The following is a 57,671-nucleotide window of genomic DNA, read 5'->3' on the forward strand; positions in this document are numbered from 1 at the left end:
GGCTCTTTTCCTCGTTAGTCATTACAGATGATCGTAGTAGACTAACGGGGGTGAATTCTTCAGACACCCAGCAGATTGCTCTGTTAGCACGCGCAACCGAGGCCGTCCGCGAACTTTCTCCGCTTTTGTCGGGGTTGGTGCAGCGTTTTGACGAGGCCGGTTATCAGCTGTTTTTGGTTGGCGGTTCCGTCCGCGACGCCATGCTGTCGCGGCTGGGCCATGATTTGGACTTTACTACCGATGCCCGCCCCGACGTGGTGCAGCCGATTTTGAATGACTGGGCCGAGACCGTGTGGGATACTGGCATTGCTTTTGGCACGGTTTCTGCCGTGAAAAAGGGGGAGCAGATCGAGCTGACGACGTTCCGTTCCGACGCTTATGATGGCGATTCCCGAAACCCCGTTGTTGAGTTCGGCGACACCTTGGAAGGCGATTTGATCCGCCGAGATTTCAAGGTCAATGCCATGGCGGTGGAGTTGACGCTTGCCGACGACGACCCGAGCCGGATCACCGGACGGTTCCACGACCCGGTTGGTGGTTTCGCCGACATGGTGGCCGGTGTGCTGGATACCCCAGATGCTCCGGAAATTTCCTTCCGCGATGATCCCCTACGCATGTTGCGTGCCGCGCGCTTTGTCTCCCAATTGGAGCTGCGCATTGCGGATCGGGTGCGGGCTGCAATGAAAGAAATGTCTGGTGAGATTAACCGGATTACCGCCGAGCGCGTGCAGGTGGAATTGGACAAGCTGATGGCGGGAGCGAACCCCGTCGCAGGCATCGAGGTGCTTGTCGAAACCGGGCTAGCAGGACATATTCTGCCGGAAATTCCCGCTTTAGCGATGGAGCCGGATGAACACCTGCAGCATAAAGATGTCTACAAGCATTCCTTGACCGTGTTGCAACAGGCGATTGATCTTGAAGACGACGAGCAGTCGCCCGATTTGGTGTTGCGCTGGGCGGCGTTGCTGCATGACATCGGCAAGCCTGCTACACGGGCGAAAAAGCCCGGTGGAGGCGTGAGTTTCCATCACCACGAGGTGGTGGGTGCAAAGATGACGCGAAAGCGTTTGCGGAAACTGAAGTATCCCAAGGCCGTGATCGAGGACATCGCGAATCTGGTGTTTTTGCACATGCGTTTTCATGGTTTTAGCGAAGGTGAATGGACTGATTCTGCGGTGCGTCGTTATGTTACGGACGCGGGTAAACTTCTCCCCCGATTACACAAATTGGTACTCGCGGATTGCACTACGCGGAACCAGAAGAAGGCCCGCCGGTTGCGTCGTGCCTATGACAATTTGCTGGAGCGTATCGACGAGATCCAGGAAAAGGAAGACTTGGCTCGCGTACGCCCGGATTTGGATGGCAATGAGATTATGGAAATCTTAGGGCTGGAGCCGGGGCCAGAGGTGGGCAAGGCATGGGCATATTTGAAGGAATTACGCCTGGAGCACGGCCCCCTCGGCAAAGAGGAAGCCATAGCGAAGTTGCGGGAAAAGTGGGGAGTGGCCTAAACGCCCCACTCACCTAGCAGTGGTGGAAATCCCGCGTCACACACCCGGCGGGAATCCGTGCGCGCTGGGTGGCAGGAGGCCGCCCCGGTTTTTCTTGGTTTGGTGCCGCTCGGCTTGGCTTTCGGCGTTTTTATCACGCAGTTGGGGTTCGCCTGGTGGTGGGCCCGATTTTCTCGGTCGTCATTTATGCCGGGTCCATGGAGTTTCTCGCCCCTGGGCTGATCGGGCGGGCGTCGGCCCGATTTCCGCGGCGTTCACCGGCATTGTCGATCATCGGTGGTACGGCAGCCTACGTCGGCTTTATTAACGTAGTGTTTTAGTCTCCCGTTCGTGACTTTGTTAGGCCAGTTCTGGGAAACGTTGTTGCACTTCTACCCACCAGGCCGCAAAGGCATCGTGGGATAAATGTTGTGTGGTGATATCCGGGTAGTTACCGTAGGTGTTGGGATGCGGGACGGTGGTTTTGGGTACATCGATCTGTCCGGCGCGGTGCATCTTTTCTGCGCTGGTTCCTGGCTTGTCGACGCGCGCTGCCCCAGCGATAACTTCATCTGGTGTCAGCGCGATCATGCGGTGTACCAGGCAACCGGATCCGCTTTCTTCCAATTCCGCGAGGTGAATCGCTGTTCCCGCACCGGGGATGGTCATCGTCAGTCGCGTATATAGATGTTTCACGTGAAACACTTCCCTATCTTCGTGTACTTCCCTATTTTCGTGTATTTAACTGTGGACGTTGAGCGCGTTGCCGGCGTCATCAATGGAAACCGGCTCCAACGGGTCACGGGCTGGGCCAGAGACCACGGAACCGTCGGCGATTTTGAATACGGAGTTATGCGCTGTGCAGCGAACCTCGTCGCCTTCGACTTTAGTGATTAGGTTCCGCTGGTGCGGGCACTGCTGGGAATATGCGACGTATTTACCTTCTTCAGGCTGGGCGATGATGTATCCGTCGGCAATGATTGCTGATCCGACTGGAATTTCCGCCTTGGCTACTTCCATTGGTGGTTCTTTACCACATGCGGCTAAGAAGGCGCCCGCGACGGTGGTAGCGGTTCCGAGAAGGAAAAGTCGACGGGAACAATTCTGTGCCATGGTGGTCACTCCTTGCGTTCGGGATGTGGGTTAACGCATTTATTGTCACAGTGTCTTTAATTTGTAGCAGGGGTTTTCTCTGCTGGATAACGTCACTGTGATTTTTAGGCTATTGATTATCAGCTTGCCGAGCAGCGCGGCGTAGTGCGTTCATATCAACACTGGGTGCTTTTGGTTTTCCGTCAGCGTCGGCACCGCCAGACGAACAACACCCACCGGTAGCATCCGCATTCTTTTTTGCGTTGACGTGCTGGTCGTAGAGGACAGCGGTCCGGGCACCCAGGTTGGCGCCGTAGGAAATGGCAATGATGCCGACGACCGTCGTCACTGCGGGAATTACCCACATCAGTCCACTTGCTTGTAGCGAAACTAAAGCGCCGAACGTCAGGCTTGCCCCAGCAACCAACCAGACCGGGCCCGCTACGGCGTGCGAGGTCATCCATGCTTCCGGCGATTTACGTGCTTCATGTACCCGTAAGCCGAAAACGCTGTTGCCAGGTAGCTTTTTTAAGGTGGCCAGTCCGCCCACGGTAATAACGATGGCGGCCAAAACGAACAGCAGGATGGGAACGACGATCATGTCCCCAGTCTAGCCCTGCCTGCGAGAATGACGAAAACACTTCGCTATGCTTAAGGGGTCCTGAATACCACCATCCATAGTTAAGAGTTTTCTATGAGCGTTCGTAAAGTCAGCTCCTCGCTGCTGTTTCGCGTCGTGGTGGCGATCATTCTTGGCGTCGTTACGGGATTATTCTTCCCGGAATGGCTAGCCAGAGTCTTCGTCACGTTCAACGGCCTGTTTAGCCAGTTCCTCGGTTTCTTCGTTCCGGTACTGATTTTTGCTCTCATTACCCCGGCTATCGCCGGACTGGGTAAAGGCGCTGGAAAGTGGCTAGGTATCACTACTGGGATTGCTTATCTATCCACCATTGGTGCCGGATTGTTGGCGTATGCAGTGGCGGTTTTTGGTTATCCAACATTATTGGGTGACCAGTCGCTTGATCTCGATGTCAGCGATGTAGAAGAAGGTGCATTGACGCCATACTTCGAAGTAGAGATGGCTCCTCCGTTTGAGATCATGACCGCTCTGCTTTTAGCTTTCGCGTTAGGTCTCGCGATGACGGCAGTCTCCTCCCCTGCCCTATACAAGGGGGTCCGGGAATTCGAGAAATTGATCATGAAGGTTATCACTTCCTTCGTGATCCCCCTGTTGCCACTGTTCATTTATGGAATCTTCTTGAACTTGATGATGAATGACAACTTGGGTGATGTCATCAGTTCGTTCGCCCGGGTGCTCGTGTTGTCTGTTGTCATGACGTGGGTAGTCGTTCTTCTGCAGTACCTGCTTGCCGGTGCACTGTCTGCGAAGAACCCATTTACCGCGCTGAAGAACATGCTCCCGGCCTACTTCACGGCATTGGGTACTTCTTCTTCTGCGGCATCCATCCCGGTTACCTATAAGTCCGTACTCAGAAACGGCGTGGCCCCGAATATCGCTGGGTTTGTGGTTCCTCTTGGTGCCACCATGCACTTGTCTGGGTCGATGACCAAACTGATTTTGTACACCTTCGGCATTGTTTACCTGTCCGGCATGGATGTCAGCTTCGGCCTCGCACTAGGTTTCATGCTGTTGTTGGGCATTATGATGGTGGCTGCCCCTGGTGTTCCTGGTGGTGCGGTGTATGCGGCATTGGGATTGTTGGGCAGCATGCTGGGCTTCGACGAGGATATGCTCGCACTAATGATTGCGGCGTATATCGTGGTCGATTCTTTCGGCACCGCGGCGAATATCACTGGCGATGGTGCGATCGCCTTGTTGATCAACAAGTGGACCAAGAACGGCACCGCGGCAGAAGGCGTTGGCTTGCCGGACGACTACGATGTTCCTGCCACGGGTGAAGCACTGGGCCAGGATTCGCCTGGCAGCGGAAGAACTGAAACAGGTAAAAACTGATTCAGACAAAATCTGATTCAGGCAACCGCTGACAGAAATACACAGACACTGACAATCGACAGTGACAATGATTTAAGCGCCAGGGCTGGGTTAGTCCTGGCGCTTAATGCGTTGCAGCTACCTTGTTGTAGCTACCTCGGTGCAGCTACCGCGTTGCGGCTTTCATGTGTGCGACGTAGTCGGATACCTCGTCGGCAAGCTCTGCGAGAGTGTACTCGTTACCTTGCTCCGTGGAATTAACCCGGCCAGCAATAATGCGGGTAATCGCAGAACCGGTGATCGCACCGTCAGCGCCAGCGGCCAATGCTGCGCGCACGTGTTCAGGCTCGGAAATGCCAAAACCTAAGAGCACCGGTGCACCGTCGAAACGCTTAATCGCATCGACAACAGTATCCAATCCCCCGGTCTCGGCTTCTTTATCCGCGCCAGTGACACCGTGGCGTGATAACGCGTAAATATAACCCGTCGAGTTTTCACTAACCGCCCGCAGCGTTTCCTCGCTGGCACGTGCCGGAGCAATAAATATCTGCGAAATTCCTGCCTGTTGCGCGGCCGCGACGAACGGAGCACCTTCGCGGGTGGGAACATCCGGGATCAAGATGGAATCCGCCCCCGCCTCGGCGCAGGCTTGATAGAACTGTGCGGTTCCCTTGCTTACCGCCAAATTGCAATAGACCAGCAATCCGATGGGAGTATCTGGGAATTCCTCGCGGATCTGGCGCAGCTGTTGCAACGACTTATCCAGACTGGCACCTGCGCGCAAAGCCCGTTGGTGGGATTTCTCGATTTCTGGTCCGTCGGCGACCGGGTCACTAAAGGGAATGCCGATTTCCAATGCGTCTGCCCCAGCATTCACTGCTGCCCGAATGAGTTCTAGCGATGCTTCGTAGCTAGGATCGCCGAGCATAAAAAACGGCACAAACGCGCCCTCGCCCTTTGTGCGTAAATCAGCGAACAGTGTTTCGTAACGTCCCATGATTATGCTTGGCCCTTCTCGTCATTTTCTTCGGCGGCTTTTTTCTGTGCGGCGTTGTCATCGGCATAGCGTTGCCAGGCGCCAGTCTCATCTGCCAAATCACCTAAGACGTGGCGCACATGATCGATGTCTTTATCGCCTCGGCCGGATAGTGAGACCACGATGGAGATATCTTCGTCTTTACGCTTCAGGGCATACGCCAGGGCATGTGAGGATTCCAGTGCCGGAATGATGCCCTCTTTCTGTGCCAGCAGTTGGAATGCTTCCAGTGCTTCGGCGTCGGTAATGCCAACATAGGTCGCACGACCGCTGGCGTGCAGGTGTGCGTGTTGTGGTCCGACACCGGGATAATCCAGCCCGGCTGAAATCGAATAGGACTCATCGACCTGGCCCTCGGCATTGCGCATCAGATATGAGCGCGTGCCATGCAGAATTCCGACAGTCCCCTGCGTGATAGTGGCACCGTGTCGTCCGGAGTCCACTCCTTTGCCGCCAGGCTCGGCACCGACAAGTTCGACACCCGGCTCATCGATGAAGTCTGCGAACATACCAATCGCATTCGATCCACCGCCGACGCAAGCCACGACGACGTCGGGAAGACCACCGGTGCGTTCAATCATTTGTGCTTTCGCCTCGGAGGAAATCACGCGGTGGAATTCTCGCACGATGGTTGGGAATGGGTGCGGACCTGCCGCGGTGCCGAGCAAATAGTGCGAATCCTCAAAGGTGGCGGTCCAATCGCGCAAAGCCTCGTTCACGGCATCCTTCAGCGTGCCGGAACCGGTTTCCACGGAGACCACCTTGGCCCCCATGAGTTCCATGCGGAACACGTTGGGTGCTTGCCGACGCACATCCTCGGCGCCCATATACACCACGCACTCCAGATCAAGCAGCGCGCAAGCTAAAGCCGTCGCGGTACCGTGTTGGCCTGCGCCGGTTTCGGCAATCACACGCTTTTTGCCCATCCGCTTGGCCAACAGCGCTTGACCCAACACCTGGTTGGTTTTGTGTGCTCCGCCGTGCACGAGGTCTTCGCGTTTCAGGAAGATGCGGGCCTTGCCGCCCAGGCGGGTAGCTTCGGTTAATGGTGTCGGGCGGCCCAGGTAATCTTTGAGCAGACGTGCTAATTCATCCTTGAAGGATTGGTCTGCCATTGCGTCGACGAAAGCACGCTCTAATTGATCCAGTGCAGGGATCAAGGATTCGGGGACGAATTGCCCGCCGAATTCGCCAAAATATGCCGGCAAAATTGTCGCACGTTCATTGCTCATGGTGTGTCCTAGTCTCGGGATTCTGGGTAGTCGTGGGGTTCTGTGTAGTTGCGGATGGTGGCAAAGGCAGTTCGGATTAGTGAGGCGTCTTTTCGTGGTGCTGCGGCCGGTCCTGCTTTTGAGGTCTCAGTTGCGGTAGAAGGGGCTACCTCTACCCCGGAGTTCAGGTCGATGCCGAAGCATCCAAGTTCCAGTGCGGCTTGGAGGTTTTTGGGGTTGATCCCGCCTGCTAACAATGAGTGGGGCTTAATCTCATCGGGAATTGATTGCCAGTCGAAGGTGCTGCCGGTTCCTCCTTGGCCCGCATCGAGGACGAGTTTGTCGGCAGCGCCGGGGGCAACGAGCTCGTTGAGTCTCTCCGGTTCCACCTCCGGGGTGGTCATGGAGATCGCACGCCAGAGTTCTAGGCCGGTATCCGCTGGGTCCGCTCCCGCGGCGCGAAGTTCGGCACGTACGCCTGCGAGTAATTTTTCTTCCCCGGCAATAGACCCCTGGTATGGGCTGTGGACTTGGAGGGCGTGGATGCCGGGTTGTACCAGCTCGGCCCAGCCCGTCGTCCGGCGTGAAACTGCGACGTAGCGCAGTCCGGGTTCATCGGCGATGATCTTTTTCGATGTTTCACGTGAAACATCGCGGGGAGATGTTTTCTCGAATATCAAACCGCCGTAGACCGCACCCGCGGCGCGAGCGGCTTGCGCGGTGCCCGACGTCGTCAAGCCACAAACTTTGTTATGGCCATAGACTAAGGCGCGGGCTGCCCAGTCTGTATCCGGCTGCGAAGACAACTGCGAACCGACCAAAAATCCGGAAGCGTGTGCGCCCAAAGCCCGCACTGCCCTATTATCCCGAATTCCGGATTCAGAAAGGGCTAGTGTTCCTTCTGGGAGCAATGCCGCTAATTTCGCAGTGCGTGAAAGATCTATGGAAAGATCATGCAGGTTCCGGTTGTTGATGCCCACGATCTGCGCACCCAAGCGCAACGCGCGGGCAACCTCGTCCTCATCAATGACTTCCGTGAGCACGTCCAGGCCCAATTCGTCGGCAAGCGTAGACAGCCGTGCGTACTCGTCATCGTCGAGCACCGAGAGCATCAACAAGATCGCGTCGGCACCGTAATAACGCGCAGCATAGAGCTGCACGGGGTCGATAATGAAATCCTTGCACAACACCGGAAGGTGCGTCGACATGGCGACGGTTGCAAGGTGGTCATAGTCGCCACCGAAATGCTCCGGCTCGCACAACACGGAAATTCCGGCAGCATAACGCGAATACACCCGCGCCAACTCGCCGGGCTGATAATCTGCCCGAATCAGGCCCAGTGACGGCGAAGACGACTTGCACTCCATGATGAACGCCTGTGGGCGCGCCCGAAGTGAATCGTACAAACTGCGTTGTGAGCGTGGCAGCTGTGCACGGTCCACGTGTGCGATGCGCTCGGTGATGGCTGGCAGGTGCGTACGACGCTGGGCAACGATATTTTCTAGCACCGTGGGCAATTTAGCGTTCACCGTAATCGGCCTCCTCGTGGGTAGCCAACCAACGCTTCGCGGTGCCGTCGTTAATGATTTGAGTTGCCAGCGCGGTTCCTTCGGCAATGGAATCTGCCTTGCCGATGACGTACAGCATTGCTCCGGCGTTGACGGCGACGGCGTCGTGGTGTGCCTGTGGTGCCGTGCCTTCGAAGATAGCCCGGATTGCAGTGGCATTCGCAGTACCATCTCCGCCTTCCAAGGCAGCTAATTCGTGGCGGGCTACACCGAAATCTTCTGGGGTGAGCTCGTACTGTGCAATTTCGCCGTCGCGCAATTCCCAGATCGTGGTCGGGCCATGCACCGCTACTTCGTCAGTACCGGAGCCATGCACGACGAGTGCTCGTTTGCGGCCGAGCTCGCGGAATACCCGGGCGATGGTTTCTCCGATTTCTGGCCGGGCGATACCCATCATCTGAAACTCTGGACGTGCCGGCGACAACAAGGGGCCCAAGGTATTGAACAGGGTGGGAACCTTCAGTGCCTTGCGCACGGGCATCACGTGCGCAACCGCCGGATGATACGCCGGGGCGAATAAGAAGGTGAAGCCAGAATTCTGGAATTGGGTAACTGCACGATCCACATCCAAGTCCAGCGGGATATTGAGGGCTTCCAGGACATCGGCGGAACCGGAACGTGACGACACCGAACGGTTGCCTCCTTTCACCACCTTTGCTCCCCCGGCGGCGGCAACCAGCGAAGCCGCAGTAGAAATATTAATCGTGTTGGTGCCATCACCACCCGTGCCGGCGGTATCCAGCAAACCGGCACCGGTAATCGGGAATGGGCGCGCGGCATTGATAAACGCTTGCGCGGCGCCGGCGATGTCGGCGAAGGTCTCACCACGGGTGCGGATCGTGGCCAGCAGAGCCGCAATGTGTACGTTCTCGTACTCGCCAATGGTCAGTGGTTGGAAAACTTCGCGGGCTTGCTCGACTGTCGGGTCATGATTGTCCAGATAGGCCAGCAGCCGGTCCAGCGGCGCGGGGTTCGCGTCAGCGTTGTCGGAGCCGTGGTCCGCGGTGGTGCTTTCCGCGCCGGCGTTTTCAGCGTTGGCGTTTTCCGCAACGGTGTTTTCAGTGGTGGTTTTTCCGGTGGTGCGCTGGTCAGTCATCAGCACTCCCCTTTCGTCAAAAAGTTGATGCAGCGATTCAACAAGACTGGCCCCTTCGGGCTCAAGATCGACTCCGGGTGGAACTGCAAGCCCATGCACGAGCCATCGGGGGCATAAGCCGCCATGGCCACATCGCCTAAGTCAGTCTTTGTCGTTGCAAGTACCTGTAGCTGTTCCGGCGGGTTCGCGCATCCCAACGAGTGGTAACGCGCCACCGGCACCAAACGGCCGACGTGCTCTGGTTTGTCTGGTTCCTCGTCGATTGCCAGCCCAGCAAACAGCGGATGGTGCGCGCCAGCATCAGTCAGCGTCATAGGTATGGAGCGGCCGTGCACCGGTCCACACGGTTCCACTGTGCCGCCGTAGTGTTCCAGGAGGGCTTGGAATCCCAGACAAATTCCAAGCACCGGTATTTCACCATGGATGGCGTCGAGAAGCTCCATCATGTTCCCGGTTTCCCGTGGGTGCCCCGGCCCCGGTGAGAACAACAGCAAATCCGGCTTGGCGGCCAACACCGTCTCCACATCGACCGTGTTGCGGAAAACTGTGCAGTGGTGCCCGCTCAGCGCGTCGACCAGGTTGTAAATGAATGAATCGCGGTTATCAATCACCACGACATGCGGCTGTGCTGTCATGTGCGGCTGTGCAGTCATTATCGTGCCACCTCCACTGGCGCCCCCAGCGCGACGGCATCGAGCACCGCATACGCTTTGTGTACTGTCTCGTCGGCCTCGGCCTGCGGAATAGAATCCCGCACAACGCCGGCACCGGCCTGAATGATCGCTTCCCCGTTACGAACGAACGCACTGCGAATGACGATGCAGTTATCCATGCGTCCGTCGCCACCGAGGTACCCGACTGCGCCGCCGTAGGAACCGCGGCGCTTGCCTTCCACCTCGCGTAGCAGATCCACCGCACGCAGTTTTGGTGCACCAGTCAGCGTGCCCATGTTCATGCACGCGCGGTAGGCATCGAGGGCGTCGAAATCCTCGTGCAAGGTGGCGGTGACGCGGGAGACGAGGTGCATCACTCGCGAATATCGGTCCACTTGCAACAGCTCCGCGACTTTACGCGTGCCAGGTACTGCGACGCGGGCGAGATCGTTACGTGCCAGATCCACCAACATGGTGTGCTCGGCCAGCTCCTTGTGGTCGGTGCGCATCTCCAGCTCGTTGCGGATATCGAGTTCGTGATTGACGCTGCCATCCGGGTTTAAGCCGCGCGGGCGCGTTCCTGCAATTGGATACAGCTGCACTTCGCGCGTATCCGGGGAGAATTTCAGGTTGGACTCTGGCGAGGCGCCAAACAACTCGTAGTCTTCGCCGCGGAAGTAGAACATATACGGCGATGGGTTTGTCTGGAGTAGGCGCCGGTAAGAAGAAAACGCATCTGCACATGGGGCGCGGAAGGTGCGCGCGGGCACCACCTGATAAATATCGCCCTGATAAATATTGCCTTTGAGCTGCTCGACGTGGCTGCGGAATTGTTGGTCGTCGATATCTGTGCGGACCCGCAGCGGTTGGTTCTTGTCGACGCCCTGCTCCGGTGGAGCCAGTGGTGTGATCTCAGTTTCGGCTTTCGTGGCATAGGCAGCCAGCCGCTTGTCGACGTCGTCCTGGCTGGTTCCGACGCCGCACACATATGCCGTCTGTGACAGGTGGTCTACTTTTAGTAGTGTTTCTGCGACGACGAATTCGTAATCTGGGTATGTGTTGTCGCCTTCGCTGACCGCGGGTAGGGTTTCGAAGGTTTCTAAAAAGTCGTAGGCGAAGCCGCCAGCCAATAAGGGCAGATCCGGTACTTCTCCGGCGGAGCCCTGTTGAGTGTCGTTGCTGCCATACTGCTCGCTCAATTGCAGCCGACGCAGCACTTCTGCCGGGGAGATCGCCAGCAGGCGTTCGCGTTCATCGGCGGCCTGGGATACCGGGAACTCGAAGACTGCCACTCCCCGATCGTCGTCATTGCCGTCGCCATTGCTCGTGACTTCATGTTCGGAAAGTTCGGCACGTAATTTCGCTATGATCTCTTCGCCGGTAGCTGTGAGCGCCTGCGCGGTAACCCGGCTGCCGTGGCAGCGAACGCGAACAGCGGAATCGAGAACCGCCAAGCAGAGAAGGTTTTTCTTGGATTCGATATCCGCTGATTCCAGCAGTACTGTATCTGTGCGCTCGAGCCCGCCTAGATGGGCGAAAAGCTGCGTCGCATCCGCGTGGTAGCGCAGATCGCGGCGCGCTGTGGGGAGATGTGCAGCAAAATTCATAGCCCCAACAATACTGTGTGGCAGCCGACATGGGCGGCGTGACCTAGGCTTAAATTCGCTCCGAGGGTCGGCGCCGCCGGGAATGGCAATGTTTCACGTGAAACATTGCTTATTCCGCACCGAAAACGAGCTCGCCGTTTTTATAGGTTCGGTAAGTCGCAGGCATGCCTGGGCGGTAAGCCAGCTCGATTGCGTTGGTGAAGTTGAGCACGTGCAAATCTGCTGCCGCACCGGGGACCAAACTTCCGCGGCCAGGACGGCCCTGTGCATCTTCCCCAGCTTTGACCGGTTGGCGACGCAGCGCTTTCGCCCCGCCCAAGGTTGCGGCTTCGATAGCCTCATCCAAACTGAGGTCTTGCTGCAGCACCGCCGTGGTGACGCAGAAATTCATCGAGGAAGTATACGACGTGCCAGGGTTCAGATTTGAGGCAATCGCGACGGTGACACCGGCATCCAGCAATTTCCGAGCTGGGGCGAGATCTTGTTTCGTCGACAAGTCACAGGCCGGCAACACCGTAGCGACGGTCTCGCTGCCGGCTAGTGATTGGATATCGTCGTCGGAAAGATAGTTCACGTGGTCCACCGACGCGGCACCGAGCTCAACGGCTAGGCGTACACCGGGGCCCTGCTGCAGCTGATTGCCGTGCACGCGTGGAAGCAGACCCCGCTTCTTACCGGCCTCGAGTACCTTGCGCGATTGTTCCTCGTTAAACGCGCCGGTCTCGCAGAAAACGTCGATCCAGCCAGCGTGCGGCTCTACGGCGTCCAACATCGGGCCGACTACTTCTTGCAGATATTCGTCGGCATCTGCTCCCGGCGGAACCAGGTGTGCACCCAGGAAAGTCACGTCGTCGACGCCCTTGCTGGCTACTTCGGCTGCCAAAGCTTCGGATTCCGTGTTCAGACCGTAGCCGGTCTTGGTTTCGATGGTGGTTGTGCCACCCGCGTGACAACCAGCGATGCGTTCTTGCAACAACTGTTCCAAACGCTCACGCCCAGCACTGCGTGTGGCTTCCATGGTGGTGGCGATCCCCCCGGCCGAATAGGATTCGCCTGCCATGCGGGCTTCAAACTCCTCGGCGCGGTTGCCATCGAAAATCATGTGCGTGTGTGAATCCACCCAACCTGGCAGTACTGCACGGCCGCCCAGGTCGATCTTTTTCTCTACGGTCTCGGAGAGGTCCTGTGGCAGGTCATTCAACGCGCCGACCCAGGTGACGACGCCATTACCGTCGACGAGCAGCGCGCCGTCTTTAATGGTGCCCGCTTCCGAGACCGTGCGTAGTTCGCTGATGTTGTGGAAAAGTGTGCTCATGATGCCTTTCGAATGGTGATATCTCGCGTGCGTGGAGATGTCTGTCTATGTGCAAGTCCTCATGGGTGCTGCCTTCGTGGGCGCTGCCTTCGTTGGTACTGTCGCCGGTGGGCGCTCGGCCCTGTTCTGCTGGGCCGGTGCTCCCCTGCTAGCGCCCTGACGCTAACGCTTTTCTGCCAGCTCCCGATACCAGCGTCTAATCCAGCGCGCCGACGACGCCTTCGACGCTGGCAACGAGTGCTCCACTGGCAACCAGCTTGTGGGCGTAAGCAATTTCTGGAGCCAGGAAGCGGTCGGTGGCAGGCGCTGCTACCCCTTCGCGGAGCAAAGCAACGGCGGCTGTGGTGCCCGGGGCGGATTCGGTCTCAGCATCACGGCAGCGCATGGTAATCGCGCGGGCGGCGGTGAGATATTCAATGGCCAAGACTCGCTGCAGGCCGTCGACGGCGGTGCGAAGCTTGCGGCCAGCGGACCATCCCATGGACACGTGATCTTCTTGCATCGCGGACGACGGAATGGAATCTGCCGAGGCTGGATTTGCGGCCCGTTTCAGCTCTGAGACAATCCCGGCTTGGGTGTATTGCGCGATCATGTGGCCGGAGTCGACACCAGGGTCGTCGGCAAGAAACGCTGGCAAGCCGCGGTTGCGTGCAGTATCCAAGAAGCGGTCGGTGCGACGCTCAGAAATCGAGGCTAGGTCCGCCGCGACGATTGCCAAAAAGTCCAGTACATAAGCTACTGGTGCACCGTGGAAATTGCCGTTGGAGCGTACTTCCCCATCGATGACGACGGGATTGTCGACGGCTGCTGCGAGCTCGCGCTCGGCGACGGTAATGGCGTGGGTGATGGTATCGCGGAAACCGCCGCTGACCTGCGGTGAACAACGCACTGAATACGCATCCTGGACTTGGGTTTGCCGGAAGTCTTCTTGCGCGGCCGCCAGCAATGGCGAGTCGGCTGCGACGGTGCGGATATTGCGTGCCGACGATGCCTGGCCTGGGTGCGGGCGTAGTTTTTGCAGTTTATCGTCGAACACACTCAGGGTGCCGTGTAGGCCTTCTACGGTCATTGCCGTGGAAATATCGGCGACCTTCGCCAGATCCTGCAGATCGTGGATGGCCAAGCACAGCATGCCCAGCATGCCGTCGGTGCCGTTGATCAACGCCAGGCCTTCTTTTTCTTCCAACTCGAGCGGGGTGATGCCGGCGTCGGCAAGCGCACTAGCGGCAGGCACCGGTTTTTCGGAGCCAGGAACGCGCACCTCCCCCTCCCCTAGTAATGCCAGTGCGCAATGCGACAGCGGCGCGAGATCGCCGGAACATCCGAGTGAGCCGTACTCGTACACCACCGGGGTGATGCCCGCGTTGAGAACTGCGGCGTAGGTTTCGGCGACGACCGGGCGCACGCCAGTATGTCCAGTGCATAACGTTGACAAGCGAAGCAGCATCAGTGCGCGGATAACCTCTTGTTCTACCTCCGGCCCGGAACCTGCCGCATGCGAACGCACGAGCGAACGCTGTAGCTGGGCACGCATATCGTGCGGGATGTGTCGGCGGGCCAGAGCACCAAATCCGGTGGAGACGCCATAGACCGGGGTTGGTTCATTGGCGAGGTCATCAATGCGCTTGCGGGTGATCGCGATTTGCTCGAGGGAATCCGCAGAAATTTCCACCGCTGCCCCACCGCGTGCGACGGCGACTACTTCCGCAATACTTAATGCGCCGGTGCCTACCGTGATGGTGTGTTTGGCATCGGGGTTACCGTTGGAGGTTCCTGTGTTCATTGTGACTCCTTGATAGTTGGGTTTTGATGCTTGGCGGTTTTGTCTGGGTTTGCTTAATGTTGATGCGGTTTAATCGCTTAAGCGTGGGCGTAATTTTATTGTGTACTACAGCACTATTTTAGTGGGTGTCCAACGTGCCCGCTAAGTTGTTTGTCTTGGATACCAGACTTCTGAAATTTGTGCAGCGCACTACCTAGCTGCCATTATAAATTCGTCACTGTGATGAAAACACGTTATTGTTCTACCAAGCCTGGGGAGACCGAAAACAAACTGATTAGACTAGCTGGCATGAGTAAATTTACTTGGAGTGGACGCGTTGATGGACCTGGCCCAGAACATGCCCGTTGGCATTCGGTGATCGATGCAGATTTCACCCTTGGTGACGCAGCGGAGGCCCAACCGGGTGCTGTGTTGCTTGGCTTTGCCTCTGATGAAGGAGTTCGTCGCAATGGTGGCCGACAGGGTGCCGCGGCCGGCCCGGATGAGCTTCGCCGGGCATTGGGCGGATTGGCTATCCACGATGATTTCCCCCGCTACGATGCGGGAACAGTCCGCTACGAACGCCGAGATTTAGAATCCGGGCAAGAAGAACTTTCGCAATGCGTCGCCGCGGCCGTGCGCGCAGGACACTTGCCGGTAATTTTGGGTGGAGGGCATGAAACCTCATTTGCTTCCCACCGTGGTTTGGTGCGCGGATTAAAAAATGAAAATTCTGCTTCGCTGGAATCGCTCGGAATTTTTAATTTAGATGCCCATTTTGATTTACGTGAGGCAGAAGAACCGACCTCAGGAACTCCATTCCGGCAAATTTCTGAAATCAACGGTAAAGATTTCAATTATGTTGTTTGGGGTATTTCAGCCGCGAACAATACTCGCGTGTTATTTGCAGCCGCAGAGCGGCTTGGCGTGAGCTATTTACTTGATGAAGATCTGGCCCGGCTAACCGTGCAGGAAGTCACCGAAATTGCAATAAAAGAATCTGAAAATTTTAAAAACATACATCTTAGTATTGACTTAGATGTACTTCCGGCATCGGTGGCGCCGGGTGTATCTGCCCCGGCCGCTCTTGGCGTGGAAGCGTTGAAAATTCATGCGATGGCACTGGCTTTGGCGCAAACCGGAAAGCTTCGTCTCGTGGACGTGGTTGAGTTGAATCCAAAGTATGATGTAGATGCACGGACAGCCAAGCTGGCGGCCCGCATGATTCACGACATCATCGCCGAACACGGCGCAGCCCGCAAATAAACCGCAAAGCTAGCGGTGGCTATTACTATCTAGGCCCAACGTGTTAAAACTAACACCATGAATGCAGTGATTATTGCCGTGGTGGTCATGCTGGGTCTGGCCGTCGCCCGCGTCCACGTGGTACTAGCGCTCCTTATCGGCGCGATTGTCGGCGGTCTGGTTGGCGGCTTAGGTATCGGTGGTGCCTTCGCAGCTTTCCAGGATGGTATTGGCAATGGTGCGTCCATTGCGCTGAATTATGCCCTGCTGGGTGCTTTCGCTCTCGCGGTCGCGAATGCGGGTCTCCCCCGCTTGCTAGCCGAATCCATCATTAATCGGATTGACGCAGACAATGCAGAAAATAATGAGCAAACCAAAGAAAAAGCCGTAGCCGTCGCCAAGTGGCTTACGGTCGCAGGTTTGCTGCTCATGGCGGTCATGTCGCAGAACCTGGTGCCAGTGCACATCGCGTTCATTCCGTTGATTGTGCCTCCGCTGCTTTCCGTTCTCAATAAAATGCAGGTGGACCGCCGACTGATCACCTGTGTGCTGACTTTTGGCCTGGTTACCACCTATTTCTTCATTCCGGTTGGTTTCGGCAATATTTATATGAATGACATTCTCCGCAGTAATATCGTGGATGCGGGAATGCCCGAAGCTAATAATGTTTCCGTCATGCAGGCCATGGCGATCCCTGCCCTCGGCATGCTCACTGGTGTTCTGTTTGCAGTTTTTGTCAGCTACCGCAAAAAACGTACTTATCAAGAAATCCCAATCTCGAAGGACGCAGCCAAAGCCGTCGAGATTTCGCGTTATCGCATCACTATTTCCATCGTCGCACTGATCGCCACCTTCGGCGTGCAGATTGTGCTGCAATACTTAGATTCCGATGCCGATAGCTTGCTGGCTGGTGCCCTCGCTGGCTTGGTAATCATGCTGGCCTTCGGTGGTGTGGAATGGAAACAATCCGACGATATCTACACCGAAGGTATGCGCATGATGGCGTTGATCGGTTTCATCATGATCACCGCGCAAGGCTTTGCTTCGGTTATGGCTGCTACGGGACACGTGGAGACCCTCGTCGAGTCCACCGCTGCTGCTTTCGACGGTAATCGTGCGCTGGCTTCGCTGGCGATGCTGCTGGTGGGTCTTATCGTCACAATGGGTATCGGATCATCCTTTTCGACGTTGCCGATCATCTCCACCATCTACGTCCCTCTGTGTATCTCTCTGGGCTTCTCCCCGCTGGCCACCGTCGCTCTGGTGGGTACTGCAGGTGCGCTGGGTGATGCGGGCTCCCCGGCCTCGGATTCCACGCTGGGGCCAACTTCTGGCCTGAACGTCGACGGCCAGCACGACCACATCCGCGATTCTGTGATCCCGACGTTCCTGCACTTCAACATCCCGCTGATTGCTTTTGGCTGGGCGGCCACGATGCTGCTGTAGGTGAGTGGGCGTAGGTGAGTGACTGTAGGTGAGTGAACTGCCCGCTAGAACTTACTGCGCCACGGGTTTTTGCTTGCAATGAGAAATTTTTCGATATCTCGCGGTTGCGCCCGTAGCGTCGGGTCAAAATCCAGATAAACCTTCGTTTCGCGGGCGACGAGGCCAGAAAGAATGAGTAAGCCAATCAGGTTTGGTATTGCCATCAACCCGTTGGCGATATCTGCGAAGGTCCAGGCCAGGCTGATCTCTGTAGTTGCGCCAATGTAAATAACGCAGGTAAACACCATGCGGTAGGGAATTGAGGCCCAGGCACCGAAGGCACGTTCGGCGCTGCGCTCTCCGTAATAGGACCAGCCAAGAATCGTCGAGAATGCGAAAAATATCACCGACAAAGAAACGATAGTGCCGCCCCAATCAGAGCCAATACCTTCGCTGAAGGCCGCGGCGGTCATGTTGGCAGCGTTATTCTGACCGGCTTCCCACACCCCAGTGGTCACGATGACTAGCCCAGTCATGGTGACCACCACGATCGTGTCGATGAAGGTTTGCGTCATGGAAACCAAACCCTGGCGCACCGGGTGGGTGGTTTTGGCAGCCGCGGCTGCAATCGCGGCCGAACCCATGCCGGATTCATTCGAGAAGATACCGCGGGCGACACCCATCTGCATTGCCAGGATTATTCCCGCCCCGAGGAACCCGCCGGTGGCAGAGGTACCAGTGAACGCGTCGTTAAAGATCATGGCGAAAGCTGCAGGAATTTCGCTGGCGTGCATGACCAGCACAATGATCCCGCCGGTGAGGTAAATAATGATCATCAGTGGGACAAAAGCTGAGGTGACTTTGCCGATAGAGCCGATTCCGCCGAGTAGCACCGCGCCGATGAGTACGAACATGATGACGCCGGTGACTGTTGGGCTCACAGCAAAGGTGCTTTCCAAACCTGCGGCAACGGCATTGCCTTGCGTGAGGTTTCCGATACCGAATGATGCGATGATTGCGGAAATCGTGAAGAACCACGCGAGGAATTTACCCAGTCTGCCGGGGATGCCCTGGGAAAGATAACGTTGGGGCCCGCCCGAGACTTTGCCGTGTGCATCGGCTACGCGAAAACGCACCCCCAGGAATGCTTCTGAGTATTTCGAGGCCATACCGAGCAGCCCGGTGATCCACATCCAGAACAGAGCGCCCGGCCCGCCGATGGAAATCGCTGTGGCCACACCGACGATGTTGCCCACACCGACGGTGGCGGCGAGGGCAGTGGTCAGCGCTTGGTATTGGGTTATGTCACCTGCGCCATCCGCGTCATTACGGTCAATGAAGCCGTGGCGTAGCGCCACTCCGAGTTTGCGGAACTGCACACCGCGCAGGCGGATCGTGAGCCACAAGCCGGTGAACAACAGCAGGGGAATGAGGAACCACTGGCTCCAAATAAACTTGTCAATGCCGTCCAGAATGTTCTGGAGCGAATCTGCGAATGAATCGTCTGCCATAAACTACAGAGAATACGCACAGCCCCCTATTAACTTCTCTGCTGGGTTGCTACGCTTTGGGTAGCAGCTATTATCTCAAGTAGAAAGCGTAGCCTAATCATGGTTGACCCAACGGTGTCCGCCGGTCCCGCCTCCGGTGGGCGTTCTTCTGTGCAATCTGAATCATCTGCTTCTCACCTGCGATCTGGAGCTGAGCCACACCCACATGCTGCGCTCCAGCTGCAAGGTTTGGGTAAGTCCTACGGCGACAAGGTCGTCGTGCGGGATATTAACCTTCGGGTTCCGCGCGGTAGCTTTTACGGCCTCGTCGGCCCGAATGGCTCGGGTAAAACTACCACCGTGTTGATGGCTACTGGCCTGCTGCGCCCCGATACCGGCACCGCGTTGGTGTGCGGGCATAACGTGTGGGGTAGTACGGCGGAGGCCAATGCTGCGAAAGCCGCTTACGGGCTGCTTGCCGACGGCTTGCCCGTTTTTGATCGTCTATCCGGACAGGAATACTTGCATTACCTGGGCCTTTTGCGTGGCATCGATGAGCCCACGGTGGCGCAGCGCTCTCGTGAGTTGCTGGATGCGTTGGACCTGGCTGATTCTTCCAGCAAGTTGATCGTCGATTATTCCGCAGGCATGACCAAAAAGATCCTGCTGGCCGGGGCACTGTTGCACCGCCCGGACATTCTGATTCTCGACGAGCCTTTTGAAGCCGTTGATCCGGTTTCTGCGACCACCATCCGGGAGATTTTGCAAGCCTATGTTGCCAGCTCCGGCACGGTGATTATGTCTTCGCACGTGATGGAAACCGTGGAAGCGTTGTGTGATCACGTCGCGGTGATCGGCAAGAACCAGGTGCTTGCCGACGGCACGTTGGATGAGGTGCGTGCTGGTTCTAGCTTGAGCGAGCGTTTTGTGGAACTGGTCGGTGGGCGTCATCTGGCGGAAGGTTCACTGGAATGGCTGGCTGGCGCGGGACAGAAGAGCTCTAGTGCCGACGACGCCTCCGATAGCAATAAGGGGGCGCAGCAGTGACCCGCACAGCACCAAGGACCAACACAGCAGCGACGCAGACAGCAGCGCAACCGTCGCTACGAGTATTTACTAGCTTGCACTGGAAGTTGTGGAAGCGGCATTTCAGTACGAATACTTCGCAAATTTTCATCGCCATAATAGTCGCGTTCTATTCCTTCATTGGGCTGGTTGGCCTCGGCGCACTTACGCTGCTGGGAGCCTCTGTTGGTGATTTCATGCCCATGATCTATAGCCTGGCGGCGGGCACGGTGGGCTACTGGCTGGCAGCGTTGTTTATGCCGGCCGGAGAGAACCAAGTTGATCCTGCACGTCTGGCGGTGCTGCCGCTCACGGAAGCAGTGATGTTACGGGGTGCGGCGGCGACCTCACTGTTGACGGTACGGGGCGTGCTGGCGATATTTAACTCATTGGTGATGATCGTGCTTGGTGCCGTCGGTTTGGTGCAACACGGCAGTGGGTGGGGCATTGCGGTGTGGATACCGGCTGTGCTGGTTTCATTGGTGATTACGGTTGCTGGTGGGGAAGCCTTGGCGAGGTTGCTGGGAAGTGTAGGAAACCGCAAGAACAGTGAGAAAGCTGCGATGGCTAGCGCCCTGGGCTTCATCGTGGTGGTCTTCGGTTTCAACTTTGTTGTCAACGGCAGTTTGGAATTTTCGCTGCCGTGGGATACTTTGCTGGCACTTGTAGCATGGACGCCGTTCGGTGCGGCACCAGGTGCGGCCGTTGCTGTGCTGCAGGCTCATTGGGTAATTGCCCTGGTGCAGGCAGCGATTTCGGCGGCGACGGTCGTAGTGGCGTGGCGCGTATGGCACTGGGCGCTGCGACGTAATGCGCAGACCGTGACCGGCGATTCCGGGGCGGCAGCCACTGGTTCTGCAGCGGGAAGCGTGTTATTGCCGGGGGTGCGGGCGTCGGCAAGCGGGGCAGTGTTCTCCCTGACATTGCGGTATTGGCGCCGTGATATTCGCTTTACCTACAACCTGCTAGTCATGCCATTGTTTTTGGTGATGGTGCTGGCAATGTCTGCGATTAATGGTCAGTCTGGTATGGCCTATGCCGCGGTGTTGTTTTTTGTGTTGTTTGCTGCCGGTATGACCTCGAATGCGTTGGGCTATGACGGGCCGTCGAACTGGGTGCACATGAGCACTGGATTGGCGCCGCGCACGCTATTGTGGGCACGCACGCAGGCGGTGTTGCTGCTTACTCTGCCGACCTTGGTGATTTACCTGGTGGTTTTGGCGATGCTGGGTACCGAGCTGACCACTGTGGTGGTGCTCGCGGTGATCGCAGGCTCGGCGGTGTTGCTGAATGCGGGGTTGGCGGCGCTGTTGGCAGTGTGGAATCCGTTTCAGGTTTCCGCGCCGGGCACCAACCCGATGAAGGATAAGTCGGGGTTTTCTGTTGGAGCGCTGATCATGATGCTGGTATCTGTGCTGATGGTGTGGTTACCGCTCGCGCCCGGGATCATCATGATGATTGTTGGCATGAACCTCGGTGATGGTGGTGTCACACAGTTGTCTGGCTTGCCGACGTTGTTCTGGGCTGGTGTTGTTCTGAGTGTGCTTGTTGCGTTGGCTGGGCTTTGGTTGGGGCATGCTGCGGCCGCGAAGCGTTTGGAAAAGCGGTGGCCGGAAGTTTTTGCTAAGGTGCGGAATTTTTATTAAATCTGTGCGGGGATAGCAGTTTTCTACAGCACAGCAGCTTTCTACAGCACGATTTTTCGGGTGACCGGGCTGATCACGGAGGTGATGGGCCCGGTTTTGTTTTGCCGCATGTCGTGGCTTTTTGCTGGGGGCATGCACAGGTTTTTAGTGGTGAATGAGCATGGCTTAAGCAGGAAAACCAGCCTTGTTGCAACCTATTTTCAGGTAGGTTATTTTTAACTAAACTCATTGGGAATGGGTTTCAATAAGAAAGGTTTTATTAGTGAAAACTTCAGATTTCTCGCGTGCCGACGTGCGCGCTCAGGGGCGACGTTTTACGGTGCCTGGATCGCGTCGTTCGCGGATCCGTATCGCGGTGGCAGTAACCGCGGCGTTGAGCACCGCGTTTGCTGGTCTCCCGGCAGCTTCGGCAGGCCCTGATGATGGCAAACTCATTTTGACCGAACGCCACATTGATTCGCCTTATGTGGTGAGTAAAGATGGGCAGTTTGATGCGCGTACTAAATACAATCAGATTGTCGATGGTGACTATGAGGCCACAACCGCAGCTTTTGCTGATTCTGCCCTGTGGATTGGTAAAGGTTGGGATGATGAAGCGAAAACCAAGCCGAAATATCAAATTACGTTGCCCGATAACGGCGATTTTGCTTTTATTGGCGAGCCTGGCGAGACCTACGTGCAAGCACCCAGTGGTGCAACCGGCAGCAACCACAAGCCGATTTGGTACGGGTTTGGTGCTGAGAGTGGCCTCGACGTCAGCAACGTGCAAAATGGTCGGGTCGCGCTGGATTTGATCGGCATCGACGGCCCTGGGGACATGGAACAGTACAATTACAACCCCAACGACGTTTTCAATCTTGCACGCGTGGTTGGCACAACGCAATCCTCTTCGCATTCTATCTCGATTAAGCCTGCTGAGCACACGCACTTAAACACACTGTTTACTAAGCCGGGACGGTACGAGTTGACCTATCGTGTGAGCTCGCGTACCAACGACGGAAAATTCGTCACTTCAGAACCACGCACCCAGGTAATTCAGGTTGGTGGACAGCGGCCACTGGATACTCCAACCGAGTCAGTGGAAGATCGTTTTAAAAAAGCTCCACAAGGAGACGCTGCGGCAGCAAATTACCGGCTTACGATTGCTCCGAAATCCGAGCCGAAGGCGGGTGGGGACGACAAACTTTCGACGATCACCTTCGATGCGGGTAAGGAAGGCCTGAATGGTACCGTCACTTTGTTCGTCGACGGATATTTCTTAACGGACCTTGCCGTGGAAAACGGCAAAGCAACCTGGGATGAACTGTTGAGCCCGAAGCAGTCGAATATTCAGGCTGTTTTCACCCCGGATACTGTGGTCGCTGGTGAATCCACTGTTCAGGGCACTGGTGAGGGCGCTGCGGCTGTTGTAGGAACGGCTCCGCGGTGGATTTCTGCACCGCTACCGTATTCTGCTGGCGAGTCGAAAGAAACCACCAGTGCACAGCATGCGGATGCTTTGCCGAAGGGTAATAATAAGCGGGATCTGCGAACTCCAGAACCGGGTACCCAGTTGACCAGCAAAGATGTTGACGTACGTTATGTCTCCGGTGATGGGCTAACCGACACGTATTACGTAGAAGCCAAGGACCCGACTTTCCAAGGTGCGTTTACTGGTGGAGTCTATAGCACGATGAAAGATACGGAAGGTGGTTATGCTGACTTACCATTAGAAGGCGCTATCGTTAATGGCAAAGGCTTTGTGACGATCGATAAGACGTATGCACCACGTGAAGGCGTGCTGTTCATGAATGTTATTCCGCACCCTGGTTATGGGCTAGCTAATGCTCGCGGGGCAATTACTGAAAAGTTTATCCGCGGCAACTCTTACGAAGGTACCGTGCACTTTGGTGAATCCCCCGGAGTACCGGAAAGCGTTCCAGATGCTTCCGATGATGCTGGACAACAGCCTCCCGCAGACAAGCCATCTGAAGTTCCAAACCCCCCGGAGAGCTCTGAGAATCCAGGAGTGCCAGGAAATCAGACTCCTTCACAGCAAGGTCGTGGGGTGTGCGTCGGCAAGAAATTATTGGACCGGGGACATGTTGATGTCTTGGCGAAGCACAACGCCGATGGGTTTGATATTAGTCTGAAAGATGATACCCGCCTGATTGACAAGAAGAGCGTGGAGCGTGCGCTGAGCGAGGTTGCTTTGGTGGTGGGTGATAACACTAAGGAGACTCGACGGGCAGCCCACCAGGGTGCGGAGTTTGACTTCCTCGGCAAGCAGGATGACGGTTTTTACCATTTGCCACAAACACAGCGTCCTGGTGTGATTTGGCCAGGTTATAACACTGAAGCGATTGATTTTAACAAGATTGATGGGGACGTCTCGCTCAATCTGCAGCCGCGTGATGTGCCGGAAGGCGCAACCTGGGGAACATTTATCGATGGACGATTGGGTGAGGCGCCGACGGTCTTGTCTGATTCAACCAAGAATGATCATTCGATTGAGTCGAGCTTCGCTTCACACACTCACATCCATTGGGGATTTTCCAAGCCGGGTGTCTATATCTTCGATGCTAATTACAGCGCGAAAGCTAAAGACGGCCGTGAGATGAAGTCCGAAAGCCAGGAATTTGTCATTACGGTAGGCAAGGATGCAAAGGAGACCTGCACCGCACCAAAGCCAGGGGCAGGGCAGGAAAACAAGCCAGAAAACGGTTCGGATGAACCCGCACCTGGAAAACCTGAGGGTGAGCCAAAGCCGCAGGGGCCAAAGCCCGGTGAGCCGGAAGCTCCGAAAGATCCGGAGACTCCGAAAGATCCGAAGCCGAGCCAGCCGGAAAAGCCGCAACCACCAAAGCAACCGGAAACCCCGAAGAAACCAGAGAAGCCGGAAGCTCCGAAGAAGCCGGGCAACCAATCCAAGCCAGGCGGTTGGTCACCGCAAAACTTCTTCTCGAATTTCAACCCAGTGCACCTGCTAGCACCAGTGTTGGGCATTGTGTTCATTGCGCGGATGGTTGCGCTGTTTATGGAGCTGCAGCCGCAGGTTGCCAACTTCTTTGCGCAGGGCATCCCAGGGCTTCCGAAGTGGGGAAAGTAGTGAAGAGCTGAAACGCTTTCTCCACGTATTGGGCCTTTCTTCATAATTTCTGTATGACACACGGCAACCTTAAGCCTTGTTGCAAACTGCTTTCAGTTACGGTATTTTGACACCACTCCTGAAAAGCGGATTCATTTTTAATAAAGAAAGGCTTATGAGTCATGGCCCCACAGCTTCGTCGCTCGCGCGCGACAGGGCGGCGTAGTCGCAATATCCGATTAGCGGTTGCAGTTACCGCGGCCCTCAGCACTACTTTTGCTGGGTTGCCAGCAGCAACCGCTGGCCCAGATGACGGCAAAAAGATTCTCACCAGAGAACACATTGATGCGCCGTATACCGTGCGGGATGAAGCCGGGGTGTTTGACCTGTACGCACATAATAACGAGGGAGCACACAAGTTCTCAGAGTCTGCGGTATGGATTGGAAAAGGCTATAACAGTGACGGCGCTGATAAGAAGCAGCAGTATCAGTTCACCGTGGCTGATAATGAGCGCCTGAGCTATTTAGGCACCCCAGGCGACACCTACGTGTATTCGCCAGAAACGCCATTGGGAGGCCGACAAGACCCAGCATGGCTTGGTTATGGTGCAGAAAAAGACTTAAACGTCGACGATATGCTGAACGGCCGGGTATCGCTGGATCTTTTGTCGGTGGATGGCCCAGGCGAGGTAGAGCAACTGCAGTACCGGTCCGGGCAAGCGATCGATGTCCTGCGTCTTTTGGGTACTAGCGCATCGTCGCCACGTTCCATTTCGATTGAGCCCGGCGAGCACAACCACATCGGAACCGTATTTACTAAACCCGGACGATATGAGCTGAAGTTTCAGACCAGCGGTCTGCGCAAAGACGGCACTTATGTGGCCTCCGAACCACGAACCATGGTGATTCAGGCGGGCGGCCAGCAGCCGAAATCAGAGGCCACGAAGCCTTTACAGGAACGCTACAATCAGGCGCGCACAGCAAATCTTGCAGAGGCCAATTATCGGTTAAGCGTTGCGAAAAAAGCGGACCCGACTGTCGACGGTGACGATAAACTTTCCACCATCTCCTTCGATGCCGGAAACCCGGAGCTTTCTGGCACCGTGACGTTATTCGTCGACGGATACTTTTTGACCGACCTTGAGGTTGAAAACGGTAAAGCCTCCTGGGATGAATTGCTGAGCGCCCAAGAATCCAATATCCAAGCGGTGTTCACCCCGGATGATGAAACTTCTGCGCACTGGATTTCTGCACCGTTAGCATATTCCGCAGGCCAGGCTGGGGTCGAAACCACCTCGGACAATCATGCGGAGCAACTGCCCAAGGGCAATAACCTGCGGACCTTCAACTTCCCGGCACCGAATACAGCGGTCACGAATGATGAGGTCACCGTGAAATACGTCCCCGGGGCTAATGGGGTCGGAGAAATCGTCGTCGAGGCGAAAGACCCGAAACTACAGGGTCTGATTACGGGTGGAATCTATGAAAATGAAGCTTGGTTAGAAAAAGGTACCGCAGACCGGGAATTGGCGGGCACCTTTCAGGACGGCAAAGGAACGCTCCGGTTTGGAGAAGAGTACCTACCGGAGAATGCGCTCCTAAAAATCGATGTCATTCCACATGCTGGATTTGGCCGTAAAGCTGCATCCGGAATTGTCACAGACAAATTCAACGCTGGAACTAGCGCCGAGGCGACCTTCCGCTTGGGTGAGATCGATGGCTCGCTAGAGCCTGAGCTGCAAAGACCAGGACAAACTGGCCAAGATGATAGCGGTACCGAAAACTCGGGTGCACAAAACCCAGGCGCAGAACAGCAGGAACCGCCAAAGAACAACGAGCAGCAGGGCAGTGATGAGCAGGCTGGGCACCCAGTTTGTGAGGACAAGGTCCTTCTCAACCGCGGTCACGTCGACATTCTGGGTAGGCGCACTAAAGATGGTCTTGATATTGCGTTGAAAGACGATACGCGGCTGGCCGCAGATAAATCCGTGGAACGTTCCTTGGAGGATGTCGTTTTTGTTATCCGGGACAATGCGAAACGGAAGCGCCCGGAGCAATTGAGCGACGAAAAGTATAACTTCATTGGCGAGAAAGGCAGTGAGTTTTACTATTTGCCGCAGGCTCAGGACAAAGCCGTCTTGTGGCCGGGGTACAACACCGAAGCTATTCCGGTGCAGGACGAATTCGACGGCCCAGTATCTCTGAACCTAGTTCCACGTGAAACACCGGAAAACTCCAGCTGGGGTGTGTTCATCGATAAGGGGTCTTTCGGCGGCGATCATGAGATTCTTGCCGACTCCACCAAACAGGATTATTCGATTGAATCTCATTACTCGGCGCACACCCATGTGCACTGGGCTTTCTCTCATCCGGGAATCTACACCTTCGACGCCAGTTACAGCGGCAAGACGAAAGATGGCACAGAATTGAAGTCTGATAGCCACGAGCTCGTCGTCACCGTTGGGGAAGAGGCATTGGAGACGTGCAAGACCGCTCCGGCACCGAAGCCTGATCAACCGGACCAGCCTGATCAACCGAATCAACCGAGCAACCCGAACCAGCCGAGCAAACCAAATCCGCCAAGCCAGCCAGGCACCCCAGGCAAACCTGAAACCCCAGAAAAACCCGAGAAGCCAGGTGCCCCGGAAAGCGGCAAGAAGCCAGAATCTCCGAAGGATCCAGACAAGCAGTCCACACCAGGCAGCTCGTCACCAAAGGGCTTCTTCTCTAACTTCAACACGGTTCACTTGCTAGCACCAGTTCTGGGCATTGTGTTCATTGCCCGTATGGTCGCTCTGTTGGCGGAATTGCAACCGCAAATCGCCCACTTCTTTACTTCAAAAATGCCAAATTTTCCCGGAAAGTAATCCTTCATGACCGCACTGAAAATCCAGTCACCTAGGCAGGACGTGGCTCGACCAGCGTCGGCACGACCGGTCTCATCGCAGCCGGTACAAAAAGCCACCGCGTTGCTTGCTGCCTTGGTGCTGTGTTGGGTAGCCGCGTTTGCTCCACACGCCATGGCCCAAACTTTTGACCGTGGGCACGTTGACGTCTTCTACGTCACCTCACATGGTGGCGAACTCTCGCTGTCGATGAAAGAAGACATCACTGGTGGCGGAGTACAACGACCTGGCGACGACGTCGTCCTGCACGTCAGCGATGCTGCCTGGTCGGAAGCTACCGCAGGTGTCGATGGCATCGGCCAAGCGACGTACTTCCTGCCACAGTCACAAAACCATGAGGTGATCTGGCCGGGCTGGGATACCCAGCCGGTTGCAGCCGACGGCTACCAATCCATCGATTTCAACTTCCAAGAGGTTTCCGGCCCCGGCGAAGTCTATATTTTCGAAACCGAAGGTTTCGGTGGTATCAAATCTGTCACCGATGATGGCTCATATAACCTGCGTACCGGCTCTGTGATCAACCAGCCATACCCAGCGCATAAGCACATCAACTGGGCATTCACCCACCCGGGTACCTACCAGATGACGGTGTATGCCAGTGCCAATGGACAATCCAGTAACGCGGTGACTTATACCTGGCAGGTTGGCGGGGAATCCGGCGATGCACCAGCGCCTGCTGCACCCAGCGGAGGCCAAGCAGGTGGCCATGGTGGTGGACACAACAGCGGGGCAGGCCACGCAGGCAACCACCCTGCAGCTCCAGCTCCGCAGGGTGGAGGGGGAACTGCCCCAGGCCCACGTGCTGGTGGGGCACGCCCAGGCCCAGCACCGAAGGCAGCGCCACCGGCTGGATCATCCGGCGGTTCGTCGTCGGCAAGCAATTCCGGTGCCGGAAACGCACAATGCACCCCGGGCCTACAGCCGCAGATCAAAGACGACACCACCAGCCCGGCACAATGGCGTCCTGCACAAGGCGCGACGTTCTACTTGTCGTCGAATGCCGAGGTGAACCTACCCAGCAACGTGGGCACGGTGCCACAGGGTAAAGCTTGGATGATCGGAGCCACGCAGGTTGCCGGTGTTCCGTGGCTGGGTGCCAATACGCAACACGAATCGATGCACGAACACCTGGCATCCAGCGTGCGCTGGGATATTACTGGGTTTAGCGGACCAGGCCCAATGACCGTGTACTCACAAGGCCAATTGGGGCAGATCGTAGGTGAAGAATGGTTCCGCGCGGCTGGTGGCGGATACCAGGGCAGCAAAGCCATCCCGCGCAACACGCACGTGCACCCGAACTGGGTTTTCGGCGCGCCGGGACATTACCAGGTCAACATCACCCAGTCCGCGCAACTGAACAACGGCAAAAAAGTTTCTGGCAACGCGACGATCAACTTCGTGGTTGGGGGCAACAACCCTGGCGGAGCTTTTAGTGATGGCCACTTCGACCTGGGTGCGGTAGTGAACCCAGAAGGTGGCGAATGTGCCGGCGGTGGAGTTGCCGGTGGAGGAGCAGCCGGCGCTGCCGGTGGTGCAGGTGGAGACGCGGCTGCTGGCCAGGGGCTCAGCGAAGAAGAACTCGCCGCGCAGGGCTTGGCAGCCGACGGCACTCCGCTAGCAGCCGGTGGTTTTGGTGCCGGATTCGCCGGGCAGGATTCAAAATTGTTTAATATCGCTGCGATCGTGCTTGGTCTGGGGCTATTGTTCCTTGGCATCGCGGCAGCACATTATGCCGTGAAAAAGGCTAAATCTGCAGAAAACTCTGCAGAAAACACCGACGACCCCGGTGATGGTTCTGGAGGGCCTGGAACGGATGGTCCGAAACCACCGCAATCACCACAGCCACCACAAGCACCGCAGACCGCGATGATCCCGCAGGTGTAGTACCGCAAACCAGCTTGTAGAAAGATTGAGTATGAAACACCGCCGCACCTCCATATCCGCGCAGCGCACTGGCGTTGCGCGGTGGTCTGGTAGCAAAAAACTGGGCTTGGGCTTGGCTGCAGCTTTGGCGATCACGGTGACTGCAGGTGGTGCCTATGCTTTCAGCGGGGCAAACGAGACTACGCGCACGGTGGGCGCAGCGCAGAATGAACCGCACCAGCACCGCCTGCAGGTTGTGGCCACCACGCCTATTCTCGCGGACCTGGTTTCGCACGTCGCTGGCGAGGACGCACAGGTAACCACATTGATTCCGGCAGGCAAAGACCCGCACGATTTCGAACCGACCTTGCGCACTGTACGTGAGGTCGCCTACGCGGATCTGGCCTTTGCCAATGGTCTGTTGCTGGAGCCACCTGCGCTCGCGGAGACGCTACGGCAATCCACTTCGGGGGAAGTCGTCGAAGTGGCTGACCTTTCGCCGTCCTACGGTGCAGAGTTGATCCCGTTGGTGGAAAACGTGGCCCTGGATGCGGTTTGGTTGGGTTTGCGCGTCCAAGGCGCGGAGCAATCTAACTCAGTGAAATTCCGCATGACTGATGCCCAGGGCCCAGGCGATGTAGCCGCCTATATCGTTTCGACGTTCGGCACCCCGGAACAGATCTTCCCGTCGGATTCCGGCATTGATCTTCCCGCAAATGCCCACACGCACGTGTCCTGGGCATTTAGCGAACCCGGTACCTACAAGCTTAGTTTCGCGGCCCAAGGGCAGCCGGGTACCGAGGCAACACAGGAACAAACCATCACTGTTGCCGTCGGCGTAAACCCGGAAGAAGGCGCCCACGTTATCGATTCCGGTCACGTCGATATCACCGCAGATCTAGCGAACGGCACCATCAGTTTAAAAGACCACGACGCCCACTTTGATCCGGAAACCACCGTGCTCGCGATCCCGTCGTCGACGCTGCAAGCCATTCCCCCGGACCCGGCCTATCGCTTCCTGGGCCGGCCAGGCGCAGAAACTTACTTGCTGCCGCAAGCAGTGCTGGGCAAACACCTCCACGGTGAAATTGACCCCCATCTCTGGCACAACACCCGAAATGCTCGAGCTTACGTCGAGGTTATTGCAGAAAAACTGGCACAAGCCGACCCGTCGAACGGCCACCGCTACCAGCAGCGCGCCGAGGAATATAACCACCAGGTCCAGCTTGTCGACGAGCAACTGCACGCAGCCTACGACGCCATCCCGGAACACCGTCGCCACCTGGTCACTACGCACCATGGCTACACCTACCTTGAGCAGGGCTACGGCATTAATATCGCAGGTTTTGTTACCCCAAATGCCTCGATCGAGCCTTCCCCACGCGATGTGATTGCTCTGCAACGCACGCTGGACAACTTGGATATTCCGGCGGTATTCGTCGAGCCGAACTCTGCTGCCTCCACTTCTACATTGGAAGAAACCGCGCGCCGGGCTGGGGCGCAGGTGTGCACGATCTACGGTGACACCTTGGACAAGGACGTGCCGACGTATTTAGATCTGATGCGTTTTAACGCGAATGAAATCAACCGATGTTTGGCCAACAACCCGCCCCAACCAACCCCTCACACCAGTACAGATTCGAAATAACGAAAAGGAACTCTCATGTCACAGAAAACTTCGGTGCAAACTTCCCGCAAAGCCGCACTGCGCGCTCGTGCTTTTGGCGTAGCACTCGCTGCAGCCACCAGTATCGCTACTGGGTTTTTCCCGGCGACCCAACCAGCAGCAACAGCGCAGGGAAGCGATCTCTCGCAGGTGGTGAGCGGCGATGAAGCAATCGCTCCGGAAGGCGAAAAAGTGGTCATCGAATCCGGGCACGTTGATATCGGTGCGATGGTGATCGACGGCGAATTAGAAATTTTTGCCCGCGATGATCGGAACCATCCACCAGTGTGGCGACACTTAGACGACATTGTCTTCCAGCTGCGCGAAAACTCGGTGCAGACTCTGCCCGATAACGATGATTTCTCTTTCGTCGGCGCCGGTGCGAATGAACCAGCTTATGTGGTGCCACAAACTGAAATCGTGGATGTGCCGTGGTTGGGTTGGAATACCCAGTCCCCAGCTCTGACAGATAACGTACAAAACGGTGTGACCATGGATTTTGCGGGGCATGCCGGTCCGGGTGAATTTGCATTATTCCTACAAAACGGTGGTTTCGAAGCCCCTGATGTGCTCTGGTCGACGGCTGCTGGAAAAGCTGACGACTTTTTTGTAGAACTACACACCCACACCCACGCGAACTGGACGTTTACTGACCCAGGTGTGCATCAAATTGGTCTGCAGATTTCTGCTACTACTAACGATGGCCAAGAACTTTCTGCACAAGAAGCCGTGACCTTCGCGGTTGGCGAAGGGACCGACCCTGCCGAGGCACACAATGCAGTCTTTGACTGGGAAAATGCCTCCACCGGCTCTGGTGGCTTCCACATTTCTTGGTTGCTGGTCGGTGGCATCGGCATCGTAGTTGTGCTGGTAGCAGTTGGCGTCATTAGTCGCGGAAAGAAGAAATAAACATGCACCCGCTTATTTCCGTCGACAAGCTGCAAGTTTTCCTGGGCGGGCGCCAGGTAATTAGCGATGCCGCAATCGAGATCGCTTCCGGTGAATTCATCGGCCTGCTCGGGCCAAATGGTGCAGGAAAAACCACGTTTATGCGCTCCATTTTGGGGTTGGTCCCGGTGAAATCTGGGAATGTGCAGGTTAATGCTTCGATTGGCTATGTGCCGCAGCGGCACGACGTCGCCTGGGAGTTTCCCTGGAACGTTCGCAAAACTGTGCTTTCTGGGCGCACCGGTTTGATCGGTTGGTTTCGTCGTCCAGGCGCTGAGGATCACGATGCAGTGGAAGCTGCACTTGAGCTGACGAACTTGCAGGATCTAGCTCAGCGACCAATTGCGGAGCTTTCCGGTGGGCAGCGGCAGCGCGTGTTGTTGGCGCGCGCTTTGGCTACCCGCCCGGAGGTGTTGTTTTTGGATGAACCATTCACGGGGCTGGATGCGCCGAATACGGAAGGCCTGTTGGAGTTGTTTGAGCACTTGAGTTCACAGGGCACGAGCATCGTGATGTCCAGCCACAATCTGGCTGAAGCCGTGCATACTTGCCACCGCGTGGTGTTGTTTAACAAGGGGATTATGGCCGATGGGCCTGCCGACGAGATCCGCGCGAACCCACAGATCTGGTCCGAGACCTTCGCCGTCGCACCAAGCTCGCCGCTGCTATCTGCGATTGGGGTGGGGGCTAATGCCTAATTCTGTGATTTCCTTTCCGGAGTTCCTGATGGATCTCGCGAACCCGCAGCTGGATTTTCTGGCGCGTGCAGTGGCGATTTCCGTGATTGCTGCGATTACCTGCGCCGTCGTCGGCTGCTATGTCGTGTTGCGCGGTATGGCCTTTATCGGTGATGCGGTTTCCCATGCTGTGTTTCCGGGTCTGACCATCGCGTTCGCCCTGCAGGTTTCCGTACTGCTGGGTGGTGCAGTGGCCGGTGCGGTGGTTGCGATCCTGATTGCGTTGTTCTCGCAGCGGCAAAACGTCCGCGAGGATTCCGTGATTGGTATTTTCTTCGCTGCTTCCTTCGCGGTGGGCATGGTGATCATCTCCCGAACCGAAGGGTATACCGCCTCGCTGAGCAGCTTCCTCTTCGGCTCGCTCACTGGTGTTTCCAGCACTGATGTGTGGTTAGCCCTGGCGGTATCCGTACTGGTCTTGGCGACGATCGTCGTCATTGGCCCACAATTGAACGTGACGTGCCTGGACCGCGAAACCGCGCGTGCCATGAACATTCCGGTGCTGCTGATGGACATCGTGCTCTACCTGGCTGTCACCGCGGCGGTAGTGATCTCGGTGGGTACCGTCGGTAACATCCTGGTGCTCGCGCTGCTGATCGCGCCACCGGCCACCGCCCGCCTGATCACCGCAAACTTGACCACGATGATGGTGCTTTCGGCAACCTTCGGCGCGCTGGGAAGCTTCTTTGGGCTTTATATTGCCTGGGCATTCGATCTTCCGGCTGGCGCCAGCATCGTGCTGCTCCTTTCGGTCTGGTTCTTGGTGGTTTGGGCATTGATGCCGTCGATAAGAACCCTGCAGACCAGCAGAGCAGCGCGGGTGAGCAGACAGACAGCCAGCTAAAACGACTAATCAACATGAATAGCCAACCAGCTAGCTAAACCAGTCAGCTAATTCACAAAAATTAAAAATTACGAAATTTTATTTCTAACTTCCTTGGGAGGAACCATGAAATCCACGAACAGTGTGCACCGTATTCGCCGTTCGCGCAGCCCGCGCCGGTTCTCGAAGACATCTTTGAGCTTGGGTTTGACCATCGGCTTGGCGACGGCTGGCCTGGGCGCTGGAATGTTGGCGCCGTCGGCAAGCGCGCAAATCCACGAAATCTGCACCGCGTCGGAAGGTTGGACGCCGGATCACAAGATCACGCACGGCCACCAGGACATGACGGTTCTTTCGGGAAACGGATTAGAACCTGCACTGATTGATGATTCCTCCGGCGAGTCGTTGTCCTATGGGTCTGGGCGCAGCGTAGTTGAGGTCTCCAATGACCAGCATGTGAAACTCGATGCTCTGGGCATCAGCGGGCTTCCCGACGAAGGCTGGTACCTGCCACAAACGCAGTTACCCAACGTTCCATGGCTTGGTTTTTCCACGATGTATCTGGGCGACCACCTGGTGGAAGGTGAATCAGTGTCGATGAACCTGAACCTGAAGCAGGGCCCTGGTCGGATGATTGGTTGGCTTCCGGAAGGTTTCGGCAGCAACAAAATTGTGCTGGATTCCGACGATGCGGACGACGCCTGGCCGATCCCGTATAACACGCACGTGCACACCGGATTCGTGTTTGAAAAAGCCGGTGTGTATGAGGTGGGATTTGAATTCAAGTTGCCACGCGGCGGAACTAAGACCTTGGACGTGATGTTCCTGGTCGGTGACTACGACTGTGCTGATCGCGGATCAACGAGCACCGGCAATAATTCTGGTTCGAAGAGCAAGGGTACCAGCGGGAAACCTAAGACCTTTGGTGACCACTTAACCGCGATGGAAAAAGAAATCAGCCAGACGGAAAAGGCGATCTCGGGCATTGAGAAGTCGGTGCGTAAACTCGTTGCGCCTTTCACCAAGGAAGACGACAAGAAAGCGCCGAAGCCGAATGCTTCCGGGAAGCCAGGCGCGCCGGGTGCACCGGGAGCGCCAAACGCTGGTAATAAACCAGCTCCAGCGAAACCAGGTCAGCCGGGTGCTAACGGGGACGCTAAACCGGCCCCAGCCGGTGGGGGACCGAAGCCAGCTCAGGCTGCACCGAACGCTGGTGGAGGAGCAGCCCCAGCACCTGCTCCTGCACCGCGTAGTGGTGGGGCGAACACTGGTGGTTCGAGTGCCGCAATAGTTCCTGCCAAGGCTCCAGCCCCAGCGCCAGCGCCAGCCCCGGCACCAAGTGCTGGTGGTTCCGGGGCAGCTCCGGGCCTGGAAGCAGCTCCGGTAGAAGGTGCTGAAGGCGCAAACCTATCAGGTGTCGATGGTCAGGGTGATGCATTCGCCAGTGCTGATGGTGCTGCACAGCGTGGTGCCACGAGCGCGAACTACAAGCCGACCTCGTCGTCGATGAGCTTCTTCTCCGGCCTGATTCTTGGTTTGGGGGTATTCGCCTTCGCGTTGGGCATCGGTATTTATGTCGTGATGTGGCAGCGTTCCCGCAACAAATAAGTTGTTGGGAGGCGAGTAGCTTGCTGGGCCCGGAAGTAACCGGTGGGAGCACAAAGATTCCTGTCTAAACCCGAGGCCTAAACCTGGGAGCTAAATCAGGGATCTAAACCAGAGGTGTAAATTAGACCCACCCTGCGGCGCGCTATTATTGTCTATATTCTTACAGCGTTCAGTGAAAATACAACGCTGAGCGAAAAGACAACGCCGATTTAACAGATGACGCTGATCTAAAGTAGTGACACCGACCCGAAGAAGGCCCGACTCATGGCAAGCACAACTGGTTATAAGCCATTAAAGACGGTCTTTCATGCGAGTCGGCACGGTCATTCGGAGTTGGAGAAAGAACACGCCCAAAGACTCGATTCACCTGCGACTTTACAATGGGATTTCACCGTCGTAGGGCACCCGCTATTCCTGATGATGACCGTCGAGCTTGCCGCACTATTGGAAAGAATCTGGCACACTGAACTGCGAATTTCCGAAAAATGGGCGGCACTTCCGGGCATTGGACGACAGCACTATTTGCTGGGAATCTTAATCTCTGAAATTCGGGCGACAAATGCCATTGAAGGGATTTTTTCTACGCGGAAAGAAATCGCGTCTGCTTTGGAACGGCCCTCTACTACCGCCCACAAACGATTTCGGGAAATGGCTGGGCTGTACCAATCATTGCTAGTGCCAGATTCCGAGCGCATGGAATTCCCGAAAACCGTGCAGCAGTTGCGAAAGCTTTACGATGAGCTACTTGCGCACGAAATTGCCGCCGAAGACGCACCAGACGGGAAGCATTTCCGTCGGCAGGAAGTCACGATCTTCGATGGAACGAAAACGCTTCATCGGGCGCCGGGGGCGGAAGAAGATATCGAGCATAGAATGGGTACTTTTTTGCGCACCCAAGCTAGCACCGAGAATTCTTTGGTGCAGGCAATAGTGGGGCATTTTATGTTCGAATACACCCACCCGTTTTATGACGGCAACGGGAGGTTAGGGCGGTTTTTGTTGGCGTTTCGGTTATTGGATGTTCTGTCGGCGCCGACCGCAATGTCTTTGTCACACCAGTTTTCAGTGCAGCGGGCGAAATACTATTCCGCCTTCCAGCAGGCCGAGCAGTCACTGAACCGTGGGGAAGTCACATTCTTCGTTAAAGCAATCGCCGACCTCATTGGTGATGCTCAATTAGAGCTAGAAGAATCCCTCGACGAGAAGCGGGTGCAGCTTCTTAACTTGGAAGGCAAGATCGGGGGAGCCGAATTCTCGGATTACCAGAAGGCGTTTTTGTCGATTCTTGGGCAGGCGTTTCTGTTCGGCCCCCATGAGCCGGTGTACCTGCAGGAGATTGGGCAATACATGGGCAAACACTGGAATACTGTGCGACCAGTTGCACGCGAACTTGTCGCCCAGGGCGTCGTGCGGGAAGTTTCTAAGAAACCATTGTCCTTTGAATTGACAGAGAACGGGACCGCGATTCTCGGATTGCAGGAAGTCTAATGCGACGGCCGTAGTTTCTTAACCTAACCGTCGGCTTTAGTTCGTGCAGTCCCGAAAAATATCCGGCAAAAGTGGAAACACTACGGACAGCGTGTCGGTGACCGCGCCTGACGACGAGGCGCAGTTGATGATTAGGCTCCCGCCGCCGTGCTCGGTCATGCCGATGATCCCGCGGGACAGACCCGCCTTGGGTGAAGCTTCTAAACCACGCAGCAGCACTTGTGTTTCTAGGCCATGTAGGCGGGCGCTGACATATTTTTCCGTTACCTCTGGCGTGAAATTGGTGGCGCCAATGCCGGTGCCGCCAATGATCACGATGATTTCACAGCCGGCGACGAGGGCTGATTGTACGGCGTTATCGACGGGGGTGTAACCTTCTGTGACAACTTTTGAAAAGTGCAATTGCAATCCGTAATTTTTAATAAAATCTTGTGCAATTTCACCGGATTTATTGGTTTTATCTTTTTGTAAAACTCGGTCGGAGCTGACGATGATGGCAGCTAGTTTTGTACCCATATTCCGCCTCCAATTTCTTGAAAATGGGTGGTGATAAAAGTCATAAGGGAGTGTTATTTCCCCAGCTTAGGGCTACCTTAAGTGCCTTACCTGCAAGATTGTTCGCTATGCGAATTACGCAAGATTTGTGTGTCGTAATTTAATAAAAATTTAGCCGTTTCGGGTTTCCTTGATCGATTCATATACCACTAGATTGGGGGCATAGGCCCTACGACTAATGAGGATACAATGACTACTCTCGATACCTCAGGCAAAGTCATCCAGGGATGGGATCCGGAAAAATCCGATCACTGGGACTCCAAAATAGCCTGGCGAACACTGTGGATTTCCACCTTCGTTCTCGTTATTGGTTTTGCCACTTGGTACCTGGTCTCCGCAATTGCTCCACAGCTTAATGCAATCGGATTCGACCTGACCACTGCTCAGCTTTATTGGCTGACCTCCATTCCAGGCCTGGCCTGCGGTTTATTCCGCTTGTTCTTTATGTTCATGCCTCCCATCATGGGTACCCGCAAGCTAGTTTGGGTTTCTTCTCTGCTGTTCATCATCCCGATGCTCGGCTGGTTCTTCGCTGTACAAGACACTTCCACCCCGTACTGGTGGCTGCTGGTTCTTGCCTTTATGTCTGGTGTCGGCGGCGGCGTGTTCTCCGGATTCATGCCCTCGACCGGTTACTTCTTCCCGAAGCGTCTGTCCGGCACCGCACTAGGCCTGCAGGCGGGTATCGGTAACTTCGGTATTTCGTTCATCCAGTTGGTTGCTCCATGGTTGATGGGATTCACCCTGCTGGGTGTTGGTTTCGTGGCACCGCAGCGTACCGACGACGGCAACATTTTCGTGCACAACCCAGCGATTTTCCTGGTCCCATGGGCCATCGTTGGTGCAATCTTGGCGTTCACTCTGTTGAAAGACGTTCCGATTGAGGCGAACTTCCGCCAGCAGATCGACATCTTCGGCAACAAGAACACCTGGATTTTGACCGTTGTCTACATGATGACTTTCGGTGGATTCGCGGGCTTTGCAGCCCAGCTGCCACTGCTGATCAACCAGACCTTTGGTGCTGGCTCGGAATTCGCTGGTCAATTCGAAGATCTGCCGAACGGTGCTACTTTCGCCTTCCTTGGACCACTCATTGGCGCCCTGGTTCGCGCAATGTGGGGCCCACTGTGCGATAAATTCGGCGGTGCCATCTGGACGTTCATCGGCTGTCTCGGAATGACGATCTTCACCGTCGTCGCCACGTTCTTCCTGACGCCTACCCACCCAGATCAGATGTGGTGGTTCTTAGGCTCGATGCTGGTGGTCTTCTTCTTCACTGGCTTGGCTAACGCCGGAACCTTCAAGCAGATGCCGATGATTCTGCCGAAGCGGCAGGCTGGCGGTGTGATCGGTTGGACCGGTGCCACGGCAGCCTTCGGACCATTCATCGTCGGTGTCCTGCTTTCGATGCTGGCCCCAACGGTCTTCTTCATCGGCTGCGTTGTGTACTTCTCGATCACCACGGTGCTGGTCTGGATTTTCTACGCCCGCCCGAACGCACCGTACCCAGGATAAAGCGCCGTATACAGGATAAATAGGAGCACATTCCCCATGACTACTGCTACTTCCGGTTCCCCAAAACCGAATCCGCTGTTTAAGCTCGGTGCCTACCTGCGCAAAGGTGAGGCCACAGAGTCCGGCCAACAGCTGTTCTTAAAAGGCGGCCGCCAAGCGGACGTTTTCTACCGCAACCGCTGGGCCTTCGATAAGATGGTTCGTTCCACCCACGGCGTGAACTGTACTGGTTCCTGCTCGTGGAAGGTCTACGTCAAAGACGGCGTGATCACCTGGGAATCCCAGGCTGTGGATTACCCAACCACCGGCAACGACATGCCAGAATATGAGCCTCGCGGTTGCCCACGTGGCGCGTCGTTCTCCTGGTACACCTACTCGCCAACCCGCGTGCGTTACCCATACGCCCGTGGCGTGCTCGTCGACATGTTCCGTGAGGAAAAGAAAAAGCACGGCGATTCCGTGCTGGCGTGGCGCGCGATCCAAGAAGACCCAGAAAAACGCCGCGCTTATGTTTCGCAGCGCGGTAAGGGCGGCTTGATCCGCATTTCTTACGAAGAGGCCATCGACATTGCTTCGGCGGCACACGTCTACACCATCCGTAAATACGGCCCAGACCGCATCAACGGCTTCACCGTTATCCCGGCTATGTCGCAGGTGTCCTACGGCGCCGGTATGCGCTTCTTGCAATCCATCGGCGGCGTTGCCCTGTCCTTCTACGACTGGTACGCCGACTTGCCACCGGCATCGCCGCAAACTTTCGGCGACCAAACCGACGTCCCAGAATCCGGCGACTGGTACAACTCGTCCTACCTGATGATGTGGGGCTCGAACATCCCGGTCACCCGTACCCCGGACGCCCACTTCATGGTGGAAGCCCGCTACAAGGGCACCAAGGTTGTCGTGGTCTCCCCGGATTTCGCGGATAACACGAAGTTCGCAGACGAATGGGCCCGCATCCAACCGAGCACCGACGCGGCGCTGGCATTCTCCATGGGCCACGTCATCCTGAAAACCTTCCACGTGGACCGTCAGGAGCCGTACTTCCTCAACTACATGCGGAAATACACCGACTCGCCATTCTTGGTGGCTCTGGACAAGCGTGACGACGGCACCTACACCCCAGGCAAGTTCTTGACTGCCTCGCAGGTCAGTGAAGAAACGTTGAAAGAATCGCCGAACGCCACCCACCGCGGGTTGGTCATGGAAGAAGACGGCCGCGTCGTCGACCCAGGCGGCACGGTTGCTGACCGCTGGGATATGGAATCGTCGAAGTGGAACCTGGGCTTGGATCATGCCGACCCGGTCATGTCCATCGCCGAGACCGACCAATTCGACACCGCAGAGGTGCTGTTCCCACGTTTTGACCTGGACACCAACCCAGAAGACGTCGGAACCGGCAAGCCTATCGGCGCCGGCGTCGTACACCGCGGCGTTCCGGTACGTGAAGTTGACGGCAAGCTCGTCACCACGGTCTACGACGTTATGCTCGCGCACTACGGCGTCAACCGTGAAGAACTGAACCTGCCTGGCTCCTGGCCGAAGGACTTCCATGACGCCAGCGAAGTCGGCACTCCAGCCTGGCAAGAAGGCCTGACTGGTGTCGCAGCCGAAACCGCGATCCGCATTGGCCGCGAATTCGCGCAGAACGCTGCCGATTCACAGGGCCGCTCGCAGATCATCATGGGAGCGGGCGTAAACCACTACTTCCACGCCGACAACATCTACCGCACCTTCTTGGCACTGACCTCCATGTGCGGAACCCAGGGCGTCAACGGTGGCGGCTGGGCACACTACGTCGGCCAGGAAAAACTGCGTCCGATGAACGGTTGGACCCAGTGGGCCATGTCTGCCGACTGGCAGCGCCCACCGCGCCACATGATCACCACTGGCTTCTACTACTTCGCCACCGAGCAATACCGTTACGACAACTCGCGGGCATCCCACCTGGGCTCGCCATTGGCCAACAACGACGCCATCGGTGACAAGATGGTCTCCGACACCATGGCAGAAGCCATGCGTCGTGGCTGGATGCCGGCCTACCCGCAGTTCAACCGCAACTCGCTGTTCTTGGCTGACGAAGCCGACGAAGCCGGCATGGAAGTCAACGATTACGTCGTCCAGCAGCTAGAAAAAGGCGACCTGGAGTTCTCCTACGACAACCCATCGGCAGAAGAGAACTGGCCACGCATCCTCATCAACTGGCGTACCAACCTGCTGGGCTCTTCCGCGAAAGGCACCGAGTTCTTCCTGCGCCACCTGCTGGGCATCGACTCCGACGCCACCGCGCCGGAACTGGCAGAAGAAGATCGCCCGCGCACCATCAAATGGACCGATGACGTGCCCGTCGGCAAGCTCGATCTGATGATGACCGCCGATTTCCGCAATACCTCGACCACCCTGGTCTCTGACCTGGTGTTCCCGGCGGCGACCTGGTACGAAAAGCACGACATGTCCTCGACGGATATGCACCCGTACCTGCACTCGTTCAACGCCGCGATTAACCCACCATGGGAGGCACGCACTGACTTCGAGATCTTCCGCGATCTCGCCGCCGACCTGTCGGACAAGGCCACCACCTGGCTGGGCAAGCAGCGCGACGTCGTCACGCAGCCAAGCCACCACGACAGCCCCGACGAGCTGGGCATGCCAAACGGCGTGGTGCCGAACGTCGAAGAGCAGGGACTGATCCCGGGCGTGACCATGCCGAAGCTGCACGTCGTCGAGCGTGATTACACCAAGATCTACGAGAAGTGGACCCACCTCGGCCCGCTGCCAGCGAAGGCCGGAACTGGCGTGCACGGCACCAAGTTCAACGTCGAAAAGCAGGCCAAAGAGCTCGAGCTGATCTGCGGTACTTCGGAGACCTCCATGGGCGAGTTGGTGGACCTGTCCAAGGACACCAAGGTCATCGACGCCATCTTGCACCTGTCTGGTGTGTCCAACGGTGAGCTGGCCAAGCAGGGCTTTGAGTTCCTGTCCTCGCGCACCGGTAAAGACCTCACCCCACTGGGTGCGGCCGACGAAGACGTGCGCATCACCTGGGATGACATCAAGGAACGCCCGAAAGAGGTCATCACCTCGCCAGAATGGACTGCCGACAAGCGCAACAAGCGCCGCTACACCGCGTTTTCCATCAACGTGGAATTCGACAAACCATGGCACACCGTCACTGGTCGCATGCAGTACTACATCGACCATGACTGGTACATCGACTACGGCGAAACCCTGCCGATTTTCCGTCCACCGCTGGATCACGTGCACATGCACGGCGAATTCGCGCCGGGCACGGAACTGACCAACGACCGCGGCGAAGCCGAAGTCACGCTGCGTTACTTGACGACGCACAACAAGTGGTCGATCCACTCGCAGTACTTCGATAACCTGCACGTTTTGTCCATCTCGCGTGGTGGACAGGTCGTGTGGATGTCCAACAAGGACGCTGAGAAGATCGGGGTTACGGACAACGACTGGGTCGAGGTTTATAACCGCAACGGTGTGGTTTCTGCGCGTGCCATCGTTTCCCACCGCATCCCGGAGGGCACGATGATCTGTAACCACGCCCAGGAACGCACCGTCGGCACGCCGATCAACGAGCACACCGGCCGACGCGGCGGCACGCACAACTCGCTGACCCGTATTTCCATCAAACCGGTACACATCGCTGGCGGTTACGGCCAGCTGACCTACCACTTCAACTACATCGGCCCGACTGGCAACAACCGCGATGAAGTTACTCGCGTCCGTCGCCGTTCACAGGAGGTTTCCTACTAATGAAAGTCATGGCCCAAATTTCCATGATCATGAACCTGGACAAGTGCATTGGCTGCCACACTTGTTCGGTGACCTGTAAGCAGGCATGGACCAACCGTGAAGGCACCGAGTACATCTGGTTCAACAACGTCGAGACCCGCCCGGGTCTGGGTTACCCACGCACATGGGAGGACCAGGAGAAGTGGAAAGGCGGCTGGGAACGCACCAACTCTGGCAAGCTGAAGCCGAAAGCCGGTGGACGCATCAAGAAACTGGCGACGCTGTTCCACAACCCGAACTTGCCGGAACTCAAGGACTACTACGAGCCTTGGACTTACCAGTACGAAGACCTGATGGGTGCGAAGGCTGGGCAGAAAACGCAGCCTACCGCGAAGCCGGTATCGCAGATCGACGGCCGCGACATCAGCAAGATTGAATGGTCGTCCAACTGGGACGATAACCTGGGTGGTTCCACCGCAACCATGGACGATGACCCGATCTTGCACAACATGAACCTCGAGGTGAAAAAGGAAATCGAGGATTCGTTCATGTTCTACCTGCCGCGTATCTGCGAGCACTGCATGAACCCGACCTGTGTTTCCTCGTGCCCATCTGGTGCGATGTACAAGCGCACCGAGGACGGCATCGTTCTGGTGGACCAGGACCGTTGCCGTGGTTGGCGCATGTGCGTTTCCGGCTGCCCTTACAAGAAGGTGTATTTCAACCACAAGACTGGTAAAGCCGAGAAATGTACCTTGTGCTACCCGCGTTTGGAGGTCGGCCAGCCGACGGTCTGCTCCGAGACCTGCGTGGGCCGTCTGCGCTACCTGGGCGTGATTCTTTACGACGCCGACCGCGTCGCCGAAGCCGCTGCCACCGAAAACGAGCAGGATCTGTTCGAAGCGCAGAAGTCCATCATGCTGGACCCGCATGACCCAGAGGTGGTGCGCGCCGCACAAGCAGAGGGCATCCCGCACTCGTGGATTGATGCTGCCCAGCAGGCGCCGATCTATGATCTGATCTTCAAATACGGTGTTGCTTTGCCGCTGCACCCGGAATACCGCACCCTGCCTATGGTCTGGTACATCCCGCCGCTGTCCCCAATCGTCGACAGCGTGACTGCTTCCGGCAACGACGGCGAGGATCACAAGATCTTGTTCTCTGCTTTGTCGAATATGCGCATCCCGCTGGATTACCTGGCTGGTTTGTTCACCGCGGGCGATACCGTGCCGGTGGAGAAATCCCTGCGCCGCCTGGTGGCTATGCGTTCCTACATGCGCGATATCAACCTGGGCAACGAGCCGAAGGAAGAAATTGCGCAGGCCGTCGGCATGACCGGCAAGCAGATCGAAGAAATGTACCGTCTGCTGTCCATCGCGAAGTACGACGACCGCTACGTCATTCCGACCGCTTCTCCAGAAACCCCACGCGGTATTTCTAACCTGGACCCATTCGGCGGGGTTGATCCGGCACAGGCCTCCGAGGACGTATTCCACGACCTGGGCATGGGCGCACCGGAAGCCTGCACCAGCAGTGCTGCGCAAGGCGGCAAAGTCTCGTTGTTGTCGTGGAGCGGTGACCGCCCCGATTCGATGTTCCCTCCGAAAAAATAGGCAACAGGGAAGAAGTAGGAGCAACCCTTGAGTATCTTCGACAAGCTGCGCAAACGCCCGACGACTCCGTCGACGAAGCCGAAATTCGCCGCTGCTTCTGCCGACGATGCCGTCGCCGGCTACGGCACCCCGGCGGGTATCGGCACTATGGGTGGCGCCAAGGACGTCGAGCGAACCCTGCGTGCTCACACCGGTAAAGTGCCCACCGAGTTCATTGCCCCGGTGGAGGTCACCGAAGAGCAGCGACGCATCACCGCGATGGCGGTGTCTGTGTTGCTGAACTACCCGGGCGAGGACATCATCGATAAGCTCGCCGCTGTCGAAGAGCAGGTAGATCAGCTGCCGTTGGCGATTGCCACGGACTTCGTAAACTTCGCGGAATGGGCCCGCAGTGTGGGCCCACGCGCGCTGGAAGAACACTACGTGGAAACCTTCGACCAGCGTCGTCGCTGCGCGTTGTTCTTGTCTTATTACGCCGTTGGCGATACTCGCCAGCGGGGCATGGCGATTTTGTCGTTCCGTGAGCAGCTGGAGGCCTTGGGGTTCCAGATTTCGGACGACGAGTTGCCGGATCATCTGTGCGTGGTATTAGAAGCCATGGCGATGACCGAAGGCGAAGAGCACGAACGCGCCGTGGAAATGGTGGCCAGCCACCGCGAGGGCATCGAGGTGCTACGGGCGGCGCTGAACCAGGTGAGCTCGCCGTATGTCGCGCTGATCGTCGCGTTGTGCAAGGCGCTGCCGCAGGTTGATGCAAAGACTGCGCAGAAATACGTCGATTTGATCCGTACCGGGCCGCCCGCAGAGATGGTCGGCATCGCGGATTTGCCGTTCCCGACCACGCAGCCGGGCGTTGTATAAATAAAATTAATTAAGGACCACACCATGTTTGATAACTTCCTCTGGGGCGCGTTCCCGTGGTTAGCGATTGTGGCGTTTGTCGTCGGTATCTTCTGGCGTTGGCGCTCGGACCAATTCGGCTGGACCACCCACTCCTCGCAGATTTATGAATCCAAGCTGCTGCGCTTGTCGTCGCCGCTGTTCCACTGGGGCATGGTCTTCGTGATCATCGGCCACCTGATGGGTCTGGCCTTTCCGAAGTCCTGGACTCGCGCCGTCGGTATCGACGATCACGCCTACCACCTGATCGCGACCATCCCGGGTTCCATTGCCGCGTTGGCGGTGTTGCTGGGATTCGCCGGGTTGCTCTACCGTCGTTTGAAGAACCGCTCGGTGTTCTTGTCGACGTCTGCCTCCGACAAAGTCATGTACATTTTGTTGGGTGCGGCGCTGATTTCCGGTTCTTTCGCGACGTTTACGCTGCAGTTGTTTGATCTGGCCGGTACCGGCGGATACGACTACCGCGAAACCATCTCGCCGTGGTTGCGTCAGCTATTGATTTTCAATATCGAGCCGGATTTGATGGCTAATGCTCCGTGGCAGTTCAAGGTGCACGTCCTTGCTGGTTTCACGCTGATTGCCGTGTGGCCGTTTACCCGCCTGGTGCACGCGTTCTCCGCGCCGGTGGGGTATACCACCCGCCCGTACGTGCTGTACCGTTCCCGTGACGAGCGCACCACCCCGATGCGTTCCAATACCGCTTGGGAGCCGATCCGTTCGCACCGCGAGCAGTTGGAAGGTGAAACCCCAAGCCACGGTGCTTAGGTTTCCCGCGGGTCTAGCGATCTGACGCAATACGCTGCTACGGCAGCGACTGCCGCCAGTCCGGTGCTCAATTGCGAGCATCAGGGCTGGCGGTTTTGTGTTGGCGCATAAAATTGCTCTCTCTAGAGACACACTTCGGTCTTTTCCTCTACATAAACTCAAAGAGTGTCAATTTAGGTTGCATGATAACGGGTTGTCTATTGAGGCCAGCCCTAAATATCACCCCGTATTTACAAATCCCGGTAAAGCGCTAGGTCTATTGGTAGACAAACGATAATATGAGTTAGCTCAAAGCATTTCGGGATCAGGAATATTTGGGGGTCAGGTGAGAAAAACCAAGGCGAAAATCGCGATCGGGCTTATCTCCGTTAATCTACTTCTAGCTGTAATCGGTGGCTTTCTTTTGCAAGATACTGATTTATACCATTGGCCGGTGTGTTTTGTTCTCGGACTCAGTGCAGGAGCCCTAGGCATTGCAGAGCGTAAACCATGGATAGCGGGAATTGGGCTGTTCAGTGCGGTATTTCCAGCGGTTCTCATGTTTGGGTCCTGGTTTGTGTATACCGTAATGAATATATCCTGAATGAATATATTGAAGTGTACTAGGTTTTGTTCCTAGGCATTTACCTTATTTTCTATTATTTCCCGAGACGCATCTTGTTCCCAAAACTCGGTTTCAGCCTCGACCGGGGTGTGGTACGCCAAGCTTTGATGCAGTCTTCAGCAGCTCATTAGTATCTCGCAGCTCTTGGTTTTCACGACGTAGTCTGGCGTTTTCAGCAATCACGTCTTCCTCGGCACGAGTAACATCGCCATCCCGGCGAGCCTGCTGGGTCCATTGACGAGCCGTATGCCATGAAACCCCCAACTTTGGGGCTACTGCCTGACACGCGGGGTGCATCGACATGTTTTCCGCCACGATGCGATTTTCCACGAGACGGACCACACGGTCCTTCGCATCCTGGTCAAATTTTTTGGGCATGTTCGAAGATTTTCCCATCTACTCAGACGGAACAAAACCTGGGACACTTCAAAAGAATATGGATAGGCCTATTAAAAAGGGTGAATCACACTGTCGTGGCACACAGCAGGCAATCAACATGTCAGATACTGGGATCTGACCGAGGGGATTGGAAGGTTGCCGGTACTAGGTCATAGACATTCATCCATCAAAATTATATGCATTCTACAATGATTATGAATAGCGGAATCCCATCGCAGCTCAAGTCATTTGATGATAGATTTAAAGTGTCACTTAGTTACTTGATTGAAGCTGTTCGAATGGCATACTAGGCCTTGCCCCCAGTTCCGCTCAAATACAAGGAGACTCGCATGAAACGCACGCTCAAGGGAGTGCTTGCATCCATCTGGTCCACCCAATAGGTTCCTTCGTTAGGTCTCATGAACAGATTCATTCTTCCAACAGCCTGCCTAGCCATCGCCGTGGGTTATGCAATTTCCCATGCAACATCAACAGCTATGCTCGAAGGGCAGGCGAACGGGCTACTTTTCTCACGCAATCTAGTGGGGCAAATCATGGGATCGGCGTCTTTATGGATAAGCTGTGCATTTCTGGCAGGAAAATCCATATCGGGCAGAACACTACTCTCATCGTTCGTCGGAGTATTTACACTCCTTTTTATGTTGGCAGTCCACTATGCGACGGGCGCGCTTCTCGGATTTTTTTCATCTAGTATTTTTTCTGATAACCAGATTTGGTTCCTCGCTTCATTGCCTGCAGGAATGATATTTGGCTTATTAGGCTATTTATCGAATAGAATCCCTTTGCTTAGCTTAATTCTTGCATTGTGTTTCTTAACTGAGCCTTTCGTAATTGGATATATACCTGGGGTGAAATCTCTTCCCTGGACAACTGTTCTCGCCGGCCAGATTGCCGGAATTTCCTTGATATGTGTAGGTATTCTTATTGTTTATATAGCCTGTAAGGAAGCCATTAAGGGTGGTAGAAATGGGTAACATACTTATATAAGGGTTTGCTCCGAGCAATCTTGGGACGTAGCGGAGCAACTGGCTGCAACCTTCTCTGTAATAGTTACAGATGATGAAATTCAGTACGATTTCCCAAGGGATATTACAGTCGTGCAAGAGGATGAAGATTTACCTGAATTATCCCCTCTAAGAGGATTTATCGTGTTTTCGACGTCAGTGAAGTGCCCCGAGTTTTGTTCCTAGGCATTTACCCTATTTTCTATTATTTCCCGAGACTCATCTTGTTCCCAAAACTCGGTTTCAACCTCAACCGGGGTTCGGTATCCCAAGCTTTGATGCAGCCTTTCCTCATTCCACCATGACACCCACTCGAATGTCGCGTTTTCTACCTCGACAACATCATCCCACTTGCGAGTATGGATAAGTTCGTTCTTGTGAGGGGCCGTTCACGTTTTCAGCCAATGCATTGTCATAGGAGTCACCAACAGTCCCGGTAGAAGCGGCAATCCCGTGCTGGGCTAGCCGCTCGTTGTAGACCACGCTGACATACTGCGACCCGTGATCTGAATGGTGCACCAAACCTGTCGTTTCTTCAGCGCACTTGGGTTGCCTGGTTGAGAGCGTGCAGCGGCAACACCTGAAGTGCGCATGGAATCTGATAACGCCCACCCAACTATTCGTCGAGAAAACACATCAGTGACAAACGCGGCATACACAAAGCCATTGTTCGTGCGCACATAGGTAATGTCAGCCACCCACAACTTGTTCGGACCCGAAGCTGTGAACTCGCCCCCCCAACAAGTCCGGGCGCGTATCCACCGTTTTTGACCTACGAATGGTCACCTGTGACCGTCCTTTATTTTTGCCTGAAACACCAGCCAGGCGCATCAGTCGGGCAGTGTGCTCACGACCGATATTGATTCCTTCACGGCGTAGAGCATGCCACATTTTCCGCACACCGTAGACACCGTAATTATTCCGATGAACAGCACTAATGCGTTCAACCAGCACAGCATCACGAAGACAACGAGCACTTAATCCACGGGCCTTTAACTGACGATAACCACGCGAGGTGATAAACCCACCAGCCCGATTATTCTTCAACGTCTTACAAATGAACTCGGGCTGTGAAACGATTCCGGTATTCATTGATAAACCGGATCATAACGAGGTTTTGGGTCGAGTTCCGACGCGAAAAAAGCTGAAGCAGCCTTCAACAACTCGTTGGTATGTCGTAGCTCTTGGTTTTCACGGCGCGGCCTCGCGTTTTCGGCGGCCAAATCTTCAGGCACAGGTTCTGGGGTGTTTCCCGCACGACGGGCAAGCTTAAGTCCATTGGCGAGCCGTGTGCCATGAAACCCCCAACTTTGGGGCTACTGCCTGGCACGCAGCCTGCATCGACATATTTTCCGCCACGATGCGATCTTCCACGAGACGGACCACGCGGTCCTTCGCATCCTGGTCAAATTTTCTTGGCATGTTCCAGATTTTCCCATCTACTTAAACGGAACAAAACCTGGGACACTTCAATATCCTGATTTTCAGGTCTATCTTGTCAGACTGCCATGCCCAGCAACCATCCCAGCCAGACTGCGCCCAGTCCGCCGAGCACCGTGAACACGGTATAGAGGATCAAGCGGATCCACGCCCGTTCGTAGGTCAGATTCCCCAGTTCGCGGGCCAGGGTTGCCAGGGTTGAAAGCGCACCGCAAAAACCTGTACCAAAAGCGATTTCCCAATACGGCAGGTGCACGAGCGCGCCCAGATCGACGCGCGCCAGCATAATCCCGAGTGCGAAACACGCCAGCATATTAGAACACGCGGTTCCGGTGTAGCGGCCGCGCAGCTTGCTCAACAAGCCACGTACCAGACCGCCAGCAAAGGCACCGGCGGCGACAGAAGCCGTCGACAAGAGTGCTTCGGTGAGGCTGATATCGAGGTTCATCTGTTGCCGCCGTCCTTGCCGCCCGCAGCGCCTTCAGCGGCAGGGAACTCCGGGTGTACGCGCGGGTTCGTCTCCGGGTGCGCCCAGGGCCCATGGGTGAGTACAAAGTGGGCCATCTTCTCGCGCAGATCCAACACGTTGCGCAACTGATCGCCACCCAGCCAACAGAACATGCAGGCCAGCACGATACCGATGACATAAAACACCTGGTGGCTACCCAATTCTGTAAAGGCGAGCCCCACGAACGCCGAGTACGTCGAAAAGCCGCCCAGCATGCCAGCACCGCCAAACGGGCCGGGTGCGAGGTAGCCCATCAGGAAACAGGCGATCATGTCTAGTACGGCGACGGGAAACAGCTCTTCACCGAAAATCGCGAGGGTGACGAACCGGGCGAGCGCACCAATGGCGGCACCGATCCCGATCATCAAGGCCTCGCGAAACACACCGCCGATCCTACCGACGACGCCGCTACAGGCGGAAATGCTGCCAGCAGATCGCCCTAGAATGGGTTTATGAACGATTCCCAGCCGCAGATGCGGGATGCACACAGTAAATATTCGCCTGCTGGAAAGACGCACGGCGGCGTGCAACACACGAGTTTTTCCGCGCCGGGAAAGAACCCGGTTGGTGAGGTAGTGCTGGTTGCTACTGCCGACGGGCTAGTCGGGGTGTATTTCAGTGGCGGTAAGCATGTGCCAGATATTGCGGAGTGTGGGCCACGGTGTGAACTGGATGATGATGCCAGGCAGCGTGACGACGTCGGCACGAGCGAGTCCAGCACCAGCATCCGCCGGATTTTGTGCCAGGCGCGGGCAGAATTAAGCGAGTATTTCGTCGGCAAGCGAAAGACTTTCACGGTGCCTTTGGATTGGGCACACGTGGCGGCGTCGGCAAGCGAATTTTCGGTGCAGGTCTGGCGGCTGCTGCAGGGGATTGCGTATGGTGCGACCACGACGTATGGGGCGTTGGCTCGTGAGATGGGCAGCGTGGGGCTATCGCAGCGGGTTGGGCAGGTAGTGGGGCGCAATCCGTGGAGTGTGATTGTGCCGTGTCACCGGGTGCTTGGTGCTGATGGTAGCTTGACTGGTTATGCCGGTGGCTTGGACCGAAAGCGTTGGTTGTTGCAGCATGAAGAGCCGAGCGCGGCGGAGGCGGGGCGGTTGTTTTAAGGCTGCCACTTGGCATCGTGGTAAGGCTGGTACTGGAATCGGGGTGGGGCACCGTTGCTTGCGCCTGCGTGGAAAGTCCAGGACGGCGAGCTACGCCTGTGCGCCCAAACCCTGCATGATGAATTAGTGGGACACTTCAAAATGCTGTCATCAATTACTCGTTGGTGTAGGAGAAAGCTTGCGCAGCTGGGAGGAAGCAAGCAGCCAGGAAACGGAAGCACCCACTCCAATAACACTGATCAAGAGCACGCTGTGAATAGGAAGATAGAGCACTGCTAGTGTGGCAAGGCCTGCACCAATTGGGTCGACTCCCCAGGTAAGTAGTCGAATCGCAGCTGAGACACGGCCGAGGATAGCTTCAGGGACCATTTGCTGCTTGAGTGTTTCGCTTGCTGCAACATTAACCAGAACAGCGCAGGCCCAAAGCCCGAGGGAAGCGCTCAGTACCAACATAGAAGCGAATTGATCAAGAAGGGGCAGGATAAGGATACCTGCCCCGGATAATACTGGTAGCGCTAATGTCACAGACAGCAATATAACTGGGCGGATTTTCTTGATTGACCAGTCAGAGATAAAGACACCGCATAAGCCAATAACCCCAGCGATACTTGCTGATACGCCAATCTCAGCTGCAGACAGGTTTGCGTATCGTAGAGCAAATACAACATATAGGGCTTGTATAGCACTGGTGAACAGGTTGAAATGGGCTATGGCTAGGGTGATTGGTCTTTGTATGGGATCAGAGAACAGGAAACGAATCCCTTCTCGAGCTCCCATGATTTGCGAGAAAACATGACGATTCGATGAGTTGAGTTTCTGTTTTCTTTTAAATATCGGGCGTAGACTAAATGGTCCGATGCTGGCTATTGCGTAGAAAACCATGAGTAAACAAAATAAAGTTGCCGATCCTGTATAGGATAGTAGTATCCCTGCTAATGAACCTGCGCCAATATCTGATGCAGAGCGTAAGGCGGCAATCCAACTATTTGCTTTGCCTAAATAATGAGTATGGACAACTTGTGGGACGACAGCTGAAAATGCACTATCGTATAAAGCGGTCATTCCGCTGATTACAAACCCTATGATGAGTAAATGCCATAATGCGAGTTGATCAGTGGCTGCGGCAAAAGCAGCGAAGCCACATATCATGGCACGCGCTAGGGATAAAGCGCCGAGGAGTGTGTCTTGGCGTCGTAGATCAGTAAGACTTGCCCCGACGAGTAAAAAGGTAAGTAATCCCAAACCGACGAATGTATTGATTAGGCCAATTTGTGCATCAGTAGCTTGGAATGTTGAGACTGCTACTATGGGAAGCGCAAAAATAAGCATTTGAGCTGATAGTACTGATACACCTTCGCAAGCCCACAACCTCGAAAATGTCCTCGACCAAAGTTTATTTTCTGCCATATGATTCCTTAGAGTCGAAGATTTACTCAGTAATATTCGATAGTGGGAAGCGTCCACTAGGGCTTATTGGCATCATATACTTCGAGCGAAACCTGAAGTGCCCCGGGTTTTGTTCCGTTTTAGTTGCTTAGGGCAGTTGGAGTTTGGTTTAACCGTCGTTTGAGCAGGCTCTTTCGGAGGAATAAACTCGCGGTGACGATGATACCGGCTCTCCAGGATTCCGAGATTGGGTATAAGAGTAATTGTAAGTCGTAGTTATCGACTAGGTCTTGGTTAAAGGCCCAAAATTGTAGCGACCAAGTAAATCCGGACCAGAGTAATAAGCCGATTTCTGGCAGACGACTGCGTAGTGGGAACGCGGCGAAAATAGTGCTGATCACGATGGCGGCGACACTCATGAGTTGCCACCACCAGAGGTTGCTGCCGCCGGTGGTGAAATCGGTGGGGCCTTCTGAACAGTCATTCAGTGAGCAGTGTGCCCAACTCGTTAATTGCAATACGGCGATCAGCAGAATTTCAGGTAACGGAAGCGCCCATCGCGGCCAATCCCAAAGCGATGAAGAACGGCTATCGTTACCCAATGTTAAACCTCTTCAAATTGCTGCAGGTTCAACTATACATTTTTTAGTTCGACCGCTGGGTAATAGTAATCAGCTACTGGTCGGGCAGTACTCCTTTTAAAGGGGCATAGTCATCCAGCGAGTGTGAACACTATCTCCGCTTTGGTCTATGAATGACTCTCCGGTTGGGGAGCCCATCCAACCGGCTTCTCAGCCGTTCCGGGCCGACACTTGTGCGACTCGGGTAGATATTGCATGGGCTCCTGTTTGAGGGGTTCGGTAAGCATTGATCATCTCGGCATGCTTGCCGGTGGCTTGGACCGAAAGCGCTGAGTTAGAGCAGCGTGTAGCCGCCGTCGTTAAGGAATTGCGCAATCGGTTGAGCAACCTGATGGATAGCATCTTCTTTCAGGCCACCGGAAACGATTCCGATAGGAAAGGCATGCCCGTTGTGGGTGGCAAAAACCGGTCCGCCGGAGTCGCCGGGCAGAGAGATCGCGTTGTAAATCAACTGCCCGTCAGCGCCTACTCCGTAATATGGTCCACAGGAAAGCCCGGTCCGTGCACCCATGCGGCAGAGCCTCGGCTTGTGCTCTTCTGTCCAACCCGTATTCTGCACCGCAGCGGTGATCATTTTTTGGTTCTTCCAGAAAAGCTGCAGGCTAGCGTCGACCATCGCAGGATTGTCGATTTTGATCAGCCCTTTGTCGTAGCGTCCAATGTCGCCATGATTCTGAAACTCTGAATAGGTCATCGTTCCCACTACATGGTGCCGGCCCTCGGGGTCTTCGATGCTGAAGACGTCGCCTTCGCGGCCACAATGCCCGGCTGTGAGGATGAACTGTTCGCCGTTCTTTTCGACGATCCATCCCACCGAGCAGTATGAACCCAACCGGGTGTTCGTAATCCGGGCACCTGGTGTGATTTTTCCGGGGCGCTCCAGGAACTGAAAAGCCTCGCCTTCGGCATAGATTTTCTGGCCGGTGACCTCGTGCCACTCGATGTTTTCTTCCCGGCTGAAAATAGGAACCTTGGTGATCTTTTCGACGATCTGCGGTGGCCCTTGTGGCGGCTGCTGTGGTTGCTCCGGTTGTTGGACAGGCGGAAGCTTCGGCATCTTGGGCAGCGGCTGCGGCTGTGGTGCCGGATCTTGTGGCTTCGGTGCCGGTGCAGGCTGCGGCTGTGGTTTTGGTGCGGGACCCGGAGCATTGCTGGAACCAAAGCTGGATTGCGCGGCAGCGACTCCTGGTCCGCTTATGCTCAGTGGTCCGATGGCGAAACCAAGTGTTAGGCACGCAGCGACAGCGAGTACGCCACGGCGTTTGCGGGGGTGAAATGCGGGAGAAATCATTAGCGACGCCCACCGAAGAAGTTCTGGATGGTGCGTTCCAGGTTGGTCAGGAAGTCATTGATTACAGGGACGTTGTGGCGTAGCCCCTGCAATGCAGCACCGATGCCGGCAAAGACAAGACCAATTCCGCCCACTGCGGCGATCGCCTTGAACCAAGGGCTGGAGGTGATTGTGTCTGGTGTGGTTGTGCTCGGCGGGGTAGGTGCGCTCGGTGGGGTGGCGTTTGGCGGCGTCACCTGTGGGGTTTGGTTTGGCTGTTCGCCTGGAGCTTCTGGAGCAGGCTGTTCACTGGGGTTGCCAGGGGCAGGGTGTGCACCTGGACCTTCTGGGGCATCTGCCGCTCCTGGAACATTCGGGGCTTGTGGTGCTTCTGGCATTGCTGGGGCAGTCGGGCCGTTAGTGACGACGAGATCTTGGGCTGTATCCAGCTCACGGTTGGTTTGCGACAAAGCATGCGCGGCCAGCGTGCCGATCACGTACTGCTCATTCGGATCCAAAGCATTGGCCGGAATGTTGATTCGCTTGACGAAGCTGCCATTGTTCAGCTCATTCATTCGTACCCATTCGGCGGCAACTGGACGGCCCACTGGCGCAGACTTGCCGACGTTCCATTGTGCTTTCTTGTACACCGCAACGTAGACACCCTGTGAGGCGCCTTCGCCGACGAACCCCGCACCGCGGACAGTAATGTCACCACCCGTGGCAGCATTTACCGTTGTTGTAGAAACATCTAGCGTCGGAGTGGCAACTGCCCCGTCTTTGACTTTGAGCAAAACAGCGTAGTCGTATTCGTGATTGCCGTGCTTGTCGACGCTTGCCACGAAGTATTTTTTCTTCGGGTTCAGCGTGTTAGCCGGGATTTCCAGGTTCTGCGAGAATTTGCCGTCGGTGACTTTGGCAGTTGTGGAAGCCAGGGCTTTCTTGGCGGTGTCGGCGGTGAACCTACCGTCGTCAGGCACATCGGTGTTTTCCAGCACATAGAGATTCATCTCTTTGCCGTTTAGGTAGCCGGTGCCGTTGACGGTGATCGTATTTGCTTTCCGGCTATCCAATGGAGTGCCTGGGAACAAGGTCAGGTCAGGGTCGATGCCTTGTTCTGGTGTCTGCGACAAGAAAATGCTGGAGTAGTCAGACCAGGCTGTTTCGCCCTTTTCCGTGATTACCTTGATTTGGCCCCGGTAGCGCTGGCCTTTCTTTAGGCCGGTGAACTCAGCGTACCCATTAGCAATTTCGCTTGGGGTGATGAAGTCGTCGCTTTCCTGGTTGCCTTTGTCGTCAACGGGAACCAGGCGGGCTTCGACCTTTTTGATGTCTTCGTATCCCGCGAGTGAGTAGAACAAGCCTGCCTTGGAGTAGTCCTTAGCGGATGCAGGGCTGATGCGCGGGGCATCAGGGGTTTTCAGTGCCTTATTTTCTGGTGTTTCCTTCCCAGGCTTTGCTGGGGTCGACGGTGCTGGCTTTGCTGGCTTGGAAGGTTTTTGATCCTGGGACGGCGCAGGCGCAGGAGCTGGTTTCGACGGTGCTGGCTGCGATGGTTTCGGTGCAGGATCAGCTGGTGCTGGAACCTCTGGTTTAGCTGGACCTTCAGGCTTCGCTGCTGGTGGCTGCGGTGCATCGGGATCGACGACGGTGACGGTCTCGCTGAATTTTTCTTCGGTCCATTCTGGCGTACCGAATTCATCGCGGTTCAGGTTGGCTTTCACGCCAACGCGGTACGTTCCCGGCTGACGGCCAACAAAATCAGCGGTGGAAACTTGTGGGCCACGGTCGAGATGGTTGACATAAGTGTTCTGTCCGTCGTTTTCTCGGTACAACGTGATGCGAATACTTGAGCCGCGTTTGTCATTTTCTGCAAGCTTCCACCGCGCGGTCACCGTGTCATTCTTGGCGCTTGCTTGGACTTCTGCGAGTGATTGGGAAGTGAGTTTGACTGGTTTTGCGAGGTCCAATCGACGATCAATAGGCAGCATCTTTCCGCCAGCAAGGGTGCCTATTTGATAGGAATCGCCTTGCACGAGGCTGATTTCACCTGGATTAATCTGAATCTTCTTGGTGAAGGCGCCATTGACAATCTCTTCGGGTTTGATGTGCACCGAGACGCCCTTTTTCTCGATGTCGCGCGGTAACTCTCCTGGCGTCCACTTCGAAGCAGCCCAAAATACTAGGTAGACACCCTCTTGTGCAGCCGGACCGGTGTATCCTTTACCGGATACCGTGAATTCGCCGCCTTTGGCGAGGTCGATTGTGTCGGTATCGACTGTGAATTGCGGATTGGGATCTTCGCTGACGGCAAGCGGTTCACTGGTTTCGGATGGACGTGAGTTTCCAGTTGCGCTTTGCGCTTCTACGGTGGCGGTGTATTGAACACCTGGTTTCAGATTTGGGAATTCTGCGAAGTTGTCGGGATACGTGCTCGTGCCCGTAACTTTTTGTTCGAGAGGGCCAGAACCATCATTAGGCTGCAATTTCACAACGTAGGTGTGAATCCGGGTGCTGCCTGTAGAACGGCGGTCCCATTCGACGCGTGCCGTCTTGCCTTTCTTGAGCTGTAGGTATGGCTTGTGTGGTGCTTCAGGAGCCTGTGGTTTGTCAGTGGTTGTCAGGATCCGTGATTGACTGAACTGGGAATTTTCGACACCCCGCACCGCAAACACGCGGACCACATAATCACCAGGTGCTACATTTGCAAACTGATAATGTGTTGCGTTGCCAGCAACGAATTGATCCACAACGGGCTTGCTAGTGACAGGTTTTCCGTTCTGCACTTTCAAAAGCTGCACTTGGTGATAGCTCGTCTGAAACTCTGCTGGCGCAAGTTCCCATTCTGCTGTGATGAGCTGCCCTTCGGCGAGCACGCCGGTCAGCTTCGGACCTTCTGCGCGAGAAGTATCTTGGTCCTCGGTCGAGGCTTGTGGCTCCTGAGCAGCCGGTGGCGCCGAAAAATCTTGTGCGTGTGCGGGAGTGAGTGTGCCGAAACCAAGCGACAGAGAGGTCAAACCTGCCACCGTTACCTGCATCCATAGACGCCGATTGTTATTCACTGAGTGGATTCCTTTCAGGGAAGTGGGAATTGAGTGAAACTCTATTGAAAATTAGTTAAAGGTTAGCCTTGACTCTTTAACATAAGCCAGGCAAACCTCGGTGATATTGAGCACTCTGGTGGGTGACCAACCCGTGTCCAGAAACACCGGGTCGATAGGTTTGTCGTTAAGGTTTTCGCCGGCGGTGCGGGGTGGGTGGGTTTTTATTAGTTGAAAGCGATGGCCGTCGGGATTTTTATCGAATATGTCTGCACTTAATGCAACGCATTTCGGTGTTGGATTTGAGTGTGAACCAAGCGAGTGTAGGTCACGGAAGGCGGCAATTACTCCAATTTATAGAAAATAGATGCGGGTTTTATTTTTCTATAGATTTAGTTGTGTGGGGTTGG

General features: G+C 55.9%; 45 protein-coding genes and 3 pseudogenes (1 of these 48 only partly in view). 23 read left to right on the forward strand and 25 right to left on the reverse strand.

The annotated features are described in order from the left end of the window. Positions 1-22, reverse strand: partial view of an NUDIX hydrolase gene (locus tag HMPREF1292_RS02850; protein WP_023018662.1) — the beginning only. 809 nt of this gene lie to the left of the window's left edge; the window shows 22 of its 831 coding nt (coding positions 1-22); its start codon is at positions 20-22; its stop codon lies beyond the left edge, outside the window. On the opposite strand from HMPREF1292_RS02850, the gene HMPREF1292_RS02855 reads away from it, so the two are divergent. Together HMPREF1292_RS02855 and HMPREF1292_RS02860 are read left to right on the forward strand one after the other, a co-directional pair. Further along, positions 21-1,511, forward strand: coding sequence for a CCA tRNA nucleotidyltransferase (locus HMPREF1292_RS02855; RefSeq protein ID WP_369707190.1), 1,491 nt, complete (start codon positions 21-23; stop codon positions 1,509-1,511). The two genes, HMPREF1292_RS02850 and HMPREF1292_RS02855, sit on opposite strands and share 2 nt — an antisense overlap. Positions 1,512-1,568: 57 nt before the next feature. Next, positions 1,569-1,797: pseudogene (locus tag HMPREF1292_RS02860) on the forward strand (AzlC family ABC transporter permease); the annotation flags it as partial. A gap of 53 nt (positions 1,798-1,850) precedes the next feature. Here HMPREF1292_RS02860 and HMPREF1292_RS02865 read toward each other — a convergent pair. The 3 genes from HMPREF1292_RS02865 to HMPREF1292_RS02875 form a co-directional block, all read right to left on the reverse strand. Further along, positions 1,851-2,186, reverse strand: a complete 336-nt coding sequence (locus HMPREF1292_RS02865) for a hypothetical protein (protein WP_023018664.1) — start codon at positions 2,184-2,186, stop codon at positions 1,851-1,853. Positions 2,187-2,231: 45 nt separating this feature from the next. Continuing rightward, positions 2,232-2,603: a Rieske (2Fe-2S) protein gene (locus tag HMPREF1292_RS02870; protein ID WP_021353365.1), complete on the reverse strand. Its 372-nt coding sequence runs from the start codon at positions 2,601-2,603 to the stop codon at positions 2,232-2,234. Positions 2,604-2,712: 109 nt separating this feature from the next. Further along, complete coding sequence (locus HMPREF1292_RS02875) at positions 2,713-3,183, reverse strand: SdpI family protein (protein ID WP_023018665.1); 471 nt, start codon at positions 3,181-3,183, stop codon at positions 2,713-2,715. 93 nt (positions 3,184-3,276) lie between these two features. Here HMPREF1292_RS02875 and HMPREF1292_RS02880 point away from each other — a divergent pair, with 93 nt between their 5' ends. Further along, positions 3,277-4,557, forward strand: a complete 1,281-nt coding sequence (locus HMPREF1292_RS02880) for a dicarboxylate/amino acid:cation symporter (protein WP_023018666.1) — start codon at positions 3,277-3,279, stop codon at positions 4,555-4,557. A 145-nt stretch (positions 4,558-4,702) separates the two neighbouring features. Here HMPREF1292_RS02880 and trpA read toward each other — a convergent pair whose 3' ends face one another. From trpA to hutH, 8 genes are all read right to left on the reverse strand, one after another. Beyond that, a complete protein-coding gene (gene trpA / locus HMPREF1292_RS02885) occupies positions 4,703-5,533 on the reverse strand; it encodes a tryptophan synthase subunit alpha (protein ID WP_023018667.1) in 831 nt (276 codons plus the stop codon). Positions 5,534-5,535: 2 nt separating this feature from the next. Next, entirely contained in the window at positions 5,536-6,804 is a 1,269-nt protein-coding gene (gene trpB / locus HMPREF1292_RS02890) for a tryptophan synthase subunit beta (RefSeq protein ID WP_023018668.1), read from the reverse strand. A gap of 8 nt (positions 6,805-6,812) precedes the next feature. Beyond that, on the reverse strand, positions 6,813-8,312 hold the full coding sequence (gene trpCF / locus HMPREF1292_RS02895; protein WP_023018669.1) for a bifunctional indole-3-glycerol-phosphate synthase TrpC/phosphoribosylanthranilate isomerase TrpF: 1,500 nt from the start codon (positions 8,310-8,312) through the stop codon (positions 6,813-6,815). Beyond that, entirely contained in the window at positions 8,302-9,447 is a 1,146-nt protein-coding gene (gene trpD / locus HMPREF1292_RS02900; RefSeq protein ID WP_023018670.1) for an anthranilate phosphoribosyltransferase, read from the reverse strand. The genes trpCF and trpD overlap by 11 nt, the downstream gene beginning before the upstream one ends. Further along, on the reverse strand, positions 9,447-10,100 hold the full coding sequence (locus HMPREF1292_RS02905) for an anthranilate synthase component II (protein ID WP_023018671.1): 654 nt from the start codon (positions 10,098-10,100) through the stop codon (positions 9,447-9,449). Before HMPREF1292_RS02905 ends, trpD begins: the two co-directional genes overlap by 1 nt. Beyond that, positions 10,100-11,707: an anthranilate synthase component 1 gene (locus tag HMPREF1292_RS02910; protein ID WP_023018672.1), complete on the reverse strand. Its 1,608-nt coding sequence runs from the start codon at positions 11,705-11,707 to the stop codon at positions 10,100-10,102. The genes HMPREF1292_RS02905 and HMPREF1292_RS02910 overlap by 1 nt, the downstream gene beginning before the upstream one ends. A 109-nt stretch (positions 11,708-11,816) precedes the next feature. Continuing rightward, a complete protein-coding gene (hutI, locus tag HMPREF1292_RS02915; RefSeq protein WP_023018673.1) occupies positions 11,817-13,022 on the reverse strand; it encodes an imidazolonepropionase in 1,206 nt (401 codons plus the stop codon). Between the two features lie 196 nt (positions 13,023-13,218). Further along, complete coding sequence (hutH, locus tag HMPREF1292_RS02920) at positions 13,219-14,805, reverse strand: histidine ammonia-lyase (RefSeq protein ID WP_023018674.1); 1,587 nt, start codon at positions 14,803-14,805, stop codon at positions 13,219-13,221. Positions 14,806-15,093: 288 nt separating this feature from the next. Between hutH and hutG the strand changes: the two genes are divergently transcribed. Both hutG and HMPREF1292_RS02930 read left to right on the forward strand, forming a co-directional pair. Continuing rightward, entirely contained in the window at positions 15,094-16,050 is a 957-nt protein-coding gene (gene hutG / locus HMPREF1292_RS02925) for a formimidoylglutamase (RefSeq protein WP_034645017.1), read from the forward strand. A gap of 57 nt (positions 16,051-16,107) precedes the next feature. Further along, on the forward strand, positions 16,108-17,475 hold the full coding sequence (locus HMPREF1292_RS02930; protein ID WP_023018676.1) for a Na+/H+ antiporter family protein: 1,368 nt from the start codon (positions 16,108-16,110) through the stop codon (positions 17,473-17,475). Between the two features lie 44 nt (positions 17,476-17,519). On the opposite strand, the gene HMPREF1292_RS02935 is transcribed toward HMPREF1292_RS02930, so the two are convergent. Continuing rightward, positions 17,520-18,965, reverse strand: coding sequence for a sodium:alanine symporter family protein (locus HMPREF1292_RS02935; RefSeq protein WP_023018677.1), 1,446 nt, complete (start codon positions 18,963-18,965; stop codon positions 17,520-17,522). Positions 18,966-19,064: 99 nt separating this feature from the next. On the opposite strand from HMPREF1292_RS02935, the gene HMPREF1292_RS02940 reads away from it, so the two are divergent. The 11 genes from HMPREF1292_RS02940 (at position 19,065) to HMPREF1292_RS02985 (ending at position 36,761) form a co-directional block, all read left to right on the forward strand. After that, entirely contained in the window at positions 19,065-19,991 is a 927-nt protein-coding gene (locus HMPREF1292_RS02940; RefSeq protein ID WP_023018678.1) for an ABC transporter ATP-binding protein, read from the forward strand. Beyond that, on the forward strand, positions 19,988-21,655 hold the full coding sequence (locus HMPREF1292_RS02945; protein WP_023018679.1) for a hypothetical protein: 1,668 nt from the start codon (positions 19,988-19,990) through the stop codon (positions 21,653-21,655). The genes HMPREF1292_RS02940 and HMPREF1292_RS02945 overlap by 4 nt, the downstream gene beginning before the upstream one ends. Before the next feature lie 262 nt (positions 21,656-21,917). Beyond that, positions 21,918-24,743 carry a choice-of-anchor M domain-containing protein gene (locus tag HMPREF1292_RS02950; RefSeq protein WP_023018680.1) on the forward strand — a complete coding sequence of 942 codons (2,826 nt, stop codon included), beginning with the start codon at positions 21,918-21,920 and terminating at the stop codon, positions 24,741-24,743. A 161-nt stretch (positions 24,744-24,904) separates the two neighbouring features. Next, positions 24,905-27,589, forward strand: a complete 2,685-nt coding sequence (locus tag HMPREF1292_RS02955; protein WP_023018681.1) for a choice-of-anchor M domain-containing protein — start codon at positions 24,905-24,907, stop codon at positions 27,587-27,589. 6 nt (positions 27,590-27,595) lie between these two features. Beyond that, positions 27,596-29,512, forward strand: coding sequence for a TIGR03773 family transporter-associated surface protein (locus HMPREF1292_RS02960; protein ID WP_023018682.1), 1,917 nt, complete (start codon positions 27,596-27,598; stop codon positions 29,510-29,512). 31 nt (positions 29,513-29,543) lie between these two features. Further along, complete coding sequence (locus HMPREF1292_RS02965) at positions 29,544-31,139, forward strand: anchored repeat ABC transporter, substrate-binding protein (protein ID WP_021353345.1); 1,596 nt, start codon at positions 29,544-29,546, stop codon at positions 31,137-31,139. Between the two features lie 15 nt (positions 31,140-31,154). Next, positions 31,155-32,066: a choice-of-anchor M domain-containing protein gene (locus tag HMPREF1292_RS02970; protein WP_023018683.1), complete on the forward strand. Its 912-nt coding sequence runs from the start codon at positions 31,155-31,157 to the stop codon at positions 32,064-32,066. Positions 32,067-32,068: 2 nt separating this feature from the next. After that, positions 32,069-32,803, forward strand: a complete 735-nt coding sequence (locus HMPREF1292_RS02975) for an anchored repeat-type ABC transporter ATP-binding subunit (RefSeq protein WP_021353343.1) — start codon at positions 32,069-32,071, stop codon at positions 32,801-32,803. Beyond that, positions 32,796-33,686 carry an anchored repeat-type ABC transporter permease subunit gene (locus HMPREF1292_RS02980; RefSeq protein ID WP_021353342.1) on the forward strand — a complete coding sequence of 297 codons (891 nt, stop codon included), beginning with the start codon at positions 32,796-32,798 and terminating at the stop codon, positions 33,684-33,686. Before HMPREF1292_RS02975 ends, HMPREF1292_RS02980 begins: the two co-directional genes overlap by 8 nt. Positions 33,687-33,791: 105 nt before the next feature. Continuing rightward, entirely contained in the window at positions 33,792-35,273 is a 1,482-nt protein-coding gene (locus tag HMPREF1292_RS10375) for a choice-of-anchor M domain-containing protein (RefSeq protein ID WP_023018685.1), read from the forward strand. 264 nt (positions 35,274-35,537) lie between these two features. Beyond that, positions 35,538-36,761, forward strand: a complete 1,224-nt coding sequence (locus HMPREF1292_RS02985) for a Fic family protein (RefSeq protein WP_023018686.1) — start codon at positions 35,538-35,540, stop codon at positions 36,759-36,761. Between the two features lie 36 nt (positions 36,762-36,797). On the opposite strand, the gene HMPREF1292_RS02990 is transcribed toward HMPREF1292_RS02985, so the two are convergent. Then, a complete protein-coding gene (locus tag HMPREF1292_RS02990; protein WP_023018687.1) occupies positions 36,798-37,277 on the reverse strand; it encodes a molybdopterin-binding protein in 480 nt (159 codons plus the stop codon). Positions 37,278-37,505: 228 nt separating this feature from the next. Between HMPREF1292_RS02990 and HMPREF1292_RS02995 the strand changes: the two genes are divergently transcribed. Genes HMPREF1292_RS02995 through narI form a run of 5 tightly spaced genes read left to right on the forward strand, consistent with a single transcriptional unit; the run spans position 37,506 to position 45,859 of the window. After that, positions 37,506-38,831, forward strand: coding sequence for an MFS transporter (locus tag HMPREF1292_RS02995; RefSeq protein ID WP_023018688.1), 1,326 nt, complete (start codon positions 37,506-37,508; stop codon positions 38,829-38,831). A gap of 36 nt (positions 38,832-38,867) precedes the next feature. Next, on the forward strand, positions 38,868-42,602 hold the full coding sequence (locus HMPREF1292_RS03000; protein WP_023018689.1) for a nitrate reductase subunit alpha: 3,735 nt from the start codon (positions 38,868-38,870) through the stop codon (positions 42,600-42,602). Further along, positions 42,602-44,194, forward strand: coding sequence for a nitrate reductase subunit beta (narH, locus tag HMPREF1292_RS03005; RefSeq protein WP_023018690.1), 1,593 nt, complete (start codon positions 42,602-42,604; stop codon positions 44,192-44,194). The genes HMPREF1292_RS03000 and narH overlap by 1 nt, the downstream gene beginning before the upstream one ends. A gap of 27 nt (positions 44,195-44,221) precedes the next feature. Next, positions 44,222-45,055 (forward strand): nitrate reductase molybdenum cofactor assembly chaperone, encoded by an 834-nt coding sequence (narJ, locus tag HMPREF1292_RS03010; RefSeq protein ID WP_018120625.1) that lies wholly within the window; start codon positions 44,222-44,224, stop codon positions 45,053-45,055. Positions 45,056-45,079: 24 nt separating this feature from the next. Then, positions 45,080-45,859, forward strand: a complete 780-nt coding sequence (gene narI, locus HMPREF1292_RS03015) for a respiratory nitrate reductase subunit gamma (protein ID WP_023018691.1) — start codon at positions 45,080-45,082, stop codon at positions 45,857-45,859. 676 nt (positions 45,860-46,535) lie between these two features. On the opposite strand, the pseudogene HMPREF1292_RS03025 reads toward narI, so the two are convergent. After that, positions 46,536-46,867 (reverse strand): annotated as a pseudogene (locus HMPREF1292_RS03025) (transposase). A gap of 393 nt (positions 46,868-47,260) precedes the next feature. On the opposite strand from HMPREF1292_RS03025, the gene HMPREF1292_RS03030 reads away from it, so the two are divergent. Next, entirely contained in the window at positions 47,261-47,836 is a 576-nt protein-coding gene (locus HMPREF1292_RS03030; RefSeq protein WP_023018694.1) for a hypothetical protein, read from the forward strand. 212 nt (positions 47,837-48,048) lie between these two features. Here HMPREF1292_RS03030 and HMPREF1292_RS11510 read toward each other — a convergent pair whose 3' ends face one another. The 6 genes and pseudogenes from HMPREF1292_RS11510 to HMPREF1292_RS10380 all read right to left on the reverse strand — a co-directional run bounded on the left by HMPREF1292_RS11510 (position 48,049) and on the right by HMPREF1292_RS10380 (position 50,179). Then, positions 48,049-48,231, reverse strand: coding sequence for an integrase core domain-containing protein (locus tag HMPREF1292_RS11510; protein ID WP_082936018.1), 183 nt, complete (start codon positions 48,229-48,231; stop codon positions 48,049-48,051). Between the two features lie 96 nt (positions 48,232-48,327). Next, positions 48,328-48,564 (reverse strand): DDE-type integrase/transposase/recombinase, encoded by a 237-nt coding sequence (locus HMPREF1292_RS11515; protein ID WP_369707184.1) that lies wholly within the window; start codon positions 48,562-48,564, stop codon positions 48,328-48,330. After that, complete coding sequence (locus tag HMPREF1292_RS11520; protein ID WP_023018696.1) at positions 48,557-48,958, reverse strand: IS3 family transposase; 402 nt, start codon at positions 48,956-48,958, stop codon at positions 48,557-48,559. The genes HMPREF1292_RS11515 and HMPREF1292_RS11520 overlap by 8 nt, the downstream gene beginning before the upstream one ends. A gap of 177 nt (positions 48,959-49,135) precedes the next feature. Beyond that, positions 49,136-49,334: pseudogene (locus HMPREF1292_RS11525) on the reverse strand (hypothetical protein). Between the two features lie 30 nt (positions 49,335-49,364). Continuing rightward, the gene (locus HMPREF1292_RS03050) at positions 49,365-49,754 is read right to left on the reverse strand and encodes a CrcB family protein (RefSeq protein WP_023018698.1); all 390 of its coding nucleotides are present in this window, start codon (positions 49,752-49,754) and stop codon (positions 49,365-49,367) included. Further along, the gene (locus HMPREF1292_RS10380; protein ID WP_156519497.1) at positions 49,751-50,179 is read right to left on the reverse strand and encodes a CrcB family protein; all 429 of its coding nucleotides are present in this window, start codon (positions 50,177-50,179) and stop codon (positions 49,751-49,753) included. Before HMPREF1292_RS10380 ends, HMPREF1292_RS03050 begins: the two co-directional genes overlap by 4 nt. Positions 50,180-50,266: 87 nt before the next feature. Here HMPREF1292_RS10380 and HMPREF1292_RS03060 point away from each other — a divergent pair, with 87 nt between their 5' ends. Continuing rightward, the gene (locus HMPREF1292_RS03060) at positions 50,267-50,923 is read left to right on the forward strand and encodes a methylated-DNA--[protein]-cysteine S-methyltransferase (RefSeq protein WP_023018700.1); all 657 of its coding nucleotides are present in this window, start codon (positions 50,267-50,269) and stop codon (positions 50,921-50,923) included. Between the two features lie 150 nt (positions 50,924-51,073). Here the strand turns inward: HMPREF1292_RS03060 and HMPREF1292_RS03065 are convergent, their stop codons facing one another. The 4 genes from HMPREF1292_RS03065 to HMPREF1292_RS10385 form a co-directional block, all read right to left on the reverse strand. Continuing rightward, positions 51,074-52,330, reverse strand: a complete 1,257-nt coding sequence (locus tag HMPREF1292_RS03065) for an MFS transporter (protein ID WP_023018701.1) — start codon at positions 52,328-52,330, stop codon at positions 51,074-51,076. 119 nt (positions 52,331-52,449) lie between these two features. Continuing rightward, positions 52,450-52,911, reverse strand: coding sequence for a hypothetical protein (locus tag HMPREF1292_RS11000; RefSeq protein ID WP_023018702.1), 462 nt, complete (start codon positions 52,909-52,911; stop codon positions 52,450-52,452). Positions 52,912-53,224: 313 nt separating this feature from the next. Next, entirely contained in the window at positions 53,225-54,241 is a 1,017-nt protein-coding gene (locus tag HMPREF1292_RS03075; protein WP_023018703.1) for a S1 family peptidase, read from the reverse strand. Next, on the reverse strand, positions 54,241-57,282 hold the full coding sequence (locus HMPREF1292_RS10385) for a fibronectin type III domain-containing protein (RefSeq protein ID WP_023018704.1): 3,042 nt from the start codon (positions 57,280-57,282) through the stop codon (positions 54,241-54,243). The genes HMPREF1292_RS03075 and HMPREF1292_RS10385 overlap by 1 nt, the downstream gene beginning before the upstream one ends. Between the last annotated feature and the right edge of the window lie 389 nt (positions 57,283-57,671).

This window comes from Corynebacterium sp. KPL1995 (genome assembly GCF_000477935.1).
In the GTDB taxonomy this organism is placed as follows: Bacteria; Actinomycetota; Actinomycetes; order Mycobacteriales; family Mycobacteriaceae; genus Corynebacterium; species Corynebacterium pseudodiphtheriticum.

Bases quoted from the DNA above. Each gene is read 5' to 3' on its own strand.
- HMPREF1292_RS02870 (WP_021353365.1), bottom strand. From the start codon at position 2,603: ATGGCACAGAATTGTTCCCGTCGACTTTTCCTTCTCGGAACCGCTACC.
- HMPREF1292_RS02875 (WP_023018665.1), bottom strand. From the start codon at position 3,183: ATGATCGTCGTTCCCATCCTGCTGTTCGTTTTGGCCGCCATCGTTATT.
- HMPREF1292_RS02880 (WP_023018666.1), top strand. From the start codon at position 3,277: ATGAGCGTTCGTAAAGTCAGCTCCTCGCTGCTGTTTCGCGTCGTGGTG.
- trpA (WP_023018667.1), bottom strand. From the start codon at position 5,533: ATGGGACGTTACGAAACACTGTTCGCTGATTTACGCACAAAGGGCGAG.
- trpB (WP_023018668.1), bottom strand. From the start codon at position 6,804: ATGAGCAATGAACGTGCGACAATTTTGCCGGCATATTTTGGCGAATTC.
- trpD (WP_023018670.1), bottom strand. From the start codon at position 9,447: ATGACTGACCAGCGCACCACCGGAAAAACCACCACTGAAAACACCGTT.
- HMPREF1292_RS02905 (WP_023018671.1), bottom strand. From the start codon at position 10,100: ATGACTGCACAGCCGCACATGACAGCACAGCCGCATGTCGTGGTGATT.
- HMPREF1292_RS02910 (WP_023018672.1), bottom strand. From the start codon at position 11,707: ATGAATTTTGCTGCACATCTCCCCACAGCGCGCCGCGATCTGCGCTAC.
- hutI (WP_023018673.1), bottom strand. From the start codon at position 13,022: ATGAGCACACTTTTCCACAACATCAGCGAACTACGCACGGTCTCGGAA.
- hutH (WP_023018674.1), bottom strand. From the start codon at position 14,805: ATGAACACAGGAACCTCCAACGGTAACCCCGATGCCAAACACACCATC.
- hutG (WP_034645017.1), top strand. From the start codon at position 15,094: ATGAGTAAATTTACTTGGAGTGGACGCGTTGATGGACCTGGCCCAGAA.
- HMPREF1292_RS02930 (WP_023018676.1), top strand. From the start codon at position 16,108: ATGAATGCAGTGATTATTGCCGTGGTGGTCATGCTGGGTCTGGCCGTC.
- HMPREF1292_RS02935 (WP_023018677.1), bottom strand. From the start codon at position 18,965: ATGGCAGACGATTCATTCGCAGATTCGCTCCAGAACATTCTGGACGGC.
- HMPREF1292_RS02940 (WP_023018678.1), top strand. From the start codon at position 19,065: ATGGTTGACCCAACGGTGTCCGCCGGTCCCGCCTCCGGTGGGCGTTCT.
- HMPREF1292_RS02955 (WP_023018681.1), top strand. From the start codon at position 24,905: ATGGCCCCACAGCTTCGTCGCTCGCGCGCGACAGGGCGGCGTAGTCGC.
- HMPREF1292_RS02960 (WP_023018682.1), top strand. From the start codon at position 27,596: ATGACCGCACTGAAAATCCAGTCACCTAGGCAGGACGTGGCTCGACCA.
- HMPREF1292_RS02965 (WP_021353345.1), top strand. From the start codon at position 29,544: ATGAAACACCGCCGCACCTCCATATCCGCGCAGCGCACTGGCGTTGCG.
- HMPREF1292_RS02970 (WP_023018683.1), top strand. From the start codon at position 31,155: ATGTCACAGAAAACTTCGGTGCAAACTTCCCGCAAAGCCGCACTGCGC.
- HMPREF1292_RS02975 (WP_021353343.1), top strand. From the start codon at position 32,069: ATGCACCCGCTTATTTCCGTCGACAAGCTGCAAGTTTTCCTGGGCGGG.
- HMPREF1292_RS02980 (WP_021353342.1), top strand. From the start codon at position 32,796: ATGCCTAATTCTGTGATTTCCTTTCCGGAGTTCCTGATGGATCTCGCG.
- HMPREF1292_RS10375 (WP_023018685.1), top strand. From the start codon at position 33,792: ATGAAATCCACGAACAGTGTGCACCGTATTCGCCGTTCGCGCAGCCCG.
- HMPREF1292_RS02985 (WP_023018686.1), top strand. From the start codon at position 35,538: ATGGCAAGCACAACTGGTTATAAGCCATTAAAGACGGTCTTTCATGCG.
- HMPREF1292_RS02990 (WP_023018687.1), bottom strand. From the start codon at position 37,277: ATGGGTACAAAACTAGCTGCCATCATCGTCAGCTCCGACCGAGTTTTA.
- HMPREF1292_RS02995 (WP_023018688.1), top strand. From the start codon at position 37,506: ATGACTACTCTCGATACCTCAGGCAAAGTCATCCAGGGATGGGATCCG.
- HMPREF1292_RS03000 (WP_023018689.1), top strand. From the start codon at position 38,868: ATGACTACTGCTACTTCCGGTTCCCCAAAACCGAATCCGCTGTTTAAG.
- narH (WP_023018690.1), top strand. From the start codon at position 42,602: ATGAAAGTCATGGCCCAAATTTCCATGATCATGAACCTGGACAAGTGC.
- narI (WP_023018691.1), top strand. From the start codon at position 45,080: ATGTTTGATAACTTCCTCTGGGGCGCGTTCCCGTGGTTAGCGATTGTG.
- HMPREF1292_RS03030 (WP_023018694.1), top strand. From the start codon at position 47,261: ATGAACAGATTCATTCTTCCAACAGCCTGCCTAGCCATCGCCGTGGGT.
- HMPREF1292_RS11520 (WP_023018696.1), bottom strand. From the start codon at position 48,958: ATGAATACCGGAATCGTTTCACAGCCCGAGTTCATTTGTAAGACGTTG.
- HMPREF1292_RS03050 (WP_023018698.1), bottom strand. From the start codon at position 49,754: ATGAACCTCGATATCAGCCTCACCGAAGCACTCTTGTCGACGGCTTCT.
- HMPREF1292_RS10380 (WP_156519497.1), bottom strand. From the start codon at position 50,179: ATGATCGGGATCGGTGCCGCCATTGGTGCGCTCGCCCGGTTCGTCACC.
- HMPREF1292_RS03060 (WP_023018700.1), top strand. From the start codon at position 50,267: ATGAACGATTCCCAGCCGCAGATGCGGGATGCACACAGTAAATATTCG.
- HMPREF1292_RS03065 (WP_023018701.1), bottom strand. From the start codon at position 52,330: ATGGCAGAAAATAAACTTTGGTCGAGGACATTTTCGAGGTTGTGGGCT.
- HMPREF1292_RS03075 (WP_023018703.1), bottom strand. From the start codon at position 54,241: ATGATTTCTCCCGCATTTCACCCCCGCAAACGCCGTGGCGTACTCGCT.